Here is a 57073-nt window from a genome sequence, read left to right as displayed (position 1 = left end):
CCGTGATGGCGACGGTCGAGACGTCGCCGATCGTCTTGACCGCAGGTGGTGCGGCGGCGGCCTGCGCTGCGGCCGCGGCGGCGGCAGCGCCTGCCTGACCTGCGCCAGCGCCTGCCTGACCTGCGCCAGCCTGGCCTGCACCCGCCTGGCCTGTCGCCGCAACGGCGCGGGACTGGATGAGCGGGAGCGAGGCGATGTCCTGCACGGAACCGAGCTGCGTGCCGGTCTGCACCGACAGCGTCTTGCCGTTCTCGGTGATCGCGCCGGCGGGGACGAGCACGCCGTTCTGCTGGAGCGCATCCTTGATCGCCTGCGACGTCAGGCCAGCTTCTGCGAGCTTCGTGCTGTTCGGAGTGATCGTGATGCGCTGTCCGACCTCGCCGATCAGCTGAGCGTCGTTGACGCCGGTGACATCCTTGATGTCGGGGATCGCGAGCTTCGTGATGTTCGCGCCGAGCGTTTTCTGGTCTTCGTCGCTGGTCACGGCGAGCTGGATGACCGGGAGGTCATCGAAGCTCCCGGACAGCACCTGCGGGTCGAGACCGTCGGGGAGGGTGCCCTTGATGCGGTTGATCGCCTGGTCGAGCTTCTGCTCGGCGGTCGCCAGGTTGGTGCCGTAGGTGAACTTCGCCGTGATCAGCGAACGGTTCGTGCTGCTGACGGCGGACGTGCTCTGTAGGTCGGGTACGCCCTGGATCGCCGTCTCGATCGGCGTGCTGACGTCGTTGTTCACGACCTCGGGCGAGGCGCCGGGGTAGCTGGTGACGATCGCGAGCTGCGGGAACTGGATGGACGGGGCCAGCTCCTGCTTCAGGCTCGTCAGGGCGAGCCCTCCGAAGATTGCGATGACGACCGTGACGAGCGCGATGAGCGCGCGGTTCTTCATGCTGAGGACGGCGAGAAAATGCACAGGTGTTCCCTTGGCGGAATGTGGGTAGCAGGGTGCCGCGCGATGCGGCTGTGGAGCAGCTGCTGTGGCGCTCCGGGTCAGTATCTCATTGCAGACTGTGCAAAAACATCAGACCGTGGTCTTATCCACAGCTACTCCCCCGGTAGTCCCCGCCCCCCGTTTCCGCCTCGCGGCGACTTGGCAGTAGTTGCGGTTATCGCCTCCTCGCAAACCGCATCAAGTGCCAACTCGTTGGGGCCACGTCCACCCTCGTCGCGTCAGGAGCACACGAATCATACGAATGAGCTCCGCCTCGTCCTCGAGGTCGGCCGCTCCCAGGCGAAGAACCTCCTCGCCGAGCATCTGGAGTCGCGCGACCCGTTTGAAGTCGCGTCGCCATTGGTTGCGATCCGTCCTGTGCCCATCGCCGTCGTACTCCACGATCAGGCGAAACTCGGGAAATCGCAGATCCGGCCTCGCGACGAACCGGCCGGCTTCATCCCGCAGATCCACGTTGACGTCGAGACGTGGGAGCCCTGCTTCGACAAGGATGACGCGAAGAACCGATTCTGGGGGCGATTCCGACCGGTCGTCGAGCAGCTCGAGTGCGCGCACAAGTTTGGCGACGCCACGACCGCGGCCCCGGCTGGCGATCGCATCCGCCAAGCGCTGCACCGATGTGCGCGGATTCCGTCGCGCGATCATGAAGTCGCCGGCGGCTACGAGTTCGCGAACCGAGAGCGCTGGTGCGAGGTCGCACCAGGTTCGTTCGATCCCGGTGATCCTTAGGCCGCCGATCATGCGCACGTCGCATTCGCCCAGATCGAGCTGGTGGCCGGTGACACCGAGCACACGAGGGGCGCGCCGTGGGGGCCGAACCGCAACGTGAATCGTTGGCTCGCGCTTGATCCGAACGGGAAGTGGCACGCCTGTAAGAAGAGCGGCAGTTCCATGACTGAAGACCGCGTCTGCCGCCATGATCTCTGCATAGGCAGAGCATCGTTGACGTAGGACCGCGTCGTCCTGACGATCCATCCGCACTCCGCGGAAGGGGGCCGTGAGGTCGGACGCTCGAAGACGAACGTAAGGCACGCCTGCTCGGCGAGCTTCGGAGACGCGGAAGGGCCTGTTCCGCAGGCTCGGATCGAGTGGTTGTGGCGACCGCATCTCTCGACACTGGCCGATCCCCGCACGAGACGTCGTTCTCTGTCCACAGGTCTCCGCGCCGCCAGCGTCGAGTTGGCAGCAGTTGCGCTTTCCCACGGACGAGAACCGCAACAAGTGCCAACTCGACCTCAACGACGCGGGGGGTCAGACGACGTCGGCGAGGTAGCCGGTGTCGGGGACGGGATGGCGCAGCACGGTGGCCCACGCGGCGGCGAGCGCGTCGAACGCGCGCGTCGTCTCGGCTGCCGAATAGGTGATCGGGATGCGCAGGAACCGCTCGAACGCGCCGTCGAAGCCGAACCGCGGCCCGGCCGTGATCGAGAGCCCGTTGTTGCGCGCGGCGAGCGCGAGTTGCGAGCTGATGGGCGCGCCGATGCCGACCCAGGCCGCGAGGCCGCCGTCGAGTGCGGGCATGGTCCAGTCGGGGAAGCGATCGGCCACGAGCATCCGCACCTGTTCCCGGCCGGCGCGCAGCTGGCCGCGCCGCTCCTCGATGATCGACGCCATCCCGGGCAGCATCCGCGCGACGACGAGCTGTTCCAGGATGGGCGTGCCGAGGTCGTTGGCCGGCTTCGCGGCGATCAGCTTGCGGATCATCGGCCGCTCGGCCCGGATCCAGCCGATCCGCAGCCCGCCCCACAGGCTCTTGCTCGCCGAACCGATGTGGATGACCGGAGCATCCCCCGCGCGACCCTGGCCGTATGTCGCGAGCGGACGGAACGTCTCGGCCCGGTCGATGTCGAGCTCGGCGGTGGTCTCGTCGGCGACCACGATCATCCCGTGGCCGGCTGCGGCGGCGAGGAGTCGCTCACGCGTCGTCACCGACATGGATGCGCCGGTCGGGTTGTGGAAATCGGGGATGACGTAGGCGAGGGTCGGGTTGGACCGCGCGATCGCCTGCTCGATGGCGTCCGAGTCCCAGCCGTCGTCACCGGATGCGTGAGCGTGGGCCCGGCCGCGCGCATCCACGAGGGACCGGTGAGTACCCGGGAAGTCGCCGCCCGCGCCGCCGCCAGCCCGCGCCGCCCCGTCGACCGGCACCACGGTCACCGGCACCAGCCGTGCCCCCGCCGACCGCAGCGCCTCGTACGCGTGCGGGTACGTCGGCATCTCGATGAGCGCGCGGTCCCCCCGGCTGAGGAAGGTGCGGGCGATGAGGGCGATCGCCTGCTGCGCGCCGACCGTCACGAGGATCTGCTCCGGCTCCGTGGGGAGGCCGCGCATCCGGTATCGCTCCGCGATGACCTCGCGCAGGTGCGGCAGCCCGACGGGGTCGTAGCCGGAGTCGGCGAGGAAGTGGGGGAGCTCTTCAGCAGCCGCGCGAGCCGCAGCGGCCAGTGTCGTTGCGGCGGGCAGGGCCGCCTTGCTGAAATCGAGCAGCCCCTCGGCTTGCGCGGGCGCCGGGACGAGCACCGGCCCGGGCAGCCGCGCGATCGTCCCCGACCCGCGCACACTCGCCACGAATCCGGCTTCGCGGAGTTCGCGGTACGCGGCTGTCACAGTGGTTCTGCTGAGGCTGAGCCGGGTGGCGAGGTCGCGCTCGGCGGGCAGCCGCGTGTCGATCGGGATGCGCCCGTCGAGCACGAGAAGACGGATGCGGTCCGCGAGCGACTGGTAGTGCGCCCCGGTGCCGCGCCATTCGCCGAGCAGGGTTTCGAGGGCGCGGGCACTGAGTTGGGCGTCTGACATGAAGCCACCTTAAGCGAATTGGCTACTTGATCAAAGTCCAATTGTGAAATTGGATGGAAGTGTGAAATCCCGACTCCTGTTGACGCGACGCCTCACCCAGCTGCTGATCGGCCTCCTCCTCTACGGAATCGCCATCAGCATGATGGTGCGCGCCGGCATCGGGGTCTCCCCGTGGGACGTCCTGGCCCAGGGCCTCTCGCTCAAGACGGGCATCCCGTTCGGCCTCATCACCAACATCGTCGGCCTTATCGTGCTGCTCTTCTGGATCCCGCTGCGGAAGCGCCCCGGACTCGGCACCGTGCTGAACGTGCTTCTCATCGGTCCGGCCGCCCAGCTCGGGCTGTGGCTGATCCCCCAGCAGACCGAGCCGTGGGTCCAGGTCGCACTGTTCACCGCGGGACTGATCCTCCTGGCCATCGCGACCGGCCTCTACATCGGCCCACGCATGGGCCCCGGCCCGCGCGACGGCCTGATGACCGGCCTCCACGCCCGCACCGGCTGGCCGATCTGGTCGGTGCGTACCGGCATCGAGGTCACCGTGCTCATCATCGGCTGGATCCTCGGGGGCAACGTCGGCATCGGAACGCTGGCGTTCGCCGCTCTGGTCGGGCCGCTGTGCAGCCTCACCCTCCCGCTGTTCGCGATCCGGCTGCCCGAGACGGCGAAGGCGGATGCCCAGGAGAGCGAGCTCGAAGGCTCGGCCGAGCAGGTGGTCCAGTACGACCTCCGGGAGGGCCTCCTCCTCGAGTCGGACGCCGGCTCCCGCGACCGGGCGATGCGCCGCGCCACGAGCCCGGCGATCGGCGCCCACGCGGCAGATAAGGCGCGTACGGCCCCGGGGGCGGATGCTCGCACGATCGCCGCATACTGGCTCGACGACCGGCTCTTCGGGCCACTCCGACCGCGGGCCGGCCGGTCTGCAGCCGGGCGGATGGCGTCCACAGCGCACCAGACGCACTAGACGCACCCGCGCATCCGCGCACCAGCCGTACTAGACGCACCGTCGCAGCCGCGCATCAGATGCACTGGACGCACCCGCGCCCGCGCATCCGCGAACCCGCGCACCTTCCCATCCGAGCATCCGCGCACCCAACACACCGCATCGCGGCGCGGCCCGGGCCGGGCCGGGCCGGCCCGGAGGGTCTGCAGCCCCTCCGTCCGTCCTACAGGTTGCGGTCGGCGTATGCCTTCATCGCGTCGCGCACGAACTCAGCGCCCGCCTGGCCGCCGTAGTTCGCACCGAAGCGCGGGTCGGCCACGTACATCTCACCGAGCCCGGTGAAGTACGCCTTCGTGGGGCCCCCTGCACCGCCGCCCGGCGTGCCGGGAATGTCCCGCAGCCAGTCGAAGTGGCGCTGCGCGAGCGCCTGCGCCACCTCGCCGTCGGGCGATTCGCCGGCCTGCGCGGCCGCCATCCAGTCCGCAGCGAGCTGCTTCTGTCGGTTCTGCCAGTCCGCGCGTTCGCTTTCCGACATCCCCCGCCACCACGCGTCGCTCTTCGCATACGCGTCCTTGCCCCATCGTTCTTCGACCTCCTCCTTGTATTGGGTGTGGTCGAATCCGTCGAGCATCTCTTCTGCCATGATCTGTTCACCTCCTTTCATTGCCTCGATGGTCGTCTCGACCGACGAGATCTGTCGCGCCAGCCGCCTCTGCTCCTCGCGCAGCCACTCGAGGTGGCCGGTGAGGGCGTGTGCAGCGTCCGCCTGGTTGCCGAGGACGTCCGCGATCGCGGGGAGTCCGAGGCCGAGGTCGCGGAGCAGCAGAATGCGCTGCAGCCGCACGAGGGCCTGCTGGTCGTAGTAGCGGTACCCGTTCGCGCCGATCCTGCTCGGTTCGAGAAGGCCGATGTCGTCGTAGTGACGGAGCGTCCGGCTCGTCGTTCCGGCCAGGCGCGCGATGTCCTGGATGGACCAGTCGCGCGCGGCCGCTGTCGCCACGTAGGTCGCGGTGCCTGTTCCCGGCGCGTTCATCCGTCACTCCTCTCTGCTCGTAGGAACCACGCTAGACGTTGACGTAGCGTCAAGGTCAAGTCTCCGCTGAAATGATTCTGTAATCCTGGCCGGTCACACTGGAGGCATGACTCCACAAGAGCCCCGTTCCGACGCGCCACGAGCGCAGCGCCCCATCCCCGTCACCGTGTCCATCACCCGCCGCGTCGACCCCGGACGCATCGGCGAGGTGACCCGCTGGGTGCAGGGCGGCGTCAACCTGGCCAACTCGCACGAGGGCTTCCTCGGCTCCGGCTGGGTGCGCGCGTCGAGCGATTCCGACGAATGGCACATGCTGTACCGCTTCGCCGACGCACGCACGCTCGAAGCATGGGAGGCGTCCGACGATCGTGCGGACTGGCTGTTCGAGGGGCGCGAACTGGTCGAGGTGGCGCGCGTCGAGAAGCGCACGGGCATCGAGGGCTGGTTCGACGAACCGCAGCCCGGTGTCGCCGCGGCACCTCCGCGCTGGAAGCAGGCCATCACGATCTGGCTCGGGTTCTTCCCCCTCAACCTCGCGTTCACGTCGCTGGTCAACTGGCTGGTTCCGGGCTGGCACCACCTGTGGCCGCTCGCGACCGTGCTGGTCACGACGCTCATCCTGACGCCGATCATGACGTATTTGCTGCTCCCGTTCGTCACGCGGATGCTGCATCCGTGGCTGCAGGGAACGCAACCGGCACGGTCGGCCTAGCCGCGCATCCGCCGAAATCCCGCCTCCGGGGGTTGCAATCCTCGCCAACGCGATATATCGTGATTCTCGTCAACAACGCGATATATCGCGAATCACCGAGAATTCCGCCTCGCAGGCGGCCAGGAAACAGGAACACAGGGAGCACGAGCATGGCACAGGACAAGTGGCTCATCCAGCCCGGCGAGACCAAGATCATCGACGTCGACCTGGTGCGAAGCCTCAAAGTCAGCTTCGTCGGAGGCCAGATCGACATCATCGGCCACGACGAGCCCGGCGCACGCGTCGAGGTGCACTCCATCGCGGGGCGCGACCTCAAGATCACCCTCGACGGCGACCGCCTCGAGATCGACCACCCCCAACTGCGGTGGGACAACTTCATCGAGGTCTTCAAGTCGCTCCGCAGCAACGCCAAGGCTGACGTGAGCGTGCTGGTCCCCCGCGACGTCGCGCTCAAATTCGGCATCGTCTCGGCCAACGCGCTCGTCTCGGGGCTCGTGACCGACGCCCGGCTGAGCACGGTGTCCGGCGACCTCGTCGTCGACGGCCTCACCGGCAACCTCGAACTCAACGGGGTCGGCGGCGAACTCTCCGTGCGCGATCACACGGGCCGCATCCATGTCCATACCGTCTCGGGCGACGTCACCGCCACCGGCGCGATCGAGAAGTTCAGCTCCGACGGCGTCTCGGGCAACGTGCTCCTCGACATCACCGGAACCCCCGACGAGATCAACGCCAACACGGTCTCGGGCGACCTGACGGTCCGCATCCCGCAGGCCGTCGGCGCCCGCTACCGCATCAACACCGTCTCCGGCCGCATGCAGCTCGACAACGCGCTGTTGCACGGACCGGCCGGCAAGGGATTCGCGGGAACGACCGGCACGCTCGACGGCAGCTGGGTGGACATCACCGTGAACTCCGTCTCGGGTGACGTCTCCGTCTTCCGCAGCGAGCCGGGCGCGGATGCGGGTGCGGGTGCGAGTGCGTCAGCGGATGCTTCGGCGGATGCTTCGGGCGCGACGGGGACGAACGGAGCGACCGCATGACTCCCGTCTTCGCCCACGGCAACCTCCGCCTCTACCTGCTGAGCCTGCTCGCCGAGTCCCCGAAGCACGGGTACGAGCTGATCCAGGCATTGAGCGAACGGTTCGGCGGCACGTACAGCCCGAGCGCCGGGACCATCTACCCTCGACTGGCCAAGCTTGAAGAAGAGGGCCTCGTCACGAAGTCCACGGAGGGCCGCAAGACGGTCTACTCGATCACAGAGGCCGGCCGGGCCGAACTCGAGTCGCGCGAAGGCGAACTGGATGCGATCGAGGACGAGGTGACCGACTCCGTGCGGCGCCTCGCCGACGAGGTCCGCGCCGGCGTCAACGAGGCCATGCGCAGCCTGCGCGCCGACTTGGCGTCCGCCGCCCGCGACGCGAAGCGCAGCAGGCGGCCGGTCGACTTCCAGTACGACGCGCGCCAGACCGCGAACGCTGCCGCCCGGGAGGCCGAGGCCGTTCTCAACGAGTTCCGGCAGCAGCTGCGCACCGACCTGCGCTCGCAGGCCGCGCGGGGTGGCCTGCCGGACTCGGTGGTCCCCCAGCTGCGCCTCGAGCTCGCCCGGGTGCGCGCATCCATCCTCGAGGCGCTCAGCCGCACCCCCTGAGCGCAGTCCTGGGCGGCCGTTCCGTCGAACACAGGGAAAAGCATCCTGAATGAGAATCTTGGGATGCTATTTCCTGTGCTCGGCGGAGACCGGGCGCGGGCGCGAAGTGGGCGCGGAGCGGCGCGGGCGCGAAGCGGGCGCGAAGTGGGCGCGGAGCGGCGCGGGCGCGAAGCGGGCGCGGAGCGGCGCGGGAGCGAAGCGGGCACAGGTGCGTCCGCGCGGCCGGCCCCGACGGTCGGCCGTGGCTGGCGGGCGGTGGCCTAAGCCGCCCGGCCGGTTTCGAACACCGTGGTCGAGTTTGGGCAGTGCAGGTACGAGTGCTCTCCGTCGCGCTCGACCCGGTGCTGCGCCAGCGGCTCGCCGCAGACGGGGCAACTCGTGTGCGCCTCAGGCTGCGGATCGTCCGTGCCGTAGGGGCCGAGCGGCGGTGGTCCCAGAACGGGGATCAGTTTGTCGTCCAGCCACTCCGCGGCGCGAGACGCGAACGGTGGTCTGCCGGTATGGCCGGTGTTGCGTGCCATCTTCCGAAGCTACGCGCGCGCGCTTCGAGCTCGCTGTGAGTTCGCCGGATGCGCAGGCACCGGCGGCGGTCGGTTCACGGGCAGTAGAGCTGCGTCTTGATCCCGGAGCGATCGATCTCGTGGTCGGCCATCGGCTTGCCGCAGAGCGGGCAGAGCGGAGGAGTGGATGCCACCGCCGGCTCGTCGTACGGCCCGAGCGGGGGCGGCCCCAGCCAGGGGAAGAGCACGCGGTTGAGCTTGTTGAAGAAGCCTTCGTGGGGATGCGGTTCTCCGAAATCATTTCGTGTCACAATCATTAGTGTACTAACTAAATGGCTAGAATGTGTCCATGCCCGTCCAGACCGAACCGGTGAACCTGCTCAAGCTCGAGAACCAGGTGTGCTTCGCGCTCGCCGTCGCCTCCCGCAGCGTGAACGCCGTCTACCGGCCGCTGCTCGAGCCGCTCGGGCTGACGCATCCGCAATATCTCGTGATGCTCGCCCTGTGGGATCGCAGCCCGCGGTCGGTCAAAGACCTCGGCGCTGCCCTCCAGTTGGAGCCTGCGACGCTCTCTCCGCTGCTCAAGCGACTGGAGGCGATCGGGTACGTGCGGCGCCGCCGGAGCGACGCGGACGAGCGGATGCTCGAGATCACGCTGACGGATGCCGGGGTCGCCTTGCGCAGTCAGGCGGAGACCATTCCACCCCGCATCGTGGAGCGTCTGGGCATGCAACTCGACGAGCTCGAACGCCTTCGTGAGTCGCTGAATCAAGTCATTGCAGCAGCGCAACAATAATGGGCGGCGACGCGCCGACTTGACAGTGGATTAGCAGCGAGTATTCTCGACCCTCGTGACAAATGAGGGGAGATCCCCGAAGCGGTGGTTGATCGGCGACCCGCTTCCGAGCGAAAAACTCGAAGGACAGCTACTCCCGAAGCACCTCGCCCTACCCATCTTCGCCAGCGACGCACTCTCGTCCGTGGCGTACGCTCCGCAGGAACTCCTCATGATCCTGCTGCTCGGAGGACTCGCGTTCCTGAGCTTCGCGCCCTGGGTCGCCGCAGCCGTCATCGTGCTGCTCGTCACTGTCGTCGCCTCCTACCGCCAGCTCGTCAAGGCGTACCCGTCGGGCGGCGGCGACTACGAGGTCGCGCACAAGAACCTGGGCGAGAAGGCCGGCCTGGTCGTCGCATCCGCCCTCCTCGTCGACTACGTCCTCACCGTCGCCGTCTCGGTCGCCAGCGGTGTGGACAACATCATCTCCGCACTGCCGTTCCTCAGCGAGTTCCGGGTCGAGATCGCGGTCGCGTTCGTCATCGTGATCGCCGCCGTCAACCTCCGCGGCGTCCGGGAATCCAGCAAAGCCTTCGCGATCCCGACCTACATCTTCATCGGAAGCATCTTCCTGATGATCGTGACCGGGCTCATCCAGACGTTCCTCGGTCATCCCCCGATCGCCGAGTCGGCCCAGTACAGCGTGAAGGCGGCCAGCATCACGCAGGCCGCGACGATCCTGTTGCTGCTGCGCGCGTTCTCGAGCGGATGTAGTGCCCTGACCGGCGTGGAAGCGGTCGCCAACGGAGTCCCGGCCTTCCGCACCCCCAAGATCAAGAACGCCCGCCGAACACTCGGCATGATGGGCGGCATCGCGATCGTGCTGTTCGCCGGACTGACCACGGTCGCTCTGATCAGCGGCGTGCACTACGCAGAGAACCCCTGCGACCTGCAGGGCTGGGCCCAGTGCGCGACCTCGCCGCAGCGGTCCCTAATCGCCCAGATCGCCTCCGCGACCTTCGGCAACAACTCGGTGCTGTTCTTCATCGTGCAGGCTGCGACCGCCGTCGTGCTCCTCCTCGCGGCGAACACGGCGTTCAACGGGTTCCCGCTGCTCGGCTCCGTGCTCGCCAAGGACTCCTACGCACCCAAGTCGCTGAACACGCGCGGTGACCGTCTCGTCTACTCGAACGGCATGATCCTGCTGGCGCTGGCCGCCACCGTGCTGCTCGTGGTCTACCAGGCGAACTTGACCAACCTCATCCAGCTGTACATCATCGGCGTGTTCGTCTCGTTCACGCTCGGCCAGACCGGCATGGTGAAACACTGGATCTCCCTGCTGCGCAGCGGGACTCCGGACCGCGGAAGCGTCGTCCGCAGCCTCTCGATCAACGCGTTCGGCGCGCTGCTGACCGCAGTGGTCCTGATCGTCGTGACGATAACCAAGTTCACGCACGGCGCCTACCTGGTGTTCATCTTCATGCCGATCCTCTTCACGCTGATGCTCGGCGTCAACCGGTACTACCGCGACGTCGAGAAAGAGGTCGAGGTCGACCCGGTCACGACGTTCGGCAGCAACGGCGACCACGCCATCGTCCTCATCGGAAAGATGCAGAAGCCGGGCCTCAAAGCGCTCGACTACGCGATCGCCGCGCGGCACGACTCCATCGAAGCGGTGCACGTCTCGATCGACGACGACGCCACCGCGAAACTGCAGCAGCAGTGGATCGAACAGAACATCCATGTGCCGCTGACCATCATCGAGTCGCCCTATCGCGAATTCGGGCTCCCGCTGATCAAGTACCTCAAGCACCGGCGCGAAGAGCACGGCTCCGAGGTCGTCACGGTCTACCTCCCGCAATACATCGTCGGTCACTGGTGGGAGAACATGCTCCACAACCACCGTGCGCGCCGCATCCGCCAGCAGCTGATGCTGTGCCACGGAGTCACGGTCGCGCTCGTGCCGTGGCTGCTCGACTCCTCGTCGCTCATCTACGGACGGCGCTCCCGCCCGCTCCCCGGCCAGGACCGGCGTGGTGAGCCGATCCGGCCGATCGCGCGGCGTCCTCTCGAACCGGCGTCGACCAGCGGGCATGGCCGGGGCGGGCTGACCTCGGCTGCGGCCGAGTCCGCTGCGGCCAAGTCGGCGGCGAATGCTGCGGCGAAGAGCAACGCGGCTGCAGCGAGAAGCAACGCGGCTGCGGCGAAGAAGTCCGCGGCTGCGGCGAAGGCGGCCGGCGGGGCGCCCGGTGCTGCTCCGTCGGGGTCGACGTCGACACCCGCATCCGCCTCGAAGCAGCAGAAACCCAAGCAGCCGGCGCGCGCCAAGCGCTGAGCTTGGGCGGCGGGGACCCGCTCGCACTAGTTTCGCCCCACCGCACGTGCTCTACCAGGTGTGGCGAGACGCAACACGTGCGACGAGTCGTCTCGCATGGGGTCGGGCAAGGGATGGATGCGTAGCCCGGGCGACGCGCATCCGCACGGCTTGCGCGCGCGAAGCGCTCATGCATCTCCGCGCAGACGTTGTGCGCGACCGCCCACGTTGCAACCTGTGCGCGCGAACACAACGTCTGCGGTCGAAGACCACACCGCAACGAGCTCACGCGTCGGCGGCAACACCCCACTCGACAGGTTCACGCGTCGGCGGCAACACCCCACTCGACAGGTTCACGCGTCGGCGGCAACACCCCACTCGACAGGTTCACGCGTCGGCGGCAACACCCCACTCGACAGGTTCACGCGTCGGCGGCAACACCCCGCGCGACAGGTTCACGCCCGAGCTGCGACGGCCCGCACGTCAGGTTCACGCCCTGGGCGCGACCGTCCCGAGCGGACGGTACTCCCGCACCACGAGCCGCGGCTTCACGAGCCGGTGCCGGGGGTCGGCCACCGCGTCCGACCCGCTGTGCACTTGGCCGCCGTGCGCACCCGTGAGCAGCTCCAGCACGCCCGCCGCGACCTCGTCGAGCGGCTGTTCGACGCTCGAGAAGCCGATCGAGGCGGCCACGGGCGTGTTGTCGTAGCCGACGACCCGGATGCGGCCCGCGGTCGCCATCAGCGCACCCAGGGCGAGGGAGTCGCTCGCGCAGACCACAGCATCCACCCCGCCGGATGCGGCCTCCAGCCGTCGCATCGCATCCGCGCCGAATGCGACGCCGTCCTCCGTCGCCACCGACAGCGTCTGCAGCACGTCGTCGCCCAGTCCGCTCGAGGCCTGCATCGTCTCCAGCCACCCGCGCCGGCGGTCGTCTCCCGTTCCGGAGGGGCTCGGCCATCCGATGTAGCCCACGCGCCGCGCGCCCGTCGACAGCAGGTGGGACGTCGCCTGCTCCAACCCGTCGCGCCCGTCGACGTCGACCCAGAGGTGTTTCGGATCGTTCATGTCGTCGATGCCCCACGGGCGTCCGAACGTGACGAACGACTGCCCGTGCTCGATGAGCCATTCGGTGCGGGGGTCCCCGTGGAATGTCGAGGTCAGCACGAATGCATCCACGTCGGCGCCGTCGCTGAGGCGCTTGAACTGGCGGATCTCCGCTTCGGGGTCTTCGGCGGTGAACAGGGTCACACGCAGGTTCTTCGCGTCGGCCTGTTCGGTGAGGGCGTGGAGGAACCGGTCGAGGATGGACCCCGAGATGCCGTCAGTGGTGATCGGATCGAGGCGGATCCCGATCGTCGAACTCTTCTGGGTGCGCAGGCGGCGGGCGGATGCGTGGGGCCGGTACCCGAGGTCGGCGATCGCCGCCTCGACGCGCTCCCGTGTCTCGGGGCGGACCATCGTCGGCGAGTTGAGGACGTTCGAGACGGTCTGGCGGGAGACGCCCGCCGCCTCCGCGACATCGAGCACTGTGGGCAGCTGTCCCATCGGCGCTCCTCTCGCTTGGATCGTTCAAAGCTGGATCCGACCATACCGCGCCGGCGGCCACGGATGCGCGCCACGCGACGGGTTGACACTCTCCGAGAGCGGTGGTTATGTTGGGGGCGCCGCATTTGATCGTTCAAACCGTAGCGTAACCTGCGTGCATTTGAACGATCAAAACACACCGAAGGAGGTCAGATGCACGCCCTGCCGGCGAAGCGTCCCTCCGCATATTCCCCCCGCTCGGCGACCACTCCTCCACAATCCGAGTGCGCCGGGCTCCTCCACACTTTGCCAACCTCGCCCCTCAGAGTGCCCGAAACCCGGGCACACTACACCAAGGAGAAATAATGCAACGTACCAGCACACGGTGGCTCGTCGGCGGCGCAGTAGCCGTCGTCGCAGCCCTGACCCTCAGCGCATGCGGGTCCGGTTTCGGCGGCAGCGGCAGCGGCTCGACGAGCGGAAAGCTCACCTCGAGCAGCAAGCCGCTCACCGTCATGATCGGGTCGAGCGGCGACGCCGAGACCGCGGCGGTCAAGTCGGCCGTGGCCGGCTGGTCGAACAGCTCGGGCACCAAGGCCACCGTCGTCGCGGCGAGCGACCTCAACCAGCAGCTCTCGCAGGGCTTCGCGGCGAAGAAGCCGGCCGATGTCTTCTACCTGTCGACGGATGCGCTGGCCGGCTACGCCTCGAACGGCTCGCTTCTCGCCTACGGCGACCAGCTCGCCAACAAGGGAGACTTCTACCCGAGCCTGGTCAAGTCGTTCACCTACAACGACAAGTTCTACTGCGCGCCGAAGGACTTCTCGACGCTTCAGCTGATCATCAACACAGACATGTGGAAGGCGGCAGGCCTGACCGACTCCGACCTCCCCACGACGTGGGACCAGCTCGAGGCCGTCAGCAAGAAGCTCACCACTCCGGCGCACGTCGGCCTCGGCATCTCGGGTGAGTACGCACGCATCGGCGCCTTCATGACGCAGGCCGGCGGCAACCTGATGAACGACGACAGCACCAAGGCGACCGCCAACAGCGACGCCAACGTCCAGGCGCTGACCGAGGTCAAGAAGATGCTCAACGACGGCACCCTCAAGTACGCCAAGGACCTCGGCGCTGGCTGGGGCGGCGAGGCGTTCGGCAAGGGGCTGGCCGCGATGACCATCGAAGGCAACTGGATCACGGGCGCCATGACCAGCGACTACCCGAACATCAAATACAAGGTCGCCGAACTCCCCAAGGGTCCGGCCGGCAACGGCACGCTGCAGTTCACCAACTGCTGGGGCATCGCAGCCGACAGCCCCAACCAGGCGGCGGCGCTCAAGCTGGTCGAGAAGCTGACCAGCAAGGGCGACCAGCTCGCCTTCTCGAAGGCGTTCGGGCCGATGCCGTCGATCAAGTCCGCGGCCTCACAGTGGAAGACCGAGAACCCCGATCTGGCACCGTTCCTCGCGGCCGCCGACTACGCCAAGGGCGTGCCGACCGCCAAGGGTGCAGCTGACGTGGTCACCGACCTCAACTCCAAGCTGGAGACGCTGAAGACGGGTGACCCGAAAGCGATCCTCGACGCAACGCAGAAGAACCTCGAAGCGCTGCTGAAGTAACCGGACATGTCACAACCTTCGAGTCGGTCTCGCCGTTCCGGAATCCGGCGCGGCGAGGCCGCCTCGGGGTGGCTGTTCACCGCCCCGATCATCGTCCTCCTCGGCATCTTCCTGGTCATCCCGGTGCTCATGGCGCTCTGGGTCAGCTTCTCCGACTGGGGCGGCCGCGGCAGCCCCTTCTCGAGCGATGTCAACTTCGTCGGGCTGAAGAACTACACGACACTGCTGTCCGGGGGCGGCCTGGCCGAGCAGGACTTCGGCACCTCCTTGCGCAACAACGCCTGGTACGTGGTCCTGGTGGTCCCCATCCAGACGGCAGTCGCCCTCTTCCTCGCCGTGCTCGTCAATCGGGCCATCCTGCGCGGCCGAGGGTTCTTCCGCACGGCCTTCTACTTCCCGTCCGTGACGAGTTCCGTGGCGATCACCGTGCTCTGGCTCTTCCTGTTCAGCACGACCGGCGCAGTCAACAAGTTCCTGTCCTGGTTCGGCATCAACGGGCCGAACTGGTTCAACGACCCGAGCGGCATCATCCACAACTTCCTCGGCCTGTTCGGGGTCACCACCGGTCCACCCGTCCTGACGAACAACGAGTTCCTCGGCGTCTCGTGGTGGGACTGGCTCGCCGGGCCATCGGTTGCGATGTCCGCCTTCGTGATCATGGCGATCTTCACCACCAGCGGCACCTTCATGCTGCTCTTCATCGCGGCGTTGCAGAACCTCGGCAGCGACATCAGCGAAGCCGCCATGATGGACGGCGCGAACGGCTGGCAGCGCTTCTGGCGCATCACCCTCCCGCAATTGCGGCCGACCCTGTTCACCGTGCTGACCCTCGGCCTCATCGGCTGCTGGCAGGTCTTCGACCAGATCTACACCGGCACGCAGGGCACCCCTGGCAAGACCACCCTCACTCCCGCGTACCTCTCGTACACGTCGGCCTTCAACAACCAGGAATGGGGCCAGGGCGCTGCGATCGCGTTCATCCTGTTCATCATCATCGTGGCGTTCACCGTCTTCCAGCGCTGGGTGCTGCGTGAACGCAAGGTCTCGAAGCGTCGCACGCGCCGCTACCAGGTGGCTGCAGCATCCGAGACCGTGAGGGGAGCAGCGTCGTGACGATCACCGCGAAACCGTTGGCGCCCTCATCCACCGGGTCCGGCCCCGGCGCGAGCCGGCACCGCCGCCGCAAGCGCTCCACCGCGACGATCGTGGCGACGTCGATCACCTACGCCGTCCTCATCGCGATCGCGATCGTCTACGTCATGCCGTTCCTGATCCAGGTGGCGACCTCGTTCAAGACGGATGCGGATGCTACGGCCAATCCGGTCGCTCTCATCCCGGCGACGTGGACCACCGCCGCCTACCAGAAGCTGTTCGGCTACTCCGATTTCCCGACGTGGTTCAAGAACTCTGCGATCGTGACGATCTTCGTGACCTGCGGCCGCGTGTTCTTCGATTCGCTCGCCGGCTATGCCCTCGCACGTCTCCATTTCCGCGGCCGCAGCTTCGTGTTCGCGGCGCTCGTCGCAGTCATGGCGGTGCCGGCTGTCGTGCTGCTGATCCCCAAATTCCTGGTGATCAACCAGCTGGGCATCTACGACTCGTACGCCGGCATGATCGTTCCCCTGCTCACGGACGCCGCCGGGGTGTTCATCATGAAGAACTTCTTCGAGTCGATCCCCCGCAGCGTCGAGGAGCAGGCGCGCATCGACGGAGCCGGAACGTTCCGGCTCTTCTGGTCGGTCGTCCTGCCGATGGCGCGCCCCGCGCTCATCACGATCGTCATCCTGTCGTTCCAGGGGTCATGGAACGAGCTGAGCCACTTCATCATCTCAACACAGGACCCGGCGCTGACGACGCTGACCAAGGGCGTTGCGGGACTGGCCAGCGGACAGCTGAGCCAAGGGCACCAGTACCCGATCAAGCTTGCCGCAGCCGCGATCATGACGATTCCGGTCGCGCTGATGTTCTTCATCTTCCAGAAACGCATCATGAACACCAGCGAAGGCGCCGTGAAGGAATGATCCGCCCCGCGGCCCAGTCGCTCCGCTCCGACCACACATCGACGACCGCCGAGGAGGCGTGACACCCACCATGACCCAGCCCCACCAACCGCTCCTGCACGACAGCGTCGTACTGCTGGCAACGCCGAGCCAGGCATGGTCGGCGCACGACGGCGACATCCGCGCCCGCGGCATCGAGGGGTTCTACCACTCCGATCTGCGCGTGCTCGACGAGATTCGGCTCACGGTCGCAGGTGCGGAACCCGAGCACATCGCGACCTCGCCCGTGGACGCGGCAACCACCGTCTTCACCGCCCTCGCCCGCGACGTCGACGACGAGACCGCCGACCCGCGGGTGCGCATCGAGCGCCGCCGAACCGTCGAGACCGATTCCCTCGAGGAATCCATCACCCTCGTCAACGCGCTGGCCGGGCCGGTGCAGACGACGATCTCTGTCGACCTGCACGCCGACTTCACACCCATGCAGCTCATCAAGTCGGGCCGCCGAGGCAACGAGTCGGAGGTGGACGCCGAACAGGATGGCGCGGTCGTGCGGTTCGGGTCCGGCGAGGTCGGGGCGAGGCTCGAGGCGCCGGATGCACGCATCGCGATCACCTACCGAGGCGAAGGGGGCGCATCCGGCAACGTCCCCGACGGCGCATCCGCCCGCCTCGAGTGGACGGTCGACGTCGCGGCGCAGTGCAGCACCACAGTCTCCTGGCGGATCGCCGTGACCGACCCGACGACGGTCGTCGCCGGCGCCGAGAGCTCAGCGGAGTGGGATGCCGTGACCGTCCGGGCGGGAGACTCGCGCCTGTCGTCGTGGGTACGGTCGGCGATCAGCGACCTTCAGGCCCTCCGCATGGTCACCCGAGACCACCCCGACGACGTCTTCCTCGCTGCGGGAGCGCCCTGGTTCTTCACGCTCTTCGGGCGCGACTCCCTCTGGGCGGCGCGGATGCTGCTCCCCCTCGGCACCGAGCTCGCCGCATCCACTCTCCGCGTGCTCGCGGCCCTCCAGGGCGTGCGCGAGGTGGCGGAGACCGCGGAGCAGCCCGGCAAGATCATGCACGAACTCCGGCCGGGTGTGCTGACGATCCCCGGCCTCGACATCTCGCTCCCGCCCCTCTACTACGGAACGGTCGACGCGACCGCCCTCTGGATCGCGCTCCTGCACGACGCGTGGAAGTGGGGGATGCCCGACTCCGAGGTGGAAGCGCTCCTGCCGAACCTGGAGGCGGCACTGGCGTGGATGCGCGACTACGGCGACAGCGACGGCGACGGGTTCCTCGAGTACGTCGACACCACCGGCCACGGGCTGGCGAACCAGGGCTGGAAGGACTCCGGCGACTCGATCCAGTGGCGGGACGGCACCCTGGCCGAGGGGCCGATCGCGCTCTGCGAGGTGCAGGCGTATGCGTATGAAGCGGCCATCGGCGGGGCTGCGCTGCTGGAGCACTTCGGTCGCCCGGGCGACGCGTGGCGGGACTGGGCGGCAGCACTCAAGGCGCGCTTCGCGGATTCGTTCTGGATCCACGACGCCGACGGCGCCTATCCCGCGGTCGCCCTCGATGCGCAGAAGCGGAAGGTCGACACCGTCACCAGCAATATCGGGCACCTGCTCGGCACCGGCATCGTGGAGCGGGACGAGGCCGTCCTGATCGCCCGCCGACTCGCCTCACCCGCGCTGAACTCGGGCTTCGGCCTGCGCACGATGTCGAGCGACTCGGCCGGATTCTGGCCGCTGAGCTACCACGGCGGATCGGTGTGGACGCACGATACAGCGATCGCGATAGCGGGTCTCGGGCGCGAAGGATTCGCCGACGAGGCCGCCTCGCTCATCGAGGGGCTGCTGAGCGCTGCGGACGGCTTCGGCTACCGGATGCCCGAACTGCACTCCGGCGACGCGTCCACCGAGACCACGACGCCCATCCCGTACCCGGCGGCCTGCCGACCGCAGGCCTGGTCGGCGGCGGCGGCCGTTGCGGTGCTCGGCACGCTGCTCGGGCTCGAAGCGGATGCGCAGACGGGCGAGCTGCGCGTGGCACCGCTCACGTCATCCGGGACCATCGATGCGCGCGGGCTGCGCTTCGCGGGCGAGCCGTTCGGCGTCGCCGTCGACGCGGAGGGCCGGGTCACCCGCTCGTAGCCAGCGGCGCACAGGCTGTGAACGGGTGCACAGGTTGCACCGTGTGCGTCCGTTCAGAACCTGGGCGAGCGAGCGGATGGCGCGCCTACAGCTGCGCCATGATCTGGCGCGCGATCACGCGACCGGCGCGGTTCGCCCCGATGGTGCTCGCCTGCGGCCCATACCCTGCGAGGAATATGCGCGGGTCCTGCCAGGATGCTCCGGAGGCGACGGTCAGTCCGCCCTTCTTCTCGCGGAGCTTCAGGGGTGCGAGATGTCGCAGCTCGGGGCGGAACCCGGTCGCCCAGATGATCGCATCCACCTCGCTGTATGTGCCGTCTGGCCAGCGCACCCCGTGGTCCTCGATCGCGCTGAACATCGGACGCTCCACGAGGACTCCCCGCGCGATGCCCGCAGCCACCCGGCGCGTGCGCGGCACACCGGTTCCGCTCACGATGCTGGGGAGCGCTTCGCCGGCGCGCGCCGCCGCATCCTGCGCCGCGACCGCGGCCACGCCGCCCTCGATCGTCAGCTCGGACTCGTCGCGGAACTCGACCGGGCGACGGGTCGCCCAGAACAGTTCGCTCGCGACCCCTTCGAGTTCGAGGAGGAAACCGATCGCCGACGTCCCTCCGCCCACGACGACGACACGCTTGCCGGCGAACTCGTCGGCCGCGACATAGGAGTTGGTGTGCACGTGACGCCCGCTGAAGGTCGTCACTCCGGGGTAGTAGGGCACGAACGGTGAGCCCCACGTCCCCGTGGCGTTGACGAGCATCCGCGTCGTGGTCTCGCCGCGCGAATGCTCGACGACCAGGTCGGCCCCCCGGTTGAAGACGCTCGTGACCGTCACCGGGCGCTGCACGTCCAGGCCGAAATGCTCCTCGTACCGGCGGTAGTAGCCGGCCACGATGTCCTTCGCCGGAAGCGAGCGGTCGGCGGTCTCGAAGCTGATCCCGAGCTCCGGCATTCCTGGGAGATCGTTCACCTTGTGCGCACTGCCGAGCTTCAGCGCATCCCAGCGGAACTGCCACGCTCCACCGGTGCCCGGACCGCGGTCGTAGATGATGAAATCGACGCCGGGAGTCAGCTCGAAACGCCTCAGATAGTATGCGACGGCGAGCCCTGCCTGGCCTGCGCCGACGATCACCACCTGGGTTTCGTCACTGCTCGTCGTCACGCCTCATCCCATCATGATTCCCTGTGCGGCACACAAGGGCGCACTGTGCCCTGCATGCTAAACTAGCCGCTAGTTTTCACTGTTCCTGTTCGGTCGCTCGGGTGACTCATTGCCCACCTGGGCCTGGCATCGTAAGGGGGTCACGCATGGGGCGCGGCCGTCAAAAAGCAAAGCACACCAAGATCGCGCGCGAGCTGAAGTCATTCAGCCCTGAGGTGAACTACGACGCGCTCGAGCGTGAGCTTACCGGGCACTCGCATCACGACGACCAGTACGCCGCGTGGGCCGACTACGAGCCAGAGGGCTACGGCGCCAGCAGCACCGACACGTACGAAGAAGAAGACCAGCCCAAGCGGGCCTGACCGACCTTCCACCACAGCGTCGACCGCGTCACAACCATCCCTTCTCGGCCGCGATCCCGGCAGCTTCTGACCGGTTTCGCGCACCGGTCTTTCCGATCGCGCTCGACAGGTGGTTGCGCACCGTCCCTTCCGACAGGTGCAGTTCGCGCGCGATGTCGCTGATCGTACCTCCCCTGCCAGCGACGACCAGCACTTCCGTTTCGCGCGGGGTGAGCGGCGAGTTGCCGGAGGCCAGCGACTCGGCGGCGAGGGCGGGGTCGACGACGCGAAGGCCGGACGCCACCCGCCTGACCGCATCCGCCAGCTGACCCGACGGGGTATCCTTCACCACGAACCCGGACGCACCCGCCTCCATCGCGCGACGCAGGTATCCGGGCCGCCCGAACGTCGTGACGATCAGCGACCGGCAGGCGGGGAACTCCCGTGCAAGCCGGGCGGCCGCGGAGATGCCGTCGAGCCCCGGCATCTCGACGTCGAGCAGCGCGACATCGGCCGCCGTGCGTCGCGCCGCATCAACGACCTCATCGCCCCGGCCGACCTGCGCCACCACCGTCAGGTCGGGTTCGAGGTCGAGCAGTGCCGCGAGCGCACCCCGCACCAGGGCCTGGTCGTCTGCGAGGAGGAGCCGGATCGGTTCGGTCACTCGGCCGCCTTCCGTACGCTCAGCTGGAATCCGCCGTGGATGCTCTGAGCGGCCACCACGCGTGCGCCTGCTGCCCTGGCGCGCGCGACCAGACCCTCCAGGCCGTTGCCGCCGCCCTGTGCGACAGGCGACGCATCCGCACCCACGACGCCCACCATCCCGGGCCCTCGTCCGTCGTCCGCGACGACGAGCGAGTCGTCGGAGAGCTCGACCCAGCAGTTGCGGGCGCCGGAGTGACGGATGACGTTGGTCACGCCCTCGCGCAGCACCCACCCGAACAGCTCGCGCAGGTCCGGACGCACGATCTCGCCGTTGCGAGGCAGGTGCGCCTCGATATCGGCTGCGGCGAGCGCCGTCTGGGCGGCGGCGAGCTCGGTCGACAGGCTCATCTCCCGGTAACCTGCGACGGCGGCGCGCAGGTCGGTCAGGGCGGCGCGCGACAGGCGTTCGATATCGGCGAGCTCCTCCTCGGCGCGCGCCGGATCCAGGGTGACGAGCCGTCGTGCCAGCTCCGATTTCACGGTCACCACGGTCAGTGAGTGGCCGAGCACATCGTGCATGTCCCGCGAGAACCTCGCGCGCTCCTCGACGACCGCGAGGCGGGCGACCTCGGTCTGAGCCTGGCGCAGTTCGCGCACCGTGCGCATCTGCCGGTTCAGCCCGAACATCATCGAGGTGACCGAGAAGGTGATGATCCCCGACCACGCAGCGCTGTCGACGAACCCGGTGAGGAACCCGTAGACCAGCGGGACGAGGATCAGCACGGCCGTGAAGACCGCGACGACCACGAACTCCTCGAAGACCGCAGCCGACACGACCGCGACCAGCACCCACAGCCAGAACGCCGTGCCCCCGAGCAGCGGGAAGAACGCGAACGACAGGACCCAGTAGGCGGCCACCGCGACGATCCGGTCGCGCAGCGGCGCCCACCAGACCATCGGGGCCAGGAAGACGAAGATGCCGCAGTAGATGACGAGCAGCACGGTTGCGGCGATCTTCTCGGGCACGGTGCCGGGGGACAGCCAGACGGCGATCACCGTGAGCGCCTGGTAGAGCAGCCCGAAGCAGGCACCGATGTACCAGCCGCGCGTGGACCGGTCGGTCATGCTCGCGCGGGCCCTGCCCCACCATTCGTCCCAGCTCGCGGGGCGCTCCACCGACGTGCGGGAGGCCAGGTCCATACCGATCACTGTAGACCGGGCCGACCTGGCCTCGGGCGCACGGGGGTCAGCTCCGCGCGGCATCCCGGCGATACCGCCAGATGATGAATCCGCCGAGCGCGAGAGTCCAGCCGATCAGGACCAGCGCCGGCGTCAGGATGTCGCCCGACTGGTGCGCGCCCATCTGGCCGATGCGGTTCAGCCAGTACGAGGGCACGACCTGCGCGACGTTCGCGACCCACGCCGGGAAGATCTGGAGGGGTATCCACAGACCGCCGAGCACGGCCATCCCCATGAACACCGCCATGAACAGCGGCTGCGCGAACTCGGGCTTCGCGAACTGCCCGATCAGGATGCCCAGAAGCGAGAACGGGAGGATTCCGAGCCAGAGACCGAGGCCGGCGGTCATCCAGTTCACCGGCGGAAGGGTCGAGTGGTAGAGCAGGACCGAGACGGTGAAGATCACCAGGATCGAGACGAGTCCCATCAGCATGGCGGTGATCATCTTCGACAGCAGGTAGCCGGTGCCGCTGAGCGGCGTGATGCGCAACTGCCGGTTCCACCCGATGGAGCGCTCCGTGACGATGTTGAACGCCTGCGAGAGGGCGGCCATCATCCCGCCATAGCCGGCGACCTGGATGGTCGTCACGACGATCCACGGAAGCCGCGTGACCGAATCCACCTGCCCTGCTCCACCGAAGGTGCCGCCGAACGCGACGAGCATGATCAGCGGGACGGCCAGGGTGAAGATCATCGCGCGGGCGTTCTTGATCTGCCGGAACGATTCGAGTCCGACGTAGGCGATGCTCATGAGCGTGCCCCTTCCAGGGTCGTGGCTGTGGATGTGGTAGCCGAGTCAGGTCCGCCCGGAGCGCTCGCGAAGTCGGAGCGGCCCTCGGTGAGCGCGAGGAAGGCGTCGTCCATCGTGTGCGACGTGACCTCGATGTCGTGGACGTCCTGGTATGCGCTCAGGAGGCTCCGCAGCGTCGCGTCCGAGTCGTCGCTCACCAGGGTGAACTGGCTGCCTCGGTGCTCGAAGCTGCGCACGCCGGGCAGATCGCCGAGTTCGCGTTCGATCTCGGCACTCCACGCGAAGTCCGCCGTGGCACGGATGCGGCGGCCAGACACGACCGCCTTCACCTCGGCGGGGCTGCCGTCGGCGACGACGCGGCCCGCGCTGAGCATGACGATGCGGTCGGCGTAGGCATCCGCCTCGTCGAGGTAGTGGGTGGCGAAGACGACCGTGCGCCCTTCGTCGGTGAACTCCCGCATGGACTGCCAGAACGTGCGGCGGGCCTCGACGTCCATCGCCGCGGTCGGCTCGTCGAGGAACAGCAGGTCGGGGTTCGAGACGACCGCGACGGCGAACCGTGCGCGCTGCAGCTGGCCGCCGGAGAGCTTGCTGACCTTCTGCTTGGCGATCTCGGTGCAGCGGGCACGGGCGAGCGCCTCATCGACGGACAGCGGATGCCGGTGCACGCTGGCGACGAGCCCGACGCTCTGCGCGACGGTCAGGGTCGGCAGCAGCGCGCCGCCCTGGAGCATCGCGCCGACGCGGCCGTTCTCGATCGCGGACCGCGGGCTCGCGCCGAAGAGCTCGGCTGTTCCCTGTGTGGGATGCGCGAGTCCGAGCGCCAGGTCGATGGTCGTCGACTTGCCGGCGCCGTTCGGTCCGAGCAGGGCGACGACTTCGCCGGGTTCGATGGTGAGGCTGACTCCGTTGACCGCCTGGATGTGTCCGAACGACTTCTTCAGGTCGGTGAGCTGGATGGCTGGTGTGTTCACGGTTTCAGCCTCCCAGTGGCTGAGTGCGACTGCGCAGCCCATCCGTCAGGTTCGCGGGGTGACGAATGTCATGCCCCGGGCAAGCGCTGTCCGTGGGCGCCCACGCGCGCCCGCACGCCTATGCGCGCCCGTCGAGCACAGGAAAAGACACCTCATTCGCGCGACATGAGATGCCTTTTCCTGTGTTCGGCGGCGCGGGTCAGCTCTCGGAGGATCGGAACCGCATCAGCCCGAAGACTGCGAATCCGGCGCCGACCGTGAGGAGCAGGCCGCCGAAGAGCAGCGCTAGGTCGGTGGAGCTTCCCGCAGTGCTGGATGCTCCGGCACGCGGGTTCGCGGCGTCGATGGCCGACGGCACCCGCGGCCCGAGCGCGAGACCGGCCCCGGCGCTGCCGTTCCCCGCCGTCGGGGCCGTGACCGCAGCAACGCGCGGGAGCACGGCGGTCGCGCCCGCAATGTCGACGCTCTCGGATGCGCGCTGCAACAGCACGAAGAAGCTCGCCGCGGGCGACCCGAACGGCCGGTCGAGGAGGGGGACCTGGATCGTTGCGCTGTCCTGTCCGACTGCGAACCGCACGGTACCGCCCGCGCCCGCGTAATCGACGCCGGCACGTGCGGAGCCGTCTGCGGTCACGTAGTCGACACGGCCTGTCGTGTCGGCCACGGTTCTGGACACGGTGAAGCGGGCCGACCGTCCGTCGGCGGAGAGCCCAGCGCTCGCGATGCGGATCGCGCCCGCCGGCGTCACGGTGACGGATGCGGTGGCCACCGCGCCGAGCAGTTGCGGCGTCGCCACCGGCGGAAGGTAGCGGGCCGTCACGGTGTGCGATCCCACCGCCGGTGCGTCCAGATTCGCGCGAGCCGTACCCGTCTGATCGACGGGAACCGTCGCCTCGGCGGACCCGTCGACGCTGAACTCGACGGAACCGGTGCGGGGAGCCGCCAGGAGCATCCGCCCCACGGTCGCGCTGACGTCGAACCCGTCACCTGCCTGCGCCTGCGCCGGCGCCGCGATCGCGAGGGTCGTGACCGTCTCGCACGAGGGGGTCGCGGCGTCGATGCCGACCGTCGTGGAGCCGAGCGTCCAGGTCAGGTCGCCTGCCTCACCTGCGAACGTGGTCGCGAAAGCCGCGTGGTGCATCCCGGGCTCGAACGTCGCCGGCTGTCCGCGGTCGCCGCCGAGGGTCACGCTGTTCTGGGTAGAACCGGGTTCGAGTGCGACGGTGGACGCCGACGCGTTGGCGTACCCGAAGACGACAGTGAACGCATCCGGTGCCGCCCCGGGTGCGGAGCTGACGCAGTCGACGACGGGAGCGAGCGCGGCCGCGGAAGGTGCTGCATCAGCGGCCGGTGCCGCATCAGCGGCACCCTGTGTGACGAGCGCGAAGAATGCGCCGAGAACGACCACCGCGGCTGCGCGGGAACCGCGCGCAGGCGAACGTTTCACACGCGCAATATTATCCCGGAGACGAGGCGCCTGGTCGCAGCCGAAATGTGGGCGACCGCGGGGTCAGGTTGCAGGAGCCGACGAGGTGGCCGGTCGCAGTCGGATGCGTGGGCGACCGCGGAGTCAGGCGCAGGAGCCGACGAGGCGCACGGTCGCAGTCGGATGCGTGGGCGACCGCGGAGTCAGGCGCAGGAGCCGACGAGGCGCACGGTCGCAGTCGGATGCGTGGGCGACCGCGGAGTCAGGCGTAGGAGCCGACGAGGCGCACGGCCCCGCCGTCGACACCTTTGGCACCCTGCTCGAACCCGGCGAAGTCGCGGGCCGAAGTGGCGATCGTGCCGACCGTCCACGAGGGGATGCCGTCGGCCGTGAGCGCGGCGGCCACCGCATCCGCTGCATCCGGCGCGACGACGGCGAACATGCCGATCCCGAGATTCCAGGTTCCCTCGCTGGATTCGAGCGTCGAGCCCGCGAGATCGCTCAGTACGCGGAACACCGGAAGCGGCGACCAGGTGGAACGGTCGACCTCGACCCAGGATCCGCGCGGGAGCACGCGGGCGAGGTTGGCTGCGATTCCGCCACCGGTGACGTGGCTCAGCGAGTGGATGGCCCCACCCAGCGCAGGGTCGCCGAGCACGCGCAGCAGCGGCGCGGTGTAGAGGCGGGTCGGCTCGAGGAGCACCTCGCCCACGACACCGCCGAGGTCGTCGGAGCGATCGGTGAAGCCGATTCCCCGCTTCGACAGGATGTGGCGGACGAGCGAGAAGCCGTTCGAGTGCAGGCCCGAGGATGCGAGGGCGACCACCACGTCGCCGTCACGGACGCGATCCGCGCCGAGCACCGCATCCGCTTCGACGGCGCCGACTGCCGCGCCGGCCACGTCGTAGTCGTCGGGGCCGAGGAGACCGGGATGCTCGGCGGTCTCGCCGCCGACGAGGGCGGTGCCGGTCTCGGCGCACGCACGTGCGATGCCGGCCACGATGTCGGCGATCCGCGACGGAACGACCCTGCCGCACGCGATGTAATCCGTCATGAACAGGGGTTTCGCGCCGACGACGACGATGTCGTCCACGACCATGCCGACGAGGTCCTGCCCGATCGTGTCGTGCTTGTCGATCGCCTGCGCGATCGCGACCTTGGTGCCCACGCCGTCCGTCGACGTCGCGAGGAGGGGATGCGCGAAGTCCTTGAGCGCGGACACGTCGAAGAGGCCGGCGAAGCCGCCGACACCGCCGAGGACCTCGGGGCCGTGCGTGCGCGAGACCGCGGACTTCATCAGCTCGACGGCGAGGTCACCCGCTGCGGTGTCGACGCCGGCTTCGGCGTAGGAGGACGTGGCGGATGCGGGCTGTTCGGTCACGCTTCAAGAGTACCGGCCCGGGATGCGCGCCCCGCCCCGCGTGTGGACTGACGCCCGGGCGCCCACCTTGTGAACGCACGCACAGGTTGCACCCTTTGCGCCGGTTCAGAACCTGTGCGCCCGGCGACCGCCCGGGTCTCGCCGCACTGGATACGTCTCGCCGCACCAGGTAGAGCTAGTGCGGCGAGAGCAAACGAGTGCGGCGACGACAGACCCGCGCGCGGGCTTCTACTCCTGGCGACCGGGGTCGCCGAAGGGCAGCTGCCCGGACCGGGCAAGTGCCCGCTCACGCAGTTCGGACGCGTCGAGCACGACGTCGAACTCCGCATCCGGCCCGGGGTCGCATCCGCCCGCACCGACCGTCTCGGGGTCGACCGCGGTCGGCCGCTCGAGCAGGTTCTTGCCCAGGTGGTGCGCATCCGGCAGCGGGATCGGGTACACGCCGGTGAAGCAGGCCGTGCAGAGACGTTCGCGGGGCTGCTCGGTCGCGGCGATCATCCCGTCCTCGGAGAGGTAGCCGAGCGAGTCCGCGCCGATCGACTGGCGCACCTCATCGACGGCGAGGCCGGTCGCGATCAGTTCGGCCCGCGACGCGAAGTCGATGCCGTAGAAGCACGGCCACGTGATGGGCGGGCTCGAGATGCGGACGTGGACCTCCGCGGCCCCCGCCTCGCGCAGCATGGACACGAGTGCACGCTGCGTGTTTCCGCGCACGATGGAGTCGTCGACCACGACGAGCCGCTTGCCCTTGATGACCTCTTTGAGCGGGTTGAGCTTCAGCTTGATGCCGCGCTGGCGGATCGTCTGCGACGGCTGGATGAAGGTGCGCCCCACGTATGAGTTCTTGACCAGCCCCTGACCGAACGGGATGCCGCTCGCCTGCGCGTACCCGATCGCCGCGGGGGTGCCGGATTCGGGCGTAGGGATGACCAGGTCGGCTTCGATCGGATGCTCCTGCGCCAGGCGCCGGCCCATCTCGACGCGCGCCTCGTGCACGCCGCGCCCGGCGATGGTCGTGTCGGGGCGGGCCAGGTAGACGTATTCGAAGACGCAGCCGGCGCGCTTCTCCTCCGCGAAGCGCACACTGCGCAGGCCGTTCTCGTCGATGGAGATCAGTTCGCCGGGCTCGACCTCGCGGACGAAGCTTGCACCGACGATGTCGAGGGCGGCGGTCTCGGAGGCCACGACCCAGCCCCGTTCGAGGCGGCCGAGCACGAGCGGGCGGACACCCTGGGGGTCGCGGGCCGCGTAGAGCGTGGTCTCGTCCATGAAGACGAGGCAGTAAGCGCCGCGCAGGCGCGGAAGCACCTCGATCGCGGTGGCCTCGAGCGTGTGGTCGAGGTCGCCGGTGAGCAGCGCGGTGACGACGGCCGTGTCGGTCGTGTTGCCGCGGGAGAGCTCGCCGTCGGTCTGCGGGTAGCGCTCGTGCACGAGCTGGAGGAGCTCGGCCGTGTTGGTCAGGTTTCCGTTGTGGCCGAGCGCGACGGTGCCGCTCGCGGTGCGACCCAGGGTCGGCTGCGCGTTCTGCCAGCTGGATGCCCCGGTCGTCGAGTACCGCGTGTGGCCGACGGCGATGTGCCCGGTGAGGGTGTTCAGCGAATTCTCGTTGAACACCTGCGAGACGAGACCCATGTCTTTGTAGATGAGGATCTTCTTGCCGTCGCTGGTCGCGATGCCGGCCGACTCCTGGCCGCGGTGCTGCAGCGCATAGAGGCCGAAGTAGCTGAGTTTGGCGACTTCTTCGCCTGGTGCCCAGACGCCGAAAACTCCGCAGGCATCCTGCGGGCCTTTCTCGCCTGGCAGTAGATCATGACTGAGAAGACCGTCGCCTCCGGACAAACCGGATACCCCTTAGCTCTCGATGGGATTGTGGGTGTCGTCGTTCGTTACGCGCACGTCGAGTCTATCGGCCTGGACCGTCTTCGCCCGCCTGCCTGCGGCCCGGTCGAGGGCGAGAGCGACAAGGGAGCCGACCGCGACACCGAGGGCGATGGCGGCGACCAGCAGGAAGCCGAAGACCTGCGCCCGGCTGTAGGTCGGGTTCTCGGGAAAAGCGAACGTGAGCGCGAGCGCGATCAGTGCGAACACGACCGAGCCGGCGAACATGAAACGGAAGTACCGCGGAGTCCGCTTCACTGTCACCGTGTCTTCGGTGACCGTCGCGTTCTCGTCCGGCGCTTCGCTCATGGGTCCATTGTCCCTCATGAAAGCTGGGAGCGGATCGGATGGGCCGGCCACCTACGACACTCCCGTCACACGCAGCGGGACGAGAGCTGCCAGGTCCGCACGCTGCCCGGAGGCGTGGATGGCGCCCCCTGCCATGGCCGCATCCCAGGTGCCGCGTCCGGTGGCGAGCGCGAGCCAGGTGCGCGCATCCATCTCGACGACGTTGGGCGGGGTCCCACGCGTGTGCCGGGGGCCGGGGATGCACTGCACGGCCCCGTACGGCGGCACCCGGACCTCGACGGTGTTGCCCGGTGCGCGCTCGGCGAGCAGCTGCAGCAGGTAGCGCACCGCCGTCGCGAGCATCCGGGTGTCGGATGCGTCGGCCAGCGCGGCCGTCACCGCCTCCGACCCGACGTCGTCACCGATTCGCGCTCGTGCCATGGGACCATCCTGCCAAATCCCCTGTCCACAGATGGCGGCGCACTTTCCTGCGCCCGCCGGACGGGCCATAGGCTTGCTCCGTGAAGATTCTCGTTCTCGGATCCGGTGCTCGCGAGCACGCCATCATCACTGCGCTCCTCAGCGAGGAGGCCGGGCACGAGATCATCGCGGCACCGGGAAACGCGGGCATCGCGCGGGATGTGACGGTGATCGCCCTCGATTCGCTCGACGCGCAGGTGGTCGCGAATTTCGCCATCGAAGAGAACATCGAGCTCGTCGTGATCGGGCCGGAGGCTCCCCTGGTCGCCGGCGTCGCCGACGGCCTACGCACCCGCGGAATCCCGGTCTTCGGCCCCGGCAAGGCCGCCGCGCAGCTCGAGGGTTCCAAGACCTTCGCCAAGCGCATCATGGATGCGGCCGGCGTTCCTACCGGCCGCGCGGTGCGGGCGGCGACGCTCCTCGAGGCGGAGGAGGCCCTCGACGCCTTCGGCGCCCCATACGTCGTCAAGGCCGACGGACTCGCGGCGGGCAAGGGCGTGCTGGTCACCCACGACCGGGAGGCGGCCGTCACTCACTCGGCGTACTGGCTCGAGCACGGCTCCGTGCTGGTCGAGGAGTTCCTCGACGGCCAGGAGGTGTCGCTGTTCCTGATCAGCGACGGGCACACTGTGCTCCCCCTGTCTCCCGCACAGGACTACAAGCGTCTTCGCGACGGCGACGAGGGCCCCAACACGGGCGGGATGGGCGCATACTCTCCGCTGCCCTGGCTGCCGGAGACGTTCGTCGACGAGGTCATCAGCACCATCGCGCTGCCGACGGTCCGCCAGCTCGCCAAGGAGCAGACCCCGTTCATCGGGCTCCTCTACTGCGGCCTCATCCTCACCGACCGCGGTGTGCGCGTGATCGAGTTCAATGCCCGGTTCGGCGACCCCGAGACGCAGGTCGTGCTGCCGCGGCTGGTGACGCCTCTCTCCGAGCTGCTCTTCGGTGCTGCGACCGGCTCGCTCGCGGGCGTCGCACACCCTGAGTTCGCGCTCGACGTCGCGGTGACGGTCGTCCTCGCGAGCGAGAACTATCCCGAGACGCCGATCACCGGCCGCCCCATCCACGGGCTGGATGCCGCCGCCGCGGTGCCCGAGGTCACGATCGCCCACGCCGCCACCGCGTTCGACGCCGCTACCGGGTCGTTCGTCGCAACCGGCGGTCGCGTGCTCAGCGTGGTCGCACGCGGCACGACGTTCGCGGAAGCCCGCGCCCGCGCCTACGAGGCGCTTGACCTGATCGAGCTCGAGGGCGGCCAGTACCGCACCGACATCGCAGCGCGCGTCGCTGGGTAGCTCGAACCTGCGCGGCGAGCACAGGAAAAGTGGGCGACTCGCGCGCGCGAAAGCCCCTTTTCCCTGTGCTCGCCGCGCGGGTCCGCGGGTCCGCGGGTCCGCGGGTCCGCGGGCCGCGGCGTCGAGTCCGGGAAAAGTCCGGGAATTCGCTCCGATCCGCGGACTTTTCCCGGGCTCGACTCAGGCGAGGGATCCGGCGCCGGCTAGAGGACGCGGGCGAGGAAGTCGTTCGTGAAGACGTGCTCGGGGTCGAAGTCGCGGGAGAGCGCGCGGAAGTCCTCGAGCCGCGGGTAGAGCGACGGTACGATCGCGTCCCGGTCGAGGTAGAGCTTGCCCCAGTGCGGGCGCGACCCGAGGGGAAGGAGCGCATCCTCCAGCGCCGGCAGCACGGCCTCGACGCCCGCCTGGTCGCGAACCCAGGTGAAGTGCAGCCCGACGACATCCGTGCCGTATGCCGAGCTCAGCCACAGCTCATCCGCCGCGACCGTGCGGATCTCGCTCACCAGCAGCAGCGGCGCGATGAGTGTCGCGATCCCGCGGACGGCGTCGATCGCCTCGCCGATGCGCGCCCGGGGCACCAGGTACTCGGACTGGATCTCCGCACCGTTGCTGGGCGTGAACTCGAAGCGGAAGTGCGCCAGCCGCTCATTCCACGGTCCGACGACGCCGAGCTGCTCGGTGGTGTTGCGCACATCCATCGTCTCGATCATGTGGCGCGGAGCGGTGAGGGCGGGCGCGCCGAAGAAGGAGTCATCGACGCCGCTCGGAGCATCCGCCCGCTCTTTCACCCACGCGAGCGCGACCGCCGGCTCGTCCCACGTCGTGAACAGGCTCACCGAGTAGGCGCTCGATGTGATCGCGTCGAACTGCGTCGCGACCGCGTCCCACGGCAGGCCGCCGAACAGGCGCTGGGATGCATCGAAGCTCGGCTCGATGTCGAGCGTCACCTCGACCATCACCCCGAGCGCTCCCAGCGATACGACGGCACCGTCGAAGCCGGGCTCACCGCGGCGCAGCTCCACAAGCTCACCGTCCGCGCGGAGGATTCGCACACCGCGCACGGCGGTCGCGAGGTTGCCGTTGCGATCGCCGGAGCCGTGTGTCGCGGTGGCGACCGCACCCGCGATCGAGATGTGCGGAAGTGAGGCGAGGTTGTGCAGCGCCCATCCCGCCGCCTGGAGCTCCCTGGCGACGTCGCCGTAGCGCATCCCGCCGCCGACTGTGACCGTGCGTGCAGGTTCGTCGATGCCTACGAGCGCGGGCAGTGACGCCGTGCTGACCAGCAGTTCGGACGAGTCGGCGAGCGCGTTGAAGGAGTGCCGGCTGCCGAGCGCGCGGACCTTGCGCGCCCCGGAGATCACCTCGCGGAGTTCATCGACCGATGCCGGCGCCGCGATGCGTGCCGCCCGGTACTCGTAGTTCCCCGCCCAGTTGAGCTCGCCCATCGTGGTCCTTCCGCTGCGCCGTCGTCGTCCGTTCCAGTCTGGCATCCGCCGTTGTGAACGCGCACATCCGGACGGCAGGGCCGTTCACCGCAACGAGCGTACGCCGTGGCCGACAGCCGGGCCCCATTCGGTGCGAGTGCATCGATGCGCGCGCGAGGCCGCCAGACCACCGGACCCGCGCCCCGGCGCGCCGGCGGCCGCCCAGCTTCTGCACGACCGCACACGGTGCAACGTGCGGGCTCGCTCCGAACGTGGGCGCTCGTACAGAAGGTTGGCGCTCGTACTGAGGGCAGGCGCCCACGCCAGCGGGCCGCCGTACCGAAGGTGGGCGCGCCTGCAAGAGCAGGGCACTCGCACACGATCGGGGCGCGAGTCCTCAGGACGCGGGCGCCACCCCGGCCGCGCCCGCCGGCTTCGCGTAGCCCGGATGTCCATCCGGCGACAGGCCGCTGGCCTCCGACAGCTTCCCCAGCAGCGCCGCGAACTGCACCTGTTCCTCGGAGGTGAGGGCTGCGAGCACGGCGTGCTGGTGCTCCTCGGCGATGGTGCGAAGTGGCCCGAGCAGCGCCTGCCCCGTCTCGGTCAGGGACAGCTCGTAGTTGCGCCGATCGCGCTCGGACCTCGACCGTTCGACGAGCGCGCGCTGCTCGAGGGAGTCGAGCAGCGGCACGATCCGGCTGGGAGTCGTGCCGAGCCGGGCGGCGAGTTCGCGCTGGCTGATTCCGGGCGATCGCCCGAGCACCCGGATGGCGCCTGCGTCACGTGGGGTGAGGTCGAGTTGCGCGACGCGCTCGGCGAAGCGGTCGGCCGCCGCTGCACCGAGCTGCGCGAGGAGGAACGCGGTGCGCGCGGGGGCACCTCGCGGATGTGCGGGCGCGGCAGGTCGATCGGTCACGAGAAACAGAATACAGCCTTGCCGAAACAATTACGCTGTGTAATCATTTCTATTACTAACTAATTCGGAGGAATCATGGACACGGCAACACCGGCGCCGCGCAGGCGGTCCCGCTCGGGCGGCCCCCATCTCGGCGTCCTCGCCATCGTCTCGATGGGCCTCGTGCTCGCCGGCCTCATCGTCGCCTACGCGCTGACCGGCGGCCAGGCCTTCGTCTCGCCGTTCTCCGGTGCGGATGCCGTGTCCGCCTACGCGCAGCAGCACTGGCTGAGCATCCGCGTGACCTCGATGATCCAGTTCGGGTCGGCCGTCCCGCTCGGCATCTTCGCCGCCACCGCCTACGCGCGTCTCCTGCGCCTGGGCGTCCGCGTGCCCGGCCCCGGCATCGGGTTCTTCGGCGGCATCACGGCCTCCCTCCTCCTCATGGTGTCGGCCCTCGCCTCCTACGTGCTCAGCCGGCCGGACGTGAGCCACGATCCGACCGTTGCACTCGCGCTGAGCTTCCTCGTCTTCATCACCGGCGGCGTCGGGTTCGTGACCGGCATGGGCCTGCTCATCGCCGGGATCGCCGTGCCGTCGCTCATCCTCCACTTCGTTCCGCGCTGGCTCGCCTGGACCGGGCTCGTGATCGCGGCGCTCTCGGAACTCTCGTTCCTCTCGATGGCGATCGAACCGCTGCAGTTCCTGCTTCCGATCGGCCGGTTCGGCGGACTGCTCTGGTTGATCGCGGTCGGCTTCCTGCTTCCGAACGACAGGCGTGAGGTGCGTCGCGAGGGTGCGGCACCCGACGCGACCGGGGCCCAGGAAGCAGACGACGCCGCGCACGCCGAGGCGGAGCTCTCATGACGAAGACGGCTTTCGTGCTCGGTGCGAACGGACTGATCGGCAACGCGATCTGCTTCGCACTCGGGCAGGCGGGCATCCGCGTCGTCCCGGCGGCGCGGGACGGCGACGCGCTCGCCGACCTGCGCGAAGGGATGCTCGCGGCCGGGCTCGACTGCCCGCAGACAGAGACGGTGGATGCGACCGACGACGACGCACTGTCCGCCGTGATCTCACGTACCGCATCCGCCTACGGCATGGACATCGCCGTGAACAATGTCGGGCGGGGCCACTACCCCGCGCCGCTCACCGAACTGGACCCCGGTGAGTTCGACGAGATCGTCGCCGTGAACTTCCGGGCGGTCGCGGTTGCGATGCGCAACGAGTTGCGGGTCCTGCCTGACGGCGGTGCGCTCGTCAACATCGTGTCCAGCGCGGGCACGGGAGGTGCGCCCGGAATGTCGGCGTACTCGGCGGCGAAGCACGCTGTGGTGGGTCTTACGCGCACGGCGGCGATCGACTATGCCGGTCGTGGCATCCGGGCGAATGCTGTCGCGCCCGGGCCGATCGAATCCGGCCCCGTGATGAAGCAGCCCGCCGATGTGCGGGCCGGGATCGGAAAGTACGTGCCCCTCGGGCGGATGGGCCGGCCGGATGAGGTCGCGGCGGCGGTCCTGTGGCTCGCGAGCGACGCATCCAGTTACACCACCGGCCTGGTGTTGCCCGTCGACGGCGGCAAGAAGGCGTGAAGCGGCGTCGCCGCACGTTCGGCGCGCCCGGGAGCATCCTGATGATTTCCTGAGGCCGCACGCGTTTCCCGGCTCGCACTCGGGCTCGCCTGCATACGGTTCGGTGTGCGCATTTTCCGATGGGTCGTGGTCGCGGTCGTCGCCATCCTCGTGGTGACCGGCGGATACGTCTGGTACAACTACCAGCATTTCGTGTCCGGGATCACCCACGTCGACGCGATCTCGCACTCCAACGCGCCCGCCAAGGACCTGGACGGCACCGACCAGAACATCCTGCTCGTCGGAGACGACCACCGTCCGGCCGGCGCGACGGCCCAGCAACTCGCCGAACTCGGCACGACCGCGGACGGCGGCGGCACCAACACCGACACGATGATGGTGCTGCACGTTCCCGCCGACGGCCGCAAGGCGACCCTCATCTCGTTCCCGCGCGACTCGTGGGTGGACATCCCCGGATTCGGGATGAACAAACTGAACGCGGCGTTCGCCTTCGGCAGCGAGAACGGCGGCGGGGATGCCGGGGGCGCGCGCCTGCTGATCTCCACCATCCAGAACCTCACCGGCCTCACCATCGACCACTATGTGCGCATCTCGATGCTCGGCTTCTATGACGTCGTCAAGGCGCTCGGCCCCGTGCAGGTCTGCCTCAACAACGCCGTCGACGACCCGTACTCGACCGTCAACCTTCCGAAGGGGGTCTCGACCCTCGATGCACACGAGGCTCTCGCCTTCGTGCGGCAGCGCCACGGGCTGCCCAACGGCGACCTCGACCGCATCGTCCGCCAGCAGTACTTCCTGTCGGTCGAAGCCCGCCAGATGCTCTCGGCCGGCACTCTGCTCAACCCGGTGAAGCTGCAGAACGTGCTCGACGCCGTCAGCGCGTCCATCCAGACAGACCCCGGACTCGACCTGATCGCACTCGCCGCCCAGCTCCACGGGCTCAACGCGAACAACCTGTCGACGGCGACGATTCCGGTCAGCGGCACCCCCACCATCACGGTCGACGGCAACGACGTGTCGATCGTGCAGGTCGACACCGCGGCGATGCCCGCGTTCATCCACTCGGTCATCGGCAACCCGAGTGCCTACGACAGGGCGACCGCCGCTGCACCGTCCTCGGTCACCGTCACCGTGCTGAACGGAAGCGCGGCGGATGGCGCCGCCGCTGCCGACACCGCCACGCTCAGCGCGCTCGGCTTCAAGACCGGCACACCGGGGACGACCGCGACGACGGCGACCACGACCATCGAGTACCCGTCCGGTATGGAGTCAGCGGCCAAGGCTGTCGCCGCCCACGTTCCGGGCGCTGCGGTGACGGCGACGTCGGCGGTGAGCGGTGTGACGCTGGTGCTCGGGACGGACGGAGCGCAGGTCAGCTCGGCGAGTGCATCCTCGGGCGGCGCATCCGGATCCTCCTCGACGTCGGCGCCGACCGCGACCTCCCCTGCGAAGACGTACGCCCAGGGCGCCTGCATCAACTGAGGCCCGGGGGCGATGCCTGAGGGTGCTCGTTCCGGTCGAGCGCGCCTGGTGCGCCTGGCACTCTCGGCCGGAACGCGCACCCTCGGCGCTCCGGCCGAACGAATAGCATTGTCGGGTGAACTCGACATCCTCCGCCCTGCCCGGCTGGTCGCACGTCTACTCGGGAAAGGTGCGGGACCTGTACGTTCCCGCACCCGCGACAGGACTGGATGATGCGAACGCGGTGCTCGTTGTCGCGAGCGACCGCGTCAGCGCCTTCGACCACGTGCTCGAGCCCGGCATCCCGGGCAAGGGCGAGCTGCTGACGACGCTGAGCCTCTGGTGGTTCGACCAGCTCGCGGACGTCCCGAACCACCTGCTCGCCGACCATCGGCTCGATGGCGAGCGTGTCGTCGACGACATCCCGGATGCAGTCGCCGGACGGGCCATGCTCGTCAAGCCGCTGGAGATGTACCCGATCGAGTGCGTCGTGCGCGGTTACCTCACCGGCAGCGGCTGGTCCGAGTACCTCACGACGCACAGCGTCTGCGGCATCCCCCTGCCGCCCGGGCTCTCGAACGGCGATCGGCTGCCCCAGCCGATCTACACGCCGGCCTGGAAGGCGCCCCTCGGCCAGCACGACGAGAACATCACCTTCGAGCGCACGGTCGAGCTCGTCGGCGAGGACACGGCCACCCGGCTGCGCGACCTGTCGCTGTCGATCTACACCGAGGCCGCTGCGATCGCCGAGAAGCGGGGCGTGATCATCGCCGACACCAAGTTCGAGTTCGGCCGTGACCACGCGACCGGCACGACGACGCTCGCCGACGAAGTGCTCACCAGCGATTCGAGCCGCTACTGGGATGCCACGGCCTGGTCGACCGGCACGACTCCCGACGAGCGCATGGCGAGCTTCGACAAGCAGATCGTCCGCGACTGGCTCGCGGCGAACTGGGACAAGACGGGCACGCCCCCGGAACTCCCCGCGGACATCGTCGAGCGCACGGCCGCACGCTACCGCGAGCTCCTGGAGCGCCTCACCGGCGAGTGACGCAGCGGCGGTCGACGCAGCCGGCGCGCGAGCGAGCAGCGGCGCCCGACGCGCCGGCCAGCGAGCGACCCACCGGCGCGAGTGACGCGTAGAGCAACGCCACCGACAAGCACGCCGGGAGCATCCGTCGCCCATCTTCGCGAGAGTCGCGCCTATCTTTCCGGCCCGAGGCACCGTCGTCCCGCGACCCGTTCGTAGCGTGGGGCGCAGATACGCAGGACGAGGGAGCGGCAGTGTCGGACACGGTGACGAACGAGCAGACGGCGAAAGACATCGCCTGGCTGAACCTTCAGAATGCCATCCTTCAGGAGCGATTCGATGCCCTCCCCGAGGAGATCACGGCCCGTGACTTCGCGGAGTTCTCCGCCGAACCCATCGAGCTCATCCGCGAAGCGATCCGGATAGGCGACATCGTCGCAGCGCGTGATGGCGGTCTCGTCAGGATCTCCAAACACGACAACGAGCGGCTGATCCGCTACCGCCTGCTCGAGGACCCGAGTGCACGCGTCGTCGAACGTCCCGCAGCGCCCAGCGTGCGCCGCTTGTCGGTCTACGTCGATGAGGATGTCTTCGAGCTGGTGGCCGATCTCTGCGCCGTGAGCGGCGCATCCCTTCGGGAACTGGTGGAGGAGGCAGTGCTCGCGCGCTGGGGCGCGACACCGGGCTGACGCACGAAATATCCGCGAGCCGCGGAGCGTTGAAAGAGTAGTGACCGAACTTCTCGCAGCAGACACCTCCATGGGAGCGGTGACGCTGCGCGTCGCCGACCTCGACCGCATGATCGCGTACTACCGGGATGGTGTGACGTTGAGTCTCCTCAGCAACGACGGCGACATCGCAGTGCTCGGCCGCGGCACCACCCCGATCGTCGTGCTGCAGCACGCGCCGGAACTCAAGCACGCGTCGCCGCACGACGCCGGCCTGTTCCACACGGCCGTGCTGTTCGACTCGCAGGAGTCGCTCGCAGCGGCGGTCTACTCCGTGGCGCGCGTGGCGCCGGGGACCTTCACCGGCAGCGCCGATCATCTGGTCAGCAAGGCTTTCTATTTCACCGACCCGGAGGGCAACGGCGTCGAACTGTACTGGGACCGCGACCGGACCCAGTGGAGCTGGGTCCACGGCCAGGTCGAGATGGCGACGCTCTACCTCGACCCCAACGCCTTCCTCTCCGAGAATCTCACCGACCGCGCCGCGACCGAGCAGCTCGGGACCGCGACGGTCGGGCACGTGCACCTGGCGGTCGGCGACGTCGCCTCCGCCCGGGCGTTCTACGTCGACAGGCTCGGCTTCGAGGCCACGGCCAGCCTCGGCAGCCAGGCGTTGTTCGTCAGCGCCGGCGGCTACCACCACCACATGGCCATGAACACCTGGAACAGCCGTGGCGCGGGTCCCCGCACTCTGGCGCTCGGTCTGGGGCAGGTCGAACTTCGGGTGCCGACCGCGGAGGACCTCGGCGAACTCACCGAGCGGATGCGCCACTACGGCGTCGAGGCCCGCGACGACGGTCGCTCGGTCAGCTTCGACGACCCCTGGGCGAACACCGTGCGGGCCGTCGCCGCCTGACCCGGGCGAGACTACATGCGAGGCGAAACGGCCACGCGTGGGCCGACTCCCGCGGCTGCGAGGGCGAGCGCCTCATCCACCGCGTCGAGCGGCAGGATGCGCGCCACCTGCTCGGCGAACGGAAAGCCCGTCCCCGAGGCCACCAGGAACTTCACCGCGGCCTCGAGGTGCCGGGGAGCGTAATCGTGGACCCCCCGCACCGTGAGCAACCTGCTGACCAGCTGGTCCGGGTCCAGCGGAAGATCGGAGCCCGGCGCCAGGGAGCGAACTAACACGACCACACCGCCGACGTCGACCGTCGACAGCAGGGTGCGCACAGCCGCGGGCGAACCCGACATGTCGAGCCCCACGGTGCACGCGACGCTCCGTCCGCCGGCGCGTGCGATCGCTGCGGGAAGCCCGTGGGGCGAGTTGTCGCCGACCCGCGGATCCGCGACCGCCTTCGCTCCGAACGCGAAGGCCCTCTCGCGCCGTTCGTCGACCGGGTCGCTGATCACGACGTTCGCACCCGCATCCGTCGCCATCGCCGTGGCTGTCAGCCCGAGCATCCCTGCCCCGGTGACCACGACCACCGCGCCGTCCAGAGCAGTGACTTCGGACGCCGCCTCGATCGCGGCAGCAACCGTCGCCGTCGCGCAGGACGCCGGCGCGAGCACGGTCGCCGGAACGTCATCGGGAACCGCCACCATCGGGGTGCCGGACAGGACATGGGCGTGCGTCGCGAAGCCGCCGGAGAGCTCCCAGCCCCTGCGCATCCGTTCGTGTCCATAACGCTGCACGCTGACGCATTTCTGGCCGAGCCCCCGTCGGCACCGCACGCACCGCCCGCACGGCACGGACACCGACCAGACGATCCGCTCGCCGAGGGAGACCCGGTGGCCGTCGGTCGTCTTCGCGCCGCCCTGGCCGAGGGCGACCACGCGGCCGACCTGTTCGTGGCCGAGGATCAGTGGGGCCTGCGCGATGTGATGCCCGAGCACCGTCTGCACATCCGACCCACACACGGTCACGAGCTCGATCTCGACCAGCGCGTCCCCCGGCGCCAGACGGACGCCCGGGACAGCCACCGCCTCGTGCGCGTGGCCCTCACCCGTCCACACCATCGCCGTGGCGGACGGGAACACTCCCACCCCCTTGCCGGCACGTGCCGGAGGCTCCAGCACGCGGGGGGTGACCGCCCTAGTCGTCAAAGCCGAGCAGGGCGGGGAGGTCGGCGATGCTGTCGATCACCGCGTCCGCGCCGGCATCGCTGAGGGCGCCTTCATCGTCACCGCCCGCGAGGACACCGACCACGAGACCGGCGCCGGCGGCGATGCCCGCGGCCATGACGGATGCTGTGCTCCCGACCACCACCATGGAATCCACACTCGTCGCACCGGTACGCAGGAGCGCAGTGAGGGGGAGGTCGGGGGACGGATAGCGTCGTCCGGCATCGGCGTGACTGAGGACCGCGTCCACCCGGTCGTCCCAGGCGAGAGCGCTGACGATGGCGTGCGCCGCCGACGGCGCGAGCCCCGTCGTGAGCGCAACCTTCACACCCGAATCACCCAGTAGCCGGATGATGTCTTCAGCCCCTGTAGCAGCCGTCACGACATCCGTGGACGCCCCTCGGCGGTCGTCGGCGATCGCGACGGCCAGATCGAGGACGACCAGTTCCAGCTCGACGTCGTCGTCATCGTCCTCGTCGTCCTCGCCACGGGCTTCGTCGATGTCGGTCACATCGAACTCGTCGTAATCGCCGTCGGTGTCGCCTTCGCCGGTGGTCTCGACGACATCGTCGATCCTCCCGGCATCGTCGAACTCCGATGTCAGGATCCCGTCCTTGGTCATGAGGGTGCCTTTCTCTGCGGTCGGCGTGCGAAGAACGGGGTGGTCGGCCCCGAAGCCTCTCCCGCTCGGCGCGCTGCACGGCGAGCGCTGTGCATCCGTAGAAAAACGCTAAGCAGGCCGGGCGAAGCGCGCGCCAACCGACGGTTACCGGGAGGTGAACGGCTGGCGGCAGGTGCGGGCCGGGAGACCCGCGTTGCATTCTCGTGACGATCGGCGCGATAATGCAACAGGATGCTTCAGCGAGGAGGGCGGGCGTGACCGTCGACGACAACACCAGGGAATTCGATCCGGACATCGTCACCGACTTCAGCCAGCGGATGAGCTATGGCTCCTACCTCGACCTCGATGTCCTGCTGAGCGCGCAACGGCCGGTGAGCACGCCGGAGCATCACGACGAGCTGCTGTTCATCATCCAGCACCAGACCACCGAGCTCTGGCTGAAACTGGTGCTCCACGAGCTCCGGTCGGCGCGCGACCTGCTTCGTGCCGACCAGCTTCAGATCGCCCTCAAGCGGATCGCGCGCGTCAAGCACATCCAGAAGACGCTCACCGAGCAGTGGTCCGTGCTCGCGACCCTCACGCCCACCGAGTACGCCGAGTTCCGCGGCTTCCTCGGCAACTCGTCGGGGTTCCAGTCCTACCAATACCGCGCTGTCGAGTTCGTGCTCGGCAACAAGAACCGGCGGATGCTGAGCGTGTTCGAAAGCGACCCGGAGGCGCACGCGCTGCTCGCCGACCTGCTCGAGCAGCCGAGCATCTACGACGAGTTCCTGCGCTACCTTCACCGTGCCGGCTTCCGGATCCCGGAGGCGATCCTCGACCGGGACGTCAGCGAGGCGCACCGATTCAGCCCCGAGCTCGTCGACACGTTCCGCGAGATCTACGAGAACGCGACCGACCACTGGGCCGAGTACGAAGCCTGCGAGGAGCTGGTCGACCTCGAGGACAACTTCCAGCTCTGGCGGTTCCGTCACCTGAAGACCGTGCAGCGCACGATCGGCATGAAGACGGGCACGGGCGGTTCGACCGGAGCCAGCTTCCTGCAAAAGGCGCTGGAGCTCACCTTCTTTCCCGAACTGTTCGCCGTGCGCACCGAGATCGGCGCACCGGCCGCGTCCGGAGGCTGACATGATCGCCGACGGATTCACGCTCGGCGTCGAGCAGTGGTGGTCGGGCGGGTGGCGCGACCGCACCGTTTTCGTCGCTGCGGGCGGACGCCTCCATGCGGTCGGCGATCGGGAGACGGATGCAGACCTCGAACTCCCCGGCACCCTGTTCCCGCGGCTGATCGACCACCATGTCCATCTCGGGCTCACGGAGCCTGCGGCCCTGATGACAGGCGGCATCACGGCCGTCACGGATCTGGGATGGGTGCCCTCCGAGACGGCGCGGCTCCAGGATGCGAGCCGGGATGCGGCCTCGGGCCTCCCCGAGGTGAGCATCGTGGGAGCCCTGATCACGTGCCAGGGTGGATATCCGACGGGCAGCGCCTGGGCGCCCGCCGGAGCCGTGGTGGAGGTGCGCGACGCTGCCGAGGCGGAAGCAGCCGTGGATGCGCAGGTGGCGATCGGAGCATCCGCCATCAAGTTCACGATGAACAGCGAGGCGGGGCCGGCGCCCTCGCCCGACCTGGCCGCCGCGATCGTCGCGGCCGCGCACCGCGCGGGGCTTCCCGCGGTCGTGCACGCGCAAGGTGCCGGGCAGGCACGCCGGGCCTACGAGGCGGGCGCGGACCGCTTCGCGCACGCCCCATTCTCCGAGCGCCTCGACGACACCCTCATCGACCTGATGGCCGACGACGGCACCGAATGGATCTCCACGCTCGACATCCACGGCTGGGGGACGCCGATCGGCGACTTCAAGGTCGCCCTCGACAACCTGCGCCGCTTCGCCGATGCCGGTGGCCGCATCCTGTACGGAACGGATCTCGGCAACGGGCCGCTCCCGGTCGGTGTCAACGGGCGTGAGCTCCTCGCGCTCGCCGCCGCCGGACTTGACCGCGACCAGCTGGTCGCATCGATCGCCGGCGACCAGCTCCTCACGGCCGTCGGCCCGCGTTTCGCGTGGGCGCCCGGCCGGCCACCGGCGGACCCGGCCGCCGCCGCGCACTGGCTCACGACATCCCGGGGCGTCACCGTCGACTCGCTGACCCGCTGAAGCCGCCCGCCCATCCGCCGAACCGCCGATCTGTCGAACCGCCGATCTGTCGAACCGCCCGTCCGCCCATCCGCCCCCCAGCGCCCACCCGCAGCACCCGCACCCAGGAGGAACCGCACATGACCGAACCCAGACCCGACCGCGCCGGGCCGTCCGCTTCCGCGACGGGCAGCGTCGACGCCCACCTCGGCTACGCGCGACGGATGGACCGCAGCGACGGACTCGCGCACTTCCGCCGTCAGTTCCACGGCATCCCCCAGGACTCGGATGCCGGTGACGGAGGTGCGGGCCTCGCCGATGCCGGCACCGTCGTCGCGTACTTCGACGGCAACTCGCTCGGGCGGCCGACCCGCGCCAGCCTGGAGCGCATCCCGAAATTCCTCGCCGAGGCGTGGGGCGGACGGCTCATCCGGGGGTGGGACGAGGAATGGATGGAGTTGCCGTTCACGATCGGCGACGCGATCGGGCGCACGGCCATCGGTGCGGCCCCCGGCCAGACCTTCATCGGCGACTCGACCACGGTGACGCTGTACAAGCTCGCCCGGGCGGCGATCGACTCGCAGGCGGCCCTCCGCAGCGACGGACCGTTCCGCACGGAGATCGTCGTCGACACGGACAACTTCCCGACCGACCGGTATGTGCTCGAAGGCATCGCCAAAGAACGCGGGCTCACCGTGCGCTGGATCGAGGCCGACCCGACCGGCGGGGTCACGCCCGGACAGGTCGCGGCGGTCGTCGGCCCGCAGACGTCGCTCGTGCTGCTCAGCCACGTCTCCTACCGGTCCGCGTTCATCGCCGATGTCCCCGCGATCACGAAGATCGCCCACGACGCAGGCGCGCTGGTGCTCTGGGACCTGTGCCATTCGGCGGGGTCGGTGCCGGTTGAGCTGGACGCCTGGGGCGTCGACCTTGCGGCTGGATGCACGTACAAGTACCTCAACGGCGGCCCGGGATCGCCCGCGTTCGGCTATGTGCGGGCGGAACTGCAGGATGCCCTGGCGCAGCCGATCCAGGGCTGGATGGGAACGCAGGAGGTCTTCACGATGGGACCGCGCTACCAGGCCGCCTACGGCATCCGCCGTTTCCTCAGCGGAACGCCGGCGATCGTCGGGATGCTCGCCATGCAGGACACGATCGCGATGATCGAGCAATGCGGCATCCAGGCGGTGCGCGACAAGTCGGTCGCACTCACCGAGTTCGCGATCGCCCTCGCCGACGACTGGCTCGCTCCGCTCGGCGTCACCGTGGCCAGCCCGCGTGAGGCCGCGATGCGCGGAGGCCACGTCACGCTGAGCCATCCGGCTATGCGCGAGGTCACGGCGAGGCTCTGGGAACAGGATGTCATCCCCGACTATCGCGACCCGGGCGGCCTTCGCATCGGGCTGTCGCCGCTCAGCACCAGCTTCGAGGAGACGTATCGCGGGATGGCTGCGGTGCGGGACACGCTGCGCGCAGAGCTGCTGGAGCGGTCGGGGCTGGGATGACGCTCTCCGCGGTCGGGGCCGGGGGCGCCGTGGCCGGGGCGGCTGGGGCCGGGGCCGGGCGCGCCGTGGTCGGGGCCGGGGCCGGGGCCGGGCGCGCTTCTGCCGGGGCCGGGCCTGCCGTGCTCGACGATTTCGACTCGCGGCCGGGCGGCTCGATGTCGTTGCTGCGGACGATCGTCGGAAGCACCCTGCGCCAGCTCGGCGGCTGGATGCCCACCTCCGGCGCCGTCACGATGCTCGGCGCCCTGGGCATCCCCTCCTCGACCGCGCGCTCCACGCTCACCCGCCTGGCTGGGCGCGGTGTTCTCGCGCGCGAACCGCGCGATGGCGTCGCCGGCTATGTCCTCCGGCCGGAGGCCGTGCCGATGCTCGAGAAGGGGGATGCGCGGATCTTCGAGCCGCCCGCATCCGCCGACACCGGCTGGTGCCTGGTCTCGTTCTCGATCCCCGAGCGGCACCGCGACCGCAGGCACCAGCTGCGGCGGCGGCTCGACTGGATCGGGTGCGGTACCGTGAGCGACGCGCTGTGGATCGGGCCGGAACGCGTGGCAGACGACGTGCGTGACATCCTCGACGACCTCGGGCTCGCCGGAGAAGTGACGGTGTTCACGGGGGCGCGACCCGACCCGGACCGCCCGCTCGCCGAACTCGCGGGCCGGTGGTGGGACCTGGAGCGGGTGCGGATGCTCCACCAAAGCTTCCTCGACCGCTACGCGGCCGCGGCGACCGGGGTCGCGGTTGCAGATCGCGCGGCGTTCGCCACCTGGGTCGGAGCGCTCGACCAGTGGCGCGTCATCCCCTACCTCGATCCCGGGCTGCCGCCGACGGCACTGCCGCCCGGGTGGCCCGGACGTGCGAGCCGCGAGCTGTTCGCCGTCATCCACGAACGGTACGCGGATGACGCCCTCGCATTCGCGCGTCAGGTCACAGGGTGTGGACAACCGGCACGCACCCCCGCGATCCCCCGATAGAATCGACCCATCCCCACCCAGCTGCCGAGCGGAGAGTGCCCGTGCCCACCATCGTTGTAGAAGTCATGCCCAAGGCCGAGCTGCTCGACCCGCAGGGCAAGGCCGTCGCGGGCGCACTCGCGCGCATCGGCAAAGGCCCGTTCACGGGCGTCCGGCTCGGCAAGCGTTTCGAGCTCACGGTCGACGGGCCGATCGACGACGCGACGAAGGCGGCCGTCGAAGAGATCGCGACCGACATCCTGTCGAACTCGGTGATCGAAGACGTGGTCGGCATCCACTACGGCGAGGCTGACGCCTGATGCGCATCGGCGTCGTCACCTTCCCGGGGTCGCTCGACGACCGCGATGCCCTGCGCGCCATCCGCCTCGCCGGCGCCGAGCCCGTCGCACTCTGGCACGGCGACCACGACCTACAGGGTGTCGACGCTCTCGTGCTGCCGGGCGGTTTCAGCTACGGCGACTATCTGCGCTGCGGTGCGATCGCGAGCCTTTCGCCGATCATGACCGAGGTCATCGACGCGGCGGGCAAGGGCCTGCCCGTGCTCGGCATCTGCAACGGTTTCCAGATGCTCGCCGAAGCGCACCTCGTCTCGGGCGGGCTCATCCGCAACGACCACGGCAACTTCATCCGGCGCGACCAGCACCTGCGCGTCGAGAACACCGCGACGCCCTGGACCAGCGGGTTCGATCAGGGCCAGGAGATCGTCATCCCCCTCAAGAACGGCGAAGGCGGCTTCATCGCGCCCGCCGACGAGCTGGCGCGCCTCGAGGGCGAAGGCCTCGTCGTCTTTCGCTACCAGGGCGTCAACCCCAACGGTTCGCTGAACGACATCGCGGGCGTCCGCAACGAGCGCGGCAACGTCGTCGGCCTCATGCCGCACCCCGAGCACGCCGTCGAACCCGGCTTCGGCCCCGACACGTCGGCCGCGATGCGCTCCGGCGTCGACGGCCTCACCTTCTTCACGTCGGTCATCCGCAGCACGCTCGTCGAGGCGTAAGCGCGGTCGCGCTGTGGTGCGGTGCCCACCGCCCCCGCACACGTTCTCCGCGAGGGCACACGTTCCAACGTGGGCGCTCGTTCACAAGGCGTGCGGCAGAGCCGCGCCGCTCCCTCGCAGCGCGCAGGCGCATTCGCGGCGGAATCTCTTGGCGCGAGCCCGCGCTCGGCACGACGAAGGCGGGCCCGCGCGGCTAACACCGCCACCGCATACGTTCCGCACGAGCGCACACGTTCCGCACGAGCGCACACGTTCCAACGTGGGCGCTCGTTCACAAGACGTGCGGCGGAGCCGCGCCCCTCCCGCGAGCGCGGCCCGACCGTCCAGGGCCCTGTGGACAACGGGCCGAGGGACCTCGCCCCGCCGGTAGACTGGGACTGCCCGGCACCCAGCGACTTCTTGGAGACTCCCTCCCGTGACCGACCTTTCCACTGCATCCGTCGTCGACACCGTCGCGAACGCCACCGAGACCCCTGAACGCGAGCAGCCTTACGCTGCACTCGGCCTGAAGGACGACGAGTACACGCGCATCCGCGAGATCCTCGGCCGGCGCCCGACGAGCGGCGAACTCGCGATGTACTCGGTGATGTGGAGCGAGCACTGCTCCTACAAGTCGTCCAAGATCTACCTGCGCCAGTTCGGGCAGAAGGTCACCCCCGCCATGAAGAAGAACCTCATGGTCGGCATGGGCGAGAACGCGGGAGTGGTCGATGTCGGCGAGGGCTGGGCGGTCACATTCAAAGTCGAGTCGCACAACCACCCCAGCTACATCGAACCTTTCCAGGGCGCGGCCACCGGCGTCGGCGGCATCGTCCGCGACATCATCTCGATGGGCGCGCGACCGGTAGCGGTCATGGACCAGCTGCGCTTCGGTGCCATCGAAGAGGCGGACACGGCCCGTGTCGTGCACGGTGTCGTCTCCGGCATATCGTTCTACGGCAACTGCCTCGGCCTCCCCAACATCGGTGGCGAGACCTACTTCGACGCGGTGTACCAGGGCAATCCGCTCGTCAACGCGCTCTCCGTTGGAGTCCTGCGTCACGAAGACCTGCACCTCGCCAACGCGTCCGGACTCGGCAACAAGGTCGTGCTGTTCGGCGCCCGCACCGGCGGCGACGGCATCGGTGGCGCGTCCATCCTCGCATCGGACACTTTCTCTGCCGGCGGCCCGACGAAGCGTCCTGCCGTGCAGGTCGGCGACCCGTTCGCCGAGAAGGTGCTCATCGAGTGCTGCCTCGAACTCTTCCGCGACAAGCTCGTCGAAGGCATCCAGGACCTCGGCGCTGCCGGAATCTCCTGTGCGACCTCCGAGCTGGCCTCGAACGGCGACGGCGGCATGTTCGTCGAACTCGACAAGGTGCTGCTGCGGGACCCGAACCTGACGGCCGAAGAGATCCTGATGTCCGAGAGCCAGGAGCGCATGATGGCCGTCGTGAAGCCGGAGCTTCTCGACGCCTTCCTCGCGGTCACGGCGAAATGGGATGTGGAGACCAGTGTCCTCGGCGAGGTCACCGACACGGGCCGGCTCGTGATCAACTGGCACGGCGAAGAGATCGTCAACGTCGAGCCGCGCACGGTCGCGGTGGATGGACCGGTCTACGACCGTCCCGTCGCCTACCCGACGTGGATCGACGCTCTCCAGGCGGACAGCGCATCCCGGCTTCCTCGGTCGGCCGATCCGGAGATCCTGCGCGAACAGTTCCTCGCCCTCCTCGGTAGCGCCAACCTCGCCGACAAGGGCTGGATCACCGACCAGTACGACTACTTCGTCGGCGGCAACACGGCCCTCGCCTTCCCCGACGATGCAGGTATGATCCGTGTCGACGAGTCGAGTGGACTCGGCTTCGCCATTGCGACGGATGCGAACGGTCGCTACTGCCAGCTCGACCCGAAGCAGGGTGCCCGGCTCGCACTCGCGGAGGCATATCGCAACGTGTCCGCATCCGGTGCGGTGCCCTCCGCGGTTACGGACTGCCTCAACTTCGGCAGCCCAGAGAACCCCGAAGTGATGTGGCAGTTCTCCCAGACCGTCGAAGGACTCTCCGACGCGTGCCTGGAACTCGAAATCCCGGTCACCGGCGGCAACGTCTCCTTCTACAACCAGACCGGATCAACCCCGATCTTCCCGACGCCGGTCGTCGGCGTCCTCGGAGTGATCGACGACGTGGCCCGCCGCATCCCCAGCGGATGGCAGGACGAGGGCGACAACATCTACCTCCTCGGCGTCACGCGCGAAGAGCTCGACGGCTCCGCCTGGGCCGGGACCATCCATGGGCACCTCGGCGGACTGCCGCCGACCGTCGACCTGGCGCGTGAACGCGAACTGGGCGAGTTGCTGCGCGCCGGTTCCCTCGAAAGCCTCATCGCATCCGCGCACGACCTCGCAGACGGCGGCCTCGCGCAGGCGCTCGCGGAATGCGTGCTGCGGTTCGGCGTCGGGGCCCGCGTGTGGCTCACCGAGATCATGGACCGCGACGGCGTCGATGCGACGACGGCACTCTTCAGCGAATCGACCGGGCGCGTGCTCGTATCCGTTCCCCGCGAAGACGACGTCAAGTTCCGCGGGCTGTGCGAAGGTCGTGGCTACCCGGTGCTCCGTATCGGCGTGACCGATGCCGAGGTCGGAACCCAGCCGGTCCTGGAAATCCAGGACCACTTCACCGTCGGCCTCGAAGAACTGGCCAGCACACACAAGGCGACGCTGCCCGAATACTTCGGACCCGTTGTCTCCGCCAAGCCCGGCGCAGGCTACCTCGCCAAGACCGACAGCTGAGCTGGCTGCTACTCGGGCTGGTTCACTGACTCGACCGGCGCGGTCGCCCGCGTCGCCGGCGCATCGGCGGTCGACGCTGTGGCTGTCGCAGTCGCCGTCTCGACGCTCGACCCGGTCGGGGTGGCCGTCGCAGTCGTCTCGGCGGTCGACCCTGACGCAGTCGCCTCAGCCGGCGCGGCGGCCGCGCGCCGCGTCAGCACCCGCACCCGCTGCTGCGTGAGCAGGATGCCGAGCAGCACCACCACCGCACCCACCGGCTCGTTCCAACTCAGCGACTCCTGCAACACGAGGATGCCCAGCGCGACACCGACCACCGGAGTCACATACGTCACCCCCGAGGTCGCGGTCGGCCCCCACGCCCGCAACACGTTCATGTTCCAGATGTAGACCACGCCCGTGCCGAGCGCGCCCAAGGCGAGAAGACTCAGCAGCACCGGCCAGCTGAATGTGATCGGCTGCCACGCGACCAGCGGAGTCAACGCGACCATGATCACCGCCGCCACGCCGATGTTCATCACGGCGACCGTCGTGGCGGGCATATCGCGATGGCTGATGAAGCGCCGGATGTATCCGAAGCTGAAGCCGTAACACGTCACGGCCCCGAGACATGCGAGCTGGCCCCAGATGCTGCCCGTCAGCGCGGCGACCTGCCACGGCCCGACCACGATCACAACACCGACGATCCCCACAGCCACGCCGAGCACCTGGTCGCGATTCAGCCGCTCCACGCGGAAAGCCAGCGTCGCGAGGATTGCGGTCGTGATCGGCGTGACCGCGTTGTAGATGCTTGCCAGGCTGGATGACACGTACTGCTCCGCCCAGGCGAAGAGGAGGTAAGGGACGACGCAATAGGTGATCGCCACCACGAGGAAATGCAGCCAGACGATCGGCTCCCGGGGCAGGCGGCTGCGGGTCGCCAGCGCGATGATCCCGAGCGTGATCGCACCGAACACGAGACGCGCCCAGACGACCTGCCCGAAACTCACCCCTTGGAGGCCCACCTTCATGAACAGGAAGCTGGCGCCCCAGATGAGACCCATGGCGACGAACTGGATGGCAACCTTCACGCTTCGACGTTACCGGTACCCCGCGACATGCGCCCGCGGAAATCGGACACAGCGTGCAGACAGCCACGGGCGCCGGGAGGGGCGGCCTCGCCCTCAGTCGACGATCGCGATCCGCACCGGAACGTTGCCGCGCGTCGCGTTCGAATACGGGCAGACGACGTGGGCCGCATCGGCCAGTTCTTCCGCCTGGGCCCGGCCGACATTCGGCACGTACACATCCAGTTCGACCGTAAGCCCGTAGCCTCCGGCGCCGTTGTCCCCGATGCCGACGCTGGCGGACACTCCCGCATCCCGGGTGTCGAGCTTCTCGCGCCGGCCGACCGCATGGATTGCACTCAAGAAGCACGCAGCGAACCCGGCCGCGAAGAGCTGTTCGGGGTTGGTGCCTTCGCCAGATCCGCCGAGCTCACGCGGCGGCCGGGTGTCGAAGTCGAGCAGATCGTCCTCACTTCGGACGTGGCCGTCGCGGCCTCCGCCCGATGCGTGTGCGATGGCTGTGTATGCGATGTCCATAGGCTCAGCCCATACCTGCCGCCTGAACGAGCGCTGGGCACCCGCCCGCGGCGATGGTGTAGGGGGAGACCCTCTCGGCCGGTCAGCTCACGTCGAATGGCACGCCGCTGAACTCCTCAAGCCGCGACCACAGGCGCGCCCCCACCCGGGGATCGCTGCTCGTGGACGTGGGCCGCTGCCGGGTGGGCGCACCCCGCGTCAGCGCGCGGGGGCCCCAGTAGTCGCCGCCCCGCGCATCCGGGTCGGTCGCAGCGCGCACGATCGGCCACGCCCCGCGGTCCTTCCCCTGGGTGGCCGCCGCCTGCAGGTTGTCGACGAAGCGCGTCATGCGCGTCGGCTCGTTCACGCCCCGGATGCCCGGCGTGCGACCGCTGGTCGAATAGCCCGGATGCGCGACGATGCTGGCGACGCCGCTCCGCGCGAGGCGCAGTCGGCGATCGAATTCGAAGCCGAATGCCTGCACCGCGATCTTCGACTGCGCGTAGGCACGCCATCCGCTGTATCCGCGAACCAGCTGCAGGTCGTCGATGCGGAAGGTCGAGAGTCGGCTGGCCATGCTGCCGAGCATCACGACGCGCGCGCCGTGCGTCGCAGCGAGCGTCGGGTAGAGCCGGGCCGTGAGCGCGAAGTGTCCGAGCACGTTCGTGGAGAGCACGAGTTCGTTGCCGCGCGCATCCGTCTCCCGTTTGGCGGGCGGATGCACCATCCCGGCGTTCTCGACCAGCACGTCGATCCGGCCACGCGCCGCGAGGACATCTGCCGCAGCACCGATCGACTCCGGGTCGGTGAGGTCGAGGTCGAGGAGTTCCACACTCGCGCCCGGCACCCGTCGGCGGATGGCGGCGAGCGCCGCACGCCCGCGTTCCCGATTGCGGCACGCGAGCACGACGTGCGCGCCGGCCGAGGCGAGCTGCTCGCTGGTGAAGTAGCCGATCCCGCTGTTCGCACCGGTCACGACGACGGTCGTGCCGGCCTGATCGGGAAGCGAGTCGACGGACCAGGTCACGATGTGCGGTTGTCGGCGGCGGAGCCCGCGATGCGCTCGTGGTGGTGGATGACCTCAGCGACGATGAAGTTGAGGAACTTCTCGGCGAACGCCGGGTCGAGGTGGCTCTCCTCAGCGAGCGCCCTGAGCCGCTGGATCTGTTCGCGCTCGCGGTCCGGGTCTGCCGGCGGCAGGCCGTGGGCCGCCTTGAGCCGGCCGACCTGCTGCGTGAACTTGAAGCGTTCGGCGAGCATGTGGACCACGGCGGCGTCGATGTTGTCGATGCTCTCGCGGATGCTGTGCAGCTGTGCGTACACGGCGTCGTCGGCCGCAGCTGCGCCGGAACCGGCCGCGGGGTCGGCGGCAGCGGCGCTGGAGGCGTCCAGCTCGGCGGCGGGGGTGTCGTTCGGGGCCATAGACCGACCCTAACGCGTTCGATATCGGGGGTTGCGCATCCTTTCGTCTACGCGTAGATTATCTACGCATAGAGCAATTCCGGAAACAACGGACAGAAAGGCACCGATCATGTGGACAAGCGAACACACCGCCGAGACGGCACTCGATCGCGAGACCGTCTGGGCGGCCCTCAGGGACCTCCACACCGGCGCACTCACCTATGAGGGCGCCGACAGCTTCGAACTCCACGGACCCTTCGCGGTCGGCACCGAACTGACGGTCACCCCCGTCGGGCAGGATCCGTTCCCGTCGACGATCATCGACTTGGTCGAGAACGAGACCTACGCCGACCGCACCGAGTTCGGCACGCTCGTGCTCACCTTCCGCCACACCCTCGTCCCGATCGGAAACGGCACCAGGGTCACGCACCGCCTCGAGATCGACGGCGAGGGCGCCGACGAGATCGGACCCGAACTCGGCCCGCAGATCAGCGCCGACTTTCCGGAGTCGATGGATGCGCTGTTCGAGCAGGCACGGCAGCGCGCGTGACCCGCTTCCCTGAAGGCCCGGCCACCAGCCCGGGCTTTCTCCTCTGGCACACCACCCTGCGCTGGCAGCGGGCGATGGCCGCCGCGCTGTCGCCCCTCGACCTCACCCACGTGCAGTTCGTCATCCTCGCCTCCACCTGGTGGCTGAACGGCCAGGGCGAGCGGCCGAAGCAGTCCCGGCTCTCGGAGTACACGGGTTCGGATGCGCGGATGACCTCCGAGGTCGTCGGCCGATTGATCGCCAAAGGACTCCTCGAACGCACCCGCGACCCGGGTGACGCACGGGCCAAGGTCCTCGCGGTCACGACCGACGGCGCCGCCGTCGCCGCGCGCGCGATCGCCGCCGTCGAGGCTGCCGACGAGGCGTTCTTCGCGCCCGCGCTGAACCGACCCCTCGGGCTGGTCGTCCTGCTGCAGACCCTCGCCGCGCGCTGAAGCTCCCGATACGGTGGAGTGGTGACCGAGACCTTCCTGACCCAGCCCATCGACGACGAATCGGCTCGCGCTGTGGCGGATGCCGGCCTGCGGATGTCGCTCGTCGACACCTCCGACCAGGCGGCGTTCGACGAATGGCTCCTCGCCGACTTCCGCGGCTTCCTCGGTGGACGGCTGGCCGAGGATGCGCTCGCAGAGGCCCGCGAATACATGAGCGACCGCCGCACGACGGCCGTCTACGACGACACCATCCCTGCTGCGGCCGCGCCGGTCGGCACGGTCAACTCGTGGGTCGCACCGCTCACCGTCCCCGGCGGCGCCACCGTCGACAGCTGGGCGATCAGCTCGGTGACCGTGGCCCCGACGCACCGCCGCCGCGGCATTGCGCGCGCCCTGCTCGGCGGAGAGCTGCGCACTGCCAGCGCGCTCGGCGTGCCGCTCGCCATCCTCACCGTCTCGGAGTCGGTGATCTACGGGCGGTGGGGCTTCGGCCCTGCGACCTGGGCGACCGAGTGGCGCGTCGACACGAAGCGCGTGAACTGGGCCGGTCCCGCGACCACAGGCCGCCTCTCCTTCACCGAGCCGGAGCCGTACCAGGAGACCGGCCGCGCCGTCCTCGCTACGGTCATGGCCGGTCGCGCAGGCGAGATCGCCGCGACGCCGCACCTCGCCGACCGGCTGATCGGGCCGTCGAAGGGCAACCCGGATGCGGCGAAGTACCGGCTCGTGCGCTACGACTCCCCCGCCGGCGAGCCGGAAGGCTTCGTGAGCTACGTCGTGAAGGACTCGGAGGACTTCACCCGCCACACCGTCGACGTGACCTACCTGGCGGCCGCCACCGACGAGGCCCTCGCCGCCCTCTGGCGGTTCCTGCTCGAGCTCGACCTGGTGTCCGAGGTGCACATCCACACCCGCGGCGTCGACGAGCCGCTTCCGCTCCTCGTGTCGGACATCCGGGGCGCAGCACTGGTCGGCGCGCAGGATCACCTGTGGGTGCGCGTCCTCGACGTGCCCGCGGCGCTGGGCGCGCGCCGCTACGAGAACGACGGCGAGCTCGTCCTCGAGGTCACGGACGACCTCGGCTTCGCCGACGGTCGCTATCGGATGCGCGTCACGGGCGGCGAGGCCACGGTCGAGGCGACCGATGCAGAACCGGACGTCACGATGCCCGTGAGTTCACTCGGGTCGGTCTACCTGGGCCACGGTCTGGCGCGACCGCTTGCCCTGGCGGGACGGGTCTCCGGCGATGCGGCGCGGCTCGACCGGCTTTTCCGCACAGCCGTGCCGCCGCGCCTGAGCATGTGGTTCTAGGAGCCCGCTAGTCGACGAGGTCGTGGCGGACGACGATCGCGTCGCGGCCCGGCCCGACACCGATCGCTGAGATGCGCGCACCGCTCATGGCTTCGAGCGCGAGCACGTAGTCCTGCGCGTTCTGCGGCAGGTCGGCGAACTCCCGCACGCCGGAGATGTCTTCGGACCAGCCGGGGAACTCCTGGTAGATCGGCACCGCGTGGTGGAAGTCGCTCTGCGAGGCCGGAACCTCGTCGTGCCGCACACCATCGACGTCGTAGGCGACGGCGACCGGGATGCGCTCGAGACCGGTCAGCGTGTCGAGCTTGGTGAGCACGAAGTCGGTGACTCCGTTGATGCGCGCCGAGTACCGGGCGATCGGCGCGTCGTACCAGCCGGTGCGGCGCGGACGGCCTGTCGTCGTGCCGAACTCGAAGCCGCGCTCGCGCAGCCACTCGCCGGACTCGTCGAACAACTCGGTCGGGAACGGGCCTGCGCCGACCCGCGTCGTGTACGCCTTGACGACGGCGATCACGCGGTCGATGCGATTCGGCCCGATGCCGGAGCCGGTCGCGGCGCCGCCGGACGTCGAGTTGGATGAGGTCACGAACGGATACGTGCCGTGGTCGACGTCGAGCATGGTCGCCTGGCCGCCCTCGAACAGTACATGCTTGCCCGCGTCGAGTGCCTGGTGCAGCAGCAGCCCTGTGTCCGCCACCATGGGACGCAGCCGCTCGGCATACGAGAGCAGGTCGGCGACGACCTCGTCCACAGTGATCGCGCGCCGGTTGTAGACCTTGACCAGCAGGTGGTTCTTCTGGTCGAGTGCGCCCTCGACCTTCTGGCGCAGGATGTTCTCGTCGAACAGGTCCTGGATGCGGATGCCGACCCGGTTGATCTTGTCGGCGTAGGTCGGGCCGATTCCGCGACCGGTCGTGCCGATCTGGCGTTTGCCGAGGAAGCGCTCGGTCACCTTGTCGATGGTGCGGTGGTACTGGGTGATGACGTGGGCGTTGGAACTCACGCGCAGGCGGGAGACGTCGACGCCCCGCGCGATGAGCGCATCCAGTTCTTCGAACAGCACCTCGATGTCGACGACGACACCGTTGGCGATCACCGGCGTGACACCCTCGGTCAGGATGCCGGAGGGCAGCAGGTGCAGCGCGTACTTCTCGTCGCCGATGACGACCGTGTGGCCGGCGTTGTTGCCGCCGTTGAACTTGACCACATAGTCGATTCGGCTGCCGAGGAGGTCGGTCGCCTTGCCTTTGCCTTCATCGCCCCACTGGGCGCCGATGATCACGATCGCGGGCACTGTTCAGTCCTCTCGATGGCTGTTGGATCGCGTGGAGGACTTCCGGCCAGCCTCGCGCACGGCGCTGTCGGGCCGGTTCCCGTCACACTCGATCCTATCGTGGCGGTCGAAGAGGGAGCCGAGCGAGTCACTCTATCTTGCACAACGCTGTGCAAGATAGTACGATGGGTGCAATGAGCAGCCCCCACCCCCGCGCCCCACGGCGCGACGCCGCCGAGAACCGCGAGTCGATCATCCTCGCCGCCGCAGCCGCCCTCAATGACGACATCGACGCCTCCCTCGAGACGATCGCCGCCCGCGCCGGCCTCAGCCGCCGCGCGATCTACGGCCACTTCGCCACCCGCGACGACCTGCTGGTCGAGACCTTCACACGAGGGGCCGCGCGCATCGGTTCGTCCGTCCTCCCGCTCAGCCACCCCGATGCCCGGGTCGAGATCGCCCTGTATGGCGCGACCCTCTGGGCCGAGGTCGAGCACGTCCGCGTCGCCGCACAGCTCGCCGTGCGCGGCCCGCACCGGGCACGCGTCGCCGAAGCACTCGAACCGGCGCGGCAGAAGCTGCTGGCGACCGTCGAACGCGGGATCGCCGACGGCACCCTGCGCGACGACATCGAAGCGGCGACGCTCGCCCGGCTGATCGAGGCTGCGGCCATCGCCGTGCTCGACGAGGCCGCCCGCAGCGGGATGACGGATTCAGAAGGCCGCCGCCTGGTGATGCTGAACGGGCTGGGCGCCGCAGGGGTCGGCTGGCGCGAAGCCGGCGACCTCATCCGCTCGACACCTGCATTAGAGGAACACTCATGAAGATCGTCCTCGACGGCGTCGTGAAGGGCGCCAAGAATGCTGTGCTGCCGCCGACATCCATCACCTTCCGTACCGGTCAGGTGACCCTCGCACGAGCCGAGACGGAGCAGCGGCCGACCGTCCTGGGGCTGATCGCGTCGGGGCGGATGCGCCCGGATGCGGGGACGGTCACCATCGACGGCGCCACCGACTACTCCGAGATGCGCAAGCGCATCGCATTGATCGACGCTCCCTCGGTGTGCGAGCCTGCCGCAGACGTCACCGTCTCGGGCGTCGTCGCCGAGGAGCTGATGTTCGCCGGGCTGCCGTCCAATCCGATCGCGGTCAGCCGGACCATCGCCGAACTGCACGCGACCGAATGGGCACGGTCGGCGATCGGCACCGTGCCGCCCACTGTGCGGATCGGGCTGCTGGCCGAACTCGCAATCATGCGCGAAGGCGTCATGGGGCTGGTGATCACATCGCCCGACCGTCACGGCGGCGACCCGATCGAGTGGTGGGAGCTGGCGCAGGACCTTGCCGAGCGCGACCTCGCGGTGCTCGTGGTGGCCGGCGACGCATCCGCCGCCGCGATCGCGAACGTGCCCGCTGGAGCCATCGCATGAAGATCCCCCAGATGATCGCGGCGGAGTTCCGCCGCCTCACCGCGAACCCGATGTCCATCGTCGCGCTGATCGCCCTGGTCGCCGTGCCCATCC

At 69.0% G+C, this 57073-nt stretch carries 57 protein-coding genes (2 of these 57 only partly in view); 31 read left to right on the top strand and 26 right to left on the bottom strand.

Features of this window, described 5'->3' with window-relative positions; translation table 11 throughout:
• From ACV7NN_RS13370 to ACV7NN_RS13360, 3 genes are all read right to left on the bottom strand, one after another.
• Positions 1–910 carry the 5' end (the start) of an efflux RND transporter permease subunit gene (locus ACV7NN_RS13370; protein ID WP_463350063.1) on the bottom strand. Its footprint begins 2384 nt before the window's first position, so 910 of the gene's 3294 nt are visible here — the first part of the coding sequence; the start codon lies at positions 908–910; its stop codon lies beyond the left edge, outside the window.
• A gap of 216 nt (positions 911–1126) precedes the next feature.
• A complete protein-coding gene (locus ACV7NN_RS13365) occupies positions 1127–1741 on the bottom strand; it encodes a hypothetical protein (protein ID WP_463350062.1) in 615 nt (204 codons plus the stop codon).
• Between the two features lie 459 nt (positions 1742–2200).
• Entirely contained in the window at positions 2201–3745 is a 1545-nt protein-coding gene (locus tag ACV7NN_RS13360) for an aminotransferase-like domain-containing protein (protein WP_463350061.1), read from the bottom strand.
• Between the two features lie 61 nt (positions 3746–3806).
• Between ACV7NN_RS13360 and yczE the strand changes: the two genes are divergently transcribed.
• The gene (gene yczE / locus ACV7NN_RS13355) at positions 3807–4706 is read left to right on the top strand and encodes a membrane protein YczE (RefSeq protein ID WP_463350060.1); all 900 of its coding nucleotides are present in this window, start codon (positions 3807–3809) and stop codon (positions 4704–4706) included.
• 202 nt (positions 4707–4908) lie between these two features.
• Here yczE and ACV7NN_RS13350 read toward each other — a convergent pair whose 3' ends face one another.
• Positions 4909–5718, bottom strand: a complete 810-nt coding sequence (locus tag ACV7NN_RS13350; protein ID WP_463350059.1) for a MerR family transcriptional regulator — start codon at positions 5716–5718, stop codon at positions 4909–4911.
• A 106-nt stretch (positions 5719–5824) separates the two neighbouring features.
• Here ACV7NN_RS13350 and ACV7NN_RS13345 point away from each other — a divergent pair, with 106 nt between their 5' ends.
• The 3 genes from ACV7NN_RS13345 (at position 5825) to ACV7NN_RS13335 (ending at position 8081) form a co-directional block, all read left to right on the top strand.
• Positions 5825–6430, top strand: coding sequence for an antibiotic biosynthesis monooxygenase (locus ACV7NN_RS13345; protein ID WP_463350058.1), 606 nt, complete (start codon positions 5825–5827; stop codon positions 6428–6430).
• Between the two features lie 149 nt (positions 6431–6579).
• Positions 6580–7473 (top strand): DUF4097 family beta strand repeat-containing protein, encoded by an 894-nt coding sequence (locus tag ACV7NN_RS13340; protein WP_463350057.1) that lies wholly within the window; start codon positions 6580–6582, stop codon positions 7471–7473.
• Entirely contained in the window at positions 7470–8081 is a 612-nt protein-coding gene (locus ACV7NN_RS13335) for a PadR family transcriptional regulator (protein WP_463350056.1), read from the top strand. The genes ACV7NN_RS13340 and ACV7NN_RS13335 overlap by 4 nt, the downstream gene beginning before the upstream one ends.
• 260 nt (positions 8082–8341) lie before the next feature.
• Here the strand turns inward: ACV7NN_RS13335 and ACV7NN_RS13330 are convergent, their stop codons facing one another.
• Both ACV7NN_RS13330 and ACV7NN_RS13325 read right to left on the bottom strand, forming a co-directional pair.
• Positions 8342–8602, bottom strand: a complete 261-nt coding sequence (locus ACV7NN_RS13330; protein ID WP_463350055.1) for a hypothetical protein — start codon at positions 8600–8602, stop codon at positions 8342–8344.
• A 74-nt stretch (positions 8603–8676) separates the two neighbouring features.
• Positions 8677–8892, bottom strand: a complete 216-nt coding sequence (locus tag ACV7NN_RS13325) for a hypothetical protein (protein ID WP_463350054.1) — start codon at positions 8890–8892, stop codon at positions 8677–8679.
• A 38-nt stretch (positions 8893–8930) separates the two neighbouring features.
• Between ACV7NN_RS13325 and ACV7NN_RS13320 the strand changes: the two genes are divergently transcribed.
• Positions 8931–9377 carry a MarR family winged helix-turn-helix transcriptional regulator gene (locus tag ACV7NN_RS13320; protein ID WP_463350053.1) on the top strand — a complete coding sequence of 149 codons (447 nt, stop codon included), beginning with the start codon at positions 8931–8933 and terminating at the stop codon, positions 9375–9377.
• Positions 9378–9465: 88 nt separating this feature from the next.
• Positions 9466–11691: an APC family permease gene (locus tag ACV7NN_RS13315; RefSeq protein ID WP_463351295.1), complete on the top strand. Its 2226-nt coding sequence runs from the start codon at positions 9466–9468 to the stop codon at positions 11689–11691.
• A 468-nt stretch (positions 11692–12159) separates the two neighbouring features.
• Here ACV7NN_RS13315 and ACV7NN_RS13310 read toward each other — a convergent pair whose 3' ends face one another.
• Positions 12160–13218 (bottom strand): LacI family DNA-binding transcriptional regulator, encoded by a 1059-nt coding sequence (locus tag ACV7NN_RS13310; RefSeq protein WP_463350052.1) that lies wholly within the window; start codon positions 13216–13218, stop codon positions 12160–12162.
• Positions 13219–13562: 344 nt separating this feature from the next.
• Here ACV7NN_RS13310 and ACV7NN_RS13305 point away from each other — a divergent pair, with 344 nt between their 5' ends.
• The 4 genes from ACV7NN_RS13305 to ACV7NN_RS13290 all read left to right on the top strand — a co-directional run bounded on the left by ACV7NN_RS13305 (position 13563) and on the right by ACV7NN_RS13290 (position 18965).
• Positions 13563–14816, top strand: a complete 1254-nt coding sequence (locus ACV7NN_RS13305; protein WP_463350051.1) for a sugar ABC transporter substrate-binding protein — start codon at positions 13563–13565, stop codon at positions 14814–14816.
• Positions 14817–14822: 6 nt separating this feature from the next.
• Positions 14823–15929: a carbohydrate ABC transporter permease gene (locus ACV7NN_RS13300; protein ID WP_463350050.1), complete on the top strand. Its 1107-nt coding sequence runs from the start codon at positions 14823–14825 to the stop codon at positions 15927–15929.
• A gap of 89 nt (positions 15930–16018) precedes the next feature.
• Positions 16019–16837 carry a carbohydrate ABC transporter permease gene (locus tag ACV7NN_RS13295; protein WP_463351294.1) on the top strand — a complete coding sequence of 273 codons (819 nt, stop codon included), beginning with the start codon at positions 16019–16021 and terminating at the stop codon, positions 16835–16837.
• A gap of 70 nt (positions 16838–16907) precedes the next feature.
• On the top strand, positions 16908–18965 hold the full coding sequence (locus ACV7NN_RS13290; protein ID WP_463350049.1) for a glycogen debranching N-terminal domain-containing protein: 2058 nt from the start codon (positions 16908–16910) through the stop codon (positions 18963–18965).
• An 85-nt stretch (positions 18966–19050) separates the two neighbouring features.
• Here the strand turns inward: ACV7NN_RS13290 and ACV7NN_RS13285 are convergent, their stop codons facing one another.
• Positions 19051–20124, bottom strand: a complete 1074-nt coding sequence (locus tag ACV7NN_RS13285) for an NAD(P)-binding domain-containing protein (RefSeq protein WP_463350048.1) — start codon at positions 20122–20124, stop codon at positions 19051–19053.
• Between the two features lie 146 nt (positions 20125–20270).
• On the opposite strand from ACV7NN_RS13285, the gene ACV7NN_RS13280 reads away from it, so the two are divergent.
• Entirely contained in the window at positions 20271–20486 is a 216-nt protein-coding gene (locus tag ACV7NN_RS13280) for a DUF3073 domain-containing protein (protein WP_463350047.1), read from the top strand.
• Between the two features lie 28 nt (positions 20487–20514).
• Here the strand turns inward: ACV7NN_RS13280 and ACV7NN_RS13275 are convergent, their stop codons facing one another.
• The 9 genes from ACV7NN_RS13275 to ACV7NN_RS13235 form a co-directional block, all read right to left on the bottom strand.
• Positions 20515–21129, bottom strand: a complete 615-nt coding sequence (locus tag ACV7NN_RS13275; RefSeq protein ID WP_463350046.1) for a response regulator — start codon at positions 21127–21129, stop codon at positions 20515–20517.
• Entirely contained in the window at positions 21126–22310 is a 1185-nt protein-coding gene (locus tag ACV7NN_RS13270) for a sensor histidine kinase (RefSeq protein WP_463350045.1), read from the bottom strand. The genes ACV7NN_RS13275 and ACV7NN_RS13270 overlap by 4 nt, the downstream gene beginning before the upstream one ends.
• 46 nt (positions 22311–22356) lie before the next feature.
• Positions 22357–23100 (bottom strand): ABC transporter permease, encoded by a 744-nt coding sequence (locus ACV7NN_RS13265; protein ID WP_463350044.1) that lies wholly within the window; start codon positions 23098–23100, stop codon positions 22357–22359.
• Positions 23097–24074 carry an ABC transporter ATP-binding protein gene (locus ACV7NN_RS13260; protein ID WP_463350043.1) on the bottom strand — a complete coding sequence of 326 codons (978 nt, stop codon included), beginning with the start codon at positions 24072–24074 and terminating at the stop codon, positions 23097–23099. Before ACV7NN_RS13260 ends, ACV7NN_RS13265 begins: the two co-directional genes overlap by 4 nt.
• 199 nt (positions 24075–24273) lie before the next feature.
• Positions 24274–25521, bottom strand: a complete 1248-nt coding sequence (locus ACV7NN_RS13255) for a Calx-beta domain-containing protein (RefSeq protein WP_463350042.1) — start codon at positions 25519–25521, stop codon at positions 24274–24276.
• 241 nt (positions 25522–25762) lie between these two features.
• Positions 25763–26881: a phosphoribosylformylglycinamidine cyclo-ligase gene (gene purM / locus ACV7NN_RS13250; RefSeq protein WP_463350041.1), complete on the bottom strand. Its 1119-nt coding sequence runs from the start codon at positions 26879–26881 to the stop codon at positions 25763–25765.
• 228 nt (positions 26882–27109) lie between these two features.
• Positions 27110–28720 (bottom strand): amidophosphoribosyltransferase, encoded by a 1611-nt coding sequence (gene purF, locus ACV7NN_RS13245; RefSeq protein ID WP_463350040.1) that lies wholly within the window; start codon positions 28718–28720, stop codon positions 27110–27112.
• 12 nt (positions 28721–28732) lie between these two features.
• Positions 28733–29068 (bottom strand): hypothetical protein, encoded by a 336-nt coding sequence (locus ACV7NN_RS13240; protein WP_463350039.1) that lies wholly within the window; start codon positions 29066–29068, stop codon positions 28733–28735.
• Positions 29069–29119: 51 nt separating this feature from the next.
• The gene (locus ACV7NN_RS13235) at positions 29120–29488 is read right to left on the bottom strand and encodes a sterol carrier family protein (protein ID WP_463350038.1); all 369 of its coding nucleotides are present in this window, start codon (positions 29486–29488) and stop codon (positions 29120–29122) included.
• Positions 29489–29568: 80 nt separating this feature from the next.
• On the opposite strand from ACV7NN_RS13235, the gene purD reads away from it, so the two are divergent.
• A complete protein-coding gene (gene purD / locus ACV7NN_RS13230) occupies positions 29569–30825 on the top strand; it encodes a phosphoribosylamine--glycine ligase (RefSeq protein ID WP_463350037.1) in 1257 nt (418 codons plus the stop codon).
• Positions 30826–31028: 203 nt separating this feature from the next.
• On the opposite strand, the gene ACV7NN_RS13225 is transcribed toward purD, so the two are convergent.
• Positions 31029–32270 carry an FAD-binding protein gene (locus ACV7NN_RS13225; protein WP_463350036.1) on the bottom strand — a complete coding sequence of 414 codons (1242 nt, stop codon included), beginning with the start codon at positions 32268–32270 and terminating at the stop codon, positions 31029–31031.
• Between the two features lie 376 nt (positions 32271–32646).
• A complete protein-coding gene (locus ACV7NN_RS13220) occupies positions 32647–33165 on the bottom strand; it encodes a MarR family winged helix-turn-helix transcriptional regulator (RefSeq protein WP_463350035.1) in 519 nt (172 codons plus the stop codon).
• Between the two features lie 75 nt (positions 33166–33240).
• Between ACV7NN_RS13220 and ACV7NN_RS13215 the strand changes: the two genes are divergently transcribed.
• The 6 genes from ACV7NN_RS13215 to ACV7NN_RS13190 all read left to right on the top strand — a co-directional run bounded on the left by ACV7NN_RS13215 (position 33241) and on the right by ACV7NN_RS13190 (position 38811).
• Positions 33241–34011, top strand: coding sequence for a hypothetical protein (locus tag ACV7NN_RS13215; protein WP_463350034.1), 771 nt, complete (start codon positions 33241–33243; stop codon positions 34009–34011).
• Entirely contained in the window at positions 34008–34736 is a 729-nt protein-coding gene (locus ACV7NN_RS13210; RefSeq protein WP_463350033.1) for an SDR family NAD(P)-dependent oxidoreductase, read from the top strand. Before ACV7NN_RS13215 ends, ACV7NN_RS13210 begins: the two co-directional genes overlap by 4 nt.
• Positions 34737–34841: 105 nt before the next feature.
• The gene (locus ACV7NN_RS13205; protein WP_463350032.1) at positions 34842–36218 is read left to right on the top strand and encodes an LCP family protein; all 1377 of its coding nucleotides are present in this window, start codon (positions 34842–34844) and stop codon (positions 36216–36218) included.
• Between the two features lie 115 nt (positions 36219–36333).
• Entirely contained in the window at positions 36334–37248 is a 915-nt protein-coding gene (locus ACV7NN_RS13200) for a phosphoribosylaminoimidazolesuccinocarboxamide synthase (protein ID WP_463350031.1), read from the top strand.
• 233 nt (positions 37249–37481) lie between these two features.
• On the top strand, positions 37482–37916 hold the full coding sequence (locus tag ACV7NN_RS13195) for a hypothetical protein (RefSeq protein WP_463350030.1): 435 nt from the start codon (positions 37482–37484) through the stop codon (positions 37914–37916).
• 70 nt (positions 37917–37986) lie between these two features.
• Positions 37987–38811, top strand: a complete 825-nt coding sequence (locus ACV7NN_RS13190) for a VOC family protein (RefSeq protein ID WP_463351293.1) — start codon at positions 37987–37989, stop codon at positions 38809–38811.
• Between the two features lie 11 nt (positions 38812–38822).
• On the opposite strand, the gene ACV7NN_RS13185 is transcribed toward ACV7NN_RS13190, so the two are convergent.
• Positions 38823–39935, bottom strand: a complete 1113-nt coding sequence (locus ACV7NN_RS13185; protein WP_463350029.1) for an alcohol dehydrogenase catalytic domain-containing protein — start codon at positions 39933–39935, stop codon at positions 38823–38825.
• Positions 39936–39990: 55 nt separating this feature from the next.
• Entirely contained in the window at positions 39991–40641 is a 651-nt protein-coding gene (locus tag ACV7NN_RS13180; protein ID WP_463350028.1) for an HAD family hydrolase, read from the bottom strand.
• A 254-nt stretch (positions 40642–40895) separates the two neighbouring features.
• Between ACV7NN_RS13180 and kynA the strand changes: the two genes are divergently transcribed.
• From kynA to purL, 7 genes are all read left to right on the top strand, one after another.
• Entirely contained in the window at positions 40896–41768 is an 873-nt protein-coding gene (gene kynA, locus ACV7NN_RS13175) for a tryptophan 2,3-dioxygenase (RefSeq protein ID WP_463350027.1), read from the top strand.
• A 1-nt stretch (position 41769) separates the two neighbouring features.
• Positions 41770–42798, top strand: a complete 1029-nt coding sequence (locus ACV7NN_RS13170) for an amidohydrolase family protein (RefSeq protein WP_463350026.1) — start codon at positions 41770–41772, stop codon at positions 42796–42798.
• A 203-nt stretch (positions 42799–43001) separates the two neighbouring features.
• The gene (locus ACV7NN_RS13165) at positions 43002–44282 is read left to right on the top strand and encodes a kynureninase (RefSeq protein WP_463351292.1); all 1281 of its coding nucleotides are present in this window, start codon (positions 43002–43004) and stop codon (positions 44280–44282) included.
• Positions 44279–45253 (top strand): PaaX family transcriptional regulator, encoded by a 975-nt coding sequence (locus tag ACV7NN_RS13160; RefSeq protein ID WP_463350025.1) that lies wholly within the window; start codon positions 44279–44281, stop codon positions 45251–45253. Before ACV7NN_RS13165 ends, ACV7NN_RS13160 begins: the two co-directional genes overlap by 4 nt.
• 41 nt (positions 45254–45294) lie before the next feature.
• On the top strand, positions 45295–45552 hold the full coding sequence (purS, locus tag ACV7NN_RS13155; protein WP_463350024.1) for a phosphoribosylformylglycinamidine synthase subunit PurS: 258 nt from the start codon (positions 45295–45297) through the stop codon (positions 45550–45552).
• Positions 45552–46250 (top strand): phosphoribosylformylglycinamidine synthase subunit PurQ, encoded by a 699-nt coding sequence (purQ, locus tag ACV7NN_RS13150; RefSeq protein ID WP_463350023.1) that lies wholly within the window; start codon positions 45552–45554, stop codon positions 46248–46250. Before purS ends, purQ begins: the two co-directional genes overlap by 1 nt.
• 415 nt (positions 46251–46665) lie before the next feature.
• Entirely contained in the window at positions 46666–49023 is a 2358-nt protein-coding gene (gene purL, locus ACV7NN_RS13145; protein ID WP_463350022.1) for a phosphoribosylformylglycinamidine synthase subunit PurL, read from the top strand.
• Between the two features lie 8 nt (positions 49024–49031).
• Here purL and ACV7NN_RS13140 read toward each other — a convergent pair whose 3' ends face one another.
• From ACV7NN_RS13140 to ACV7NN_RS13125, 4 genes are all read right to left on the bottom strand, one after another.
• Positions 49032–50090, bottom strand: a complete 1059-nt coding sequence (locus tag ACV7NN_RS13140; RefSeq protein WP_463350021.1) for a DMT family transporter — start codon at positions 50088–50090, stop codon at positions 49032–49034.
• 93 nt (positions 50091–50183) lie between these two features.
• Entirely contained in the window at positions 50184–50603 is a 420-nt protein-coding gene (locus ACV7NN_RS13135) for an organic hydroperoxide resistance protein (RefSeq protein WP_463350020.1), read from the bottom strand.
• 82 nt (positions 50604–50685) lie between these two features.
• A complete protein-coding gene (locus ACV7NN_RS13130) occupies positions 50686–51609 on the bottom strand; it encodes an SDR family NAD(P)-dependent oxidoreductase (RefSeq protein WP_463350019.1) in 924 nt (307 codons plus the stop codon).
• Entirely contained in the window at positions 51606–52004 is a 399-nt protein-coding gene (locus ACV7NN_RS13125; RefSeq protein ID WP_463350018.1) for a chorismate mutase, read from the bottom strand. Before ACV7NN_RS13125 ends, ACV7NN_RS13130 begins: the two co-directional genes overlap by 4 nt.
• Positions 52005–52113: 109 nt before the next feature.
• Here ACV7NN_RS13125 and ACV7NN_RS13120 point away from each other — a divergent pair, with 109 nt between their 5' ends.
• From ACV7NN_RS13120 to ACV7NN_RS13110, 3 genes are read left to right on the top strand one after another with little or no spacing between them, the layout of a single operon-like run.
• On the top strand, positions 52114–52533 hold the full coding sequence (locus ACV7NN_RS13120; RefSeq protein ID WP_463350017.1) for an SRPBCC family protein: 420 nt from the start codon (positions 52114–52116) through the stop codon (positions 52531–52533).
• On the top strand, positions 52530–52967 hold the full coding sequence (locus ACV7NN_RS13115; protein WP_463350016.1) for a MarR family winged helix-turn-helix transcriptional regulator: 438 nt from the start codon (positions 52530–52532) through the stop codon (positions 52965–52967). Before ACV7NN_RS13120 ends, ACV7NN_RS13115 begins: the two co-directional genes overlap by 4 nt.
• A 21-nt stretch (positions 52968–52988) precedes the next feature.
• A complete protein-coding gene (locus ACV7NN_RS13110; protein ID WP_463350015.1) occupies positions 52989–54278 on the top strand; it encodes a GNAT family N-acetyltransferase in 1290 nt (429 codons plus the stop codon).
• A gap of 7 nt (positions 54279–54285) precedes the next feature.
• Here ACV7NN_RS13110 and ACV7NN_RS13105 read toward each other — a convergent pair whose 3' ends face one another.
• Positions 54286–55572 carry an adenylosuccinate synthase gene (locus ACV7NN_RS13105; protein ID WP_463350014.1) on the bottom strand — a complete coding sequence of 429 codons (1287 nt, stop codon included), beginning with the start codon at positions 55570–55572 and terminating at the stop codon, positions 54286–54288.
• 173 nt (positions 55573–55745) lie between these two features.
• On the opposite strand from ACV7NN_RS13105, the gene ACV7NN_RS13100 reads away from it, so the two are divergent.
• The 3 genes in view from ACV7NN_RS13100 to ACV7NN_RS13090 are tightly spaced (each overlapping or abutting the next) and all read left to right on the top strand, a layout consistent with a single transcriptional unit that may run on beyond the window.
• Entirely contained in the window at positions 55746–56375 is a 630-nt protein-coding gene (locus tag ACV7NN_RS13100; RefSeq protein WP_463350013.1) for a TetR/AcrR family transcriptional regulator, read from the top strand.
• Positions 56372–56980, top strand: a complete 609-nt coding sequence (locus ACV7NN_RS13095; RefSeq protein ID WP_463350012.1) for a hypothetical protein — start codon at positions 56372–56374, stop codon at positions 56978–56980. Before ACV7NN_RS13100 ends, ACV7NN_RS13095 begins: the two co-directional genes overlap by 4 nt.
• On the top strand, positions 56977–57073 hold the 5' portion of the coding sequence (locus ACV7NN_RS13090) for a YhgE/Pip family protein (RefSeq protein WP_463350011.1). 1757 nt of this gene lie beyond the right edge of the window; the window shows 97 of its 1854 coding nt (coding positions 1–97); the start codon lies at positions 56977–56979; the stop codon falls past the right edge of the window. Before ACV7NN_RS13095 ends, ACV7NN_RS13090 begins: the two co-directional genes overlap by 4 nt.

It is taken from the genome of Leifsonia sp. Ger2509 (assembly GCF_055231915.1).
Note: the sequence above shows the minus strand (reverse complement) of the source record. Positions and strands in the feature narration are given on the sequence as shown.

Excerpts from the sequence above, each read along its gene's own strand:
- ACV7NN_RS13360 (WP_463350061.1), bottom strand. The coding sequence starts at position 3,745 with ATGTCAGACGCCCAACTCAGTGCCCGCGCCCTCGAAACCCTGCTCGGC.
- ACV7NN_RS13350 (WP_463350059.1), bottom strand. The coding sequence starts at position 5,718 with ATGAACGCGCCGGGAACAGGCACCGCGACCTACGTGGCGACAGCGGCC.
- ACV7NN_RS13345 (WP_463350058.1), top strand. The coding sequence starts at position 5,825 with ATGACTCCACAAGAGCCCCGTTCCGACGCGCCACGAGCGCAGCGCCCC.
- ACV7NN_RS13340 (WP_463350057.1), top strand. The coding sequence starts at position 6,580 with ATGGCACAGGACAAGTGGCTCATCCAGCCCGGCGAGACCAAGATCATC.
- ACV7NN_RS13335 (WP_463350056.1), top strand. The coding sequence starts at position 7,470 with ATGACTCCCGTCTTCGCCCACGGCAACCTCCGCCTCTACCTGCTGAGC.
- ACV7NN_RS13330 (WP_463350055.1), bottom strand. The coding sequence starts at position 8,602 with ATGGCACGCAACACCGGCCATACCGGCAGACCACCGTTCGCGTCTCGC.
- ACV7NN_RS13320 (WP_463350053.1), top strand. The coding sequence starts at position 8,931 with ATGCCCGTCCAGACCGAACCGGTGAACCTGCTCAAGCTCGAGAACCAG.
- ACV7NN_RS13310 (WP_463350052.1), bottom strand. The coding sequence starts at position 13,218 with ATGGGACAGCTGCCCACAGTGCTCGATGTCGCGGAGGCGGCGGGCGTC.
- ACV7NN_RS13305 (WP_463350051.1), top strand. The coding sequence starts at position 13,563 with ATGCAACGTACCAGCACACGGTGGCTCGTCGGCGGCGCAGTAGCCGTC.
- ACV7NN_RS13300 (WP_463350050.1), top strand. The coding sequence starts at position 14,823 with ATGTCACAACCTTCGAGTCGGTCTCGCCGTTCCGGAATCCGGCGCGGC.
- ACV7NN_RS13290 (WP_463350049.1), top strand. The coding sequence starts at position 16,908 with ATGACCCAGCCCCACCAACCGCTCCTGCACGACAGCGTCGTACTGCTG.
- ACV7NN_RS13280 (WP_463350047.1), top strand. The coding sequence starts at position 20,271 with ATGGGGCGCGGCCGTCAAAAAGCAAAGCACACCAAGATCGCGCGCGAG.
- ACV7NN_RS13270 (WP_463350045.1), bottom strand. The coding sequence starts at position 22,310 with ATGGACCTGGCCTCCCGCACGTCGGTGGAGCGCCCCGCGAGCTGGGAC.
- ACV7NN_RS13265 (WP_463350044.1), bottom strand. The coding sequence starts at position 23,100 with ATGAGCATCGCCTACGTCGGACTCGAATCGTTCCGGCAGATCAAGAAC.
- ACV7NN_RS13240 (WP_463350039.1), bottom strand. The coding sequence starts at position 29,068 with ATGAGCGAAGCGCCGGACGAGAACGCGACGGTCACCGAAGACACGGTG.
- ACV7NN_RS13235 (WP_463350038.1), bottom strand. The coding sequence starts at position 29,488 with ATGGCACGAGCGCGAATCGGTGACGACGTCGGGTCGGAGGCGGTGACG.
- ACV7NN_RS13225 (WP_463350036.1), bottom strand. The coding sequence starts at position 32,270 with ATGGGCGAGCTCAACTGGGCGGGGAACTACGAGTACCGGGCGGCACGC.
- ACV7NN_RS13215 (WP_463350034.1), top strand. The coding sequence starts at position 33,241 with ATGGACACGGCAACACCGGCGCCGCGCAGGCGGTCCCGCTCGGGCGGC.
- ACV7NN_RS13210 (WP_463350033.1), top strand. The coding sequence starts at position 34,008 with ATGACGAAGACGGCTTTCGTGCTCGGTGCGAACGGACTGATCGGCAAC.
- ACV7NN_RS13190 (WP_463351293.1), top strand. The coding sequence starts at position 37,987 with ATGGGAGCGGTGACGCTGCGCGTCGCCGACCTCGACCGCATGATCGCG.
- ACV7NN_RS13180 (WP_463350028.1), bottom strand. The coding sequence starts at position 40,641 with ATGACCAAGGACGGGATCCTGACATCGGAGTTCGACGATGCCGGGAGG.
- ACV7NN_RS13170 (WP_463350026.1), top strand. The coding sequence starts at position 41,770 with ATGATCGCCGACGGATTCACGCTCGGCGTCGAGCAGTGGTGGTCGGGC.
- ACV7NN_RS13165 (WP_463351292.1), top strand. The coding sequence starts at position 43,002 with ATGGACCGCAGCGACGGACTCGCGCACTTCCGCCGTCAGTTCCACGGC.
- ACV7NN_RS13160 (WP_463350025.1), top strand. The coding sequence starts at position 44,279 with ATGACGCTCTCCGCGGTCGGGGCCGGGGGCGCCGTGGCCGGGGCGGCT.
- purQ (WP_463350023.1), top strand. The coding sequence starts at position 45,552 with ATGCGCATCGGCGTCGTCACCTTCCCGGGGTCGCTCGACGACCGCGAT.
- ACV7NN_RS13135 (WP_463350020.1), bottom strand. The coding sequence starts at position 50,603 with ATGGACATCGCATACACAGCCATCGCACACGCATCGGGCGGAGGCCGC.
- ACV7NN_RS13125 (WP_463350018.1), bottom strand. The coding sequence starts at position 52,004 with ATGGCCCCGAACGACACCCCCGCCGCCGAGCTGGACGCCTCCAGCGCC.
- ACV7NN_RS13120 (WP_463350017.1), top strand. The coding sequence starts at position 52,114 with ATGTGGACAAGCGAACACACCGCCGAGACGGCACTCGATCGCGAGACC.
- ACV7NN_RS13100 (WP_463350013.1), top strand. The coding sequence starts at position 55,746 with ATGAGCAGCCCCCACCCCCGCGCCCCACGGCGCGACGCCGCCGAGAAC.
- ACV7NN_RS13095 (WP_463350012.1), top strand. The coding sequence starts at position 56,372 with ATGAAGATCGTCCTCGACGGCGTCGTGAAGGGCGCCAAGAATGCTGTG.